This is a genomic window from Vibrio ouci (assembly GCF_004551525.1).
GTDB lineage: Bacteria > Pseudomonadota > Gammaproteobacteria > Enterobacterales > Vibrionaceae > Vibrio > Vibrio ouci.
The window spans coordinates 1-50306 of sequence record NZ_SATR01000034.1; the positions used below are offsets into that span (position 1 = coordinate 1).

At 44.6% G+C, this 50306-nt stretch carries 43 protein-coding genes and 1 pseudogene; 17 read left to right on the forward strand and 27 right to left on the reverse strand.

The annotated features are described in order from the left end of the window. Window positions 1–213: 213 nt before the first annotated feature. From ELS82_RS18325 to ELS82_RS18340, 4 genes are all read right to left on the reverse strand, one after another. Entirely contained in the window at window positions 214–633 is a 420-nt protein-coding gene (locus tag ELS82_RS18325; RefSeq protein WP_004411626.1) for a VOC family protein, read from the reverse strand. A 99-nt stretch (window positions 634–732) separates the two neighbouring features. Continuing rightward, window positions 733–2262: a phospholipase D family protein gene (locus ELS82_RS18330; RefSeq protein ID WP_134836761.1), complete on the reverse strand. Its 1530-nt coding sequence runs from the start codon at window positions 2260–2262 to the stop codon at window positions 733–735. A 127-nt stretch (window positions 2263–2389) separates the two neighbouring features. Next, window positions 2390–2737, reverse strand: a complete 348-nt coding sequence (locus ELS82_RS18335; protein ID WP_134836762.1) for a S8 family serine peptidase — start codon at window positions 2735–2737, stop codon at window positions 2390–2392. Window positions 2738–2746: 9 nt separating this feature from the next. Next, complete coding sequence (locus tag ELS82_RS18340) at window positions 2747–4768, reverse strand: S8 family serine peptidase (RefSeq protein ID WP_134836763.1); 2022 nt, start codon at window positions 4766–4768, stop codon at window positions 2747–2749. A 426-nt stretch (window positions 4769–5194) separates the two neighbouring features. On the opposite strand from ELS82_RS18340, the gene ELS82_RS18345 reads away from it, so the two are divergent. Beyond that, the gene (locus ELS82_RS18345; protein WP_167489385.1) at window positions 5195–6445 is read left to right on the forward strand and encodes an SGNH/GDSL hydrolase family protein; all 1251 of its coding nucleotides are present in this window, start codon (window positions 5195–5197) and stop codon (window positions 6443–6445) included. Between the two features lie 43 nt (window positions 6446–6488). On the opposite strand, the gene ELS82_RS18350 is transcribed toward ELS82_RS18345, so the two are convergent. The 6 genes from ELS82_RS18350 to ELS82_RS18375 all read right to left on the reverse strand — a co-directional run bounded on the left by ELS82_RS18350 (window position 6489) and on the right by ELS82_RS18375 (window position 13131). Further along, window positions 6489–7697: an acetyl-CoA C-acetyltransferase gene (locus tag ELS82_RS18350; protein WP_134836765.1), complete on the reverse strand. Its 1209-nt coding sequence runs from the start codon at window positions 7695–7697 to the stop codon at window positions 6489–6491. A gap of 1 nt (window position 7698) precedes the next feature. Then, a complete protein-coding gene (locus ELS82_RS18355) occupies window positions 7699–8433 on the reverse strand; it encodes a beta-ketoacyl-ACP reductase (protein WP_134836766.1) in 735 nt (244 codons plus the stop codon). 65 nt (window positions 8434–8498) lie between these two features. Beyond that, on the reverse strand, window positions 8499–10073 hold the full coding sequence (locus ELS82_RS18360) for an acyl CoA:acetate/3-ketoacid CoA transferase (RefSeq protein ID WP_134836767.1): 1575 nt from the start codon (window positions 10071–10073) through the stop codon (window positions 8499–8501). A gap of 117 nt (window positions 10074–10190) precedes the next feature. After that, the gene (locus ELS82_RS18365; RefSeq protein ID WP_134836768.1) at window positions 10191–11123 is read right to left on the reverse strand and encodes a LysR family transcriptional regulator; all 933 of its coding nucleotides are present in this window, start codon (window positions 11121–11123) and stop codon (window positions 10191–10193) included. Continuing rightward, on the reverse strand, window positions 11123–11752 hold the full coding sequence (locus ELS82_RS18370; protein ID WP_134836769.1) for a response regulator: 630 nt from the start codon (window positions 11750–11752) through the stop codon (window positions 11123–11125). The genes ELS82_RS18365 and ELS82_RS18370 overlap by 1 nt, the downstream gene beginning before the upstream one ends. Further along, window positions 11749–13131, reverse strand: a complete 1383-nt coding sequence (locus tag ELS82_RS18375; protein ID WP_134836770.1) for a cache domain-containing protein — start codon at window positions 13129–13131, stop codon at window positions 11749–11751. The genes ELS82_RS18370 and ELS82_RS18375 overlap by 4 nt, the downstream gene beginning before the upstream one ends. Before the next feature lie 212 nt (window positions 13132–13343). Here ELS82_RS18375 and ELS82_RS18380 point away from each other — a divergent pair, with 212 nt between their 5' ends. The 3 genes from ELS82_RS18380 (at window position 13344) to ELS82_RS18390 (ending at window position 16410) form a co-directional block, all read left to right on the forward strand. Then, window positions 13344–14417 carry a TRAP transporter substrate-binding protein gene (locus tag ELS82_RS18380; RefSeq protein WP_126572218.1) on the forward strand — a complete coding sequence of 358 codons (1074 nt, stop codon included), beginning with the start codon at window positions 13344–13346 and terminating at the stop codon, window positions 14415–14417. Window positions 14418–14480: 63 nt separating this feature from the next. Further along, window positions 14481–15035 carry a TRAP transporter small permease subunit gene (locus ELS82_RS18385; RefSeq protein ID WP_134836771.1) on the forward strand — a complete coding sequence of 185 codons (555 nt, stop codon included), beginning with the start codon at window positions 14481–14483 and terminating at the stop codon, window positions 15033–15035. After that, window positions 15025–16410, forward strand: a complete 1386-nt coding sequence (locus ELS82_RS18390) for a TRAP transporter large permease (RefSeq protein WP_134836772.1) — start codon at window positions 15025–15027, stop codon at window positions 16408–16410. The genes ELS82_RS18385 and ELS82_RS18390 overlap by 11 nt, the downstream gene beginning before the upstream one ends. Window positions 16411–16539: 129 nt before the next feature. Here ELS82_RS18390 and ELS82_RS18395 read toward each other — a convergent pair whose 3' ends face one another. Then, window positions 16540–17325, reverse strand: a complete 786-nt coding sequence (locus ELS82_RS18395) for a hypothetical protein (RefSeq protein ID WP_134836773.1) — start codon at window positions 17323–17325, stop codon at window positions 16540–16542. Window positions 17326–17742: 417 nt separating this feature from the next. Between ELS82_RS18395 and ELS82_RS18400 the strand changes: the two genes are divergently transcribed. Next, window positions 17743–18315 (forward strand): YceI family protein, encoded by a 573-nt coding sequence (locus tag ELS82_RS18400; RefSeq protein WP_134836774.1) that lies wholly within the window; start codon window positions 17743–17745, stop codon window positions 18313–18315. 1110 nt (window positions 18316–19425) lie between these two features. Here ELS82_RS18400 and ELS82_RS18405 read toward each other — a convergent pair. From ELS82_RS18405 to ELS82_RS18415, 3 genes are all read right to left on the reverse strand, one after another. Continuing rightward, the gene (locus ELS82_RS18405) at window positions 19426–19932 is read right to left on the reverse strand and encodes a DUF3087 domain-containing protein (protein WP_134836775.1); all 507 of its coding nucleotides are present in this window, start codon (window positions 19930–19932) and stop codon (window positions 19426–19428) included. 144 nt (window positions 19933–20076) lie between these two features. Next, entirely contained in the window at window positions 20077–20904 is an 828-nt protein-coding gene (locus tag ELS82_RS18410; RefSeq protein WP_134836776.1) for an AraC family transcriptional regulator, read from the reverse strand. 14 nt (window positions 20905–20918) lie between these two features. Then, the gene (locus tag ELS82_RS18415) at window positions 20919–21512 is read right to left on the reverse strand and encodes a LysE family translocator (RefSeq protein ID WP_134836777.1); all 594 of its coding nucleotides are present in this window, start codon (window positions 21510–21512) and stop codon (window positions 20919–20921) included. Between the two features lie 162 nt (window positions 21513–21674). Between ELS82_RS18415 and ELS82_RS18420 the strand changes: the two genes are divergently transcribed. From ELS82_RS18420 to ELS82_RS18435, 4 genes are all read left to right on the forward strand, one after another. Further along, the gene (locus tag ELS82_RS18420) at window positions 21675–22487 is read left to right on the forward strand and encodes a nickel-binding protein (RefSeq protein WP_134836778.1); all 813 of its coding nucleotides are present in this window, start codon (window positions 21675–21677) and stop codon (window positions 22485–22487) included. Window positions 22488–22602: 115 nt separating this feature from the next. Next, entirely contained in the window at window positions 22603–24609 is a 2007-nt protein-coding gene (locus ELS82_RS27370; RefSeq protein WP_134836779.1) for an HD family phosphohydrolase, read from the forward strand. 96 nt (window positions 24610–24705) lie between these two features. After that, window positions 24706–25044 (forward strand): cytosolic protein, encoded by a 339-nt coding sequence (locus tag ELS82_RS18430; RefSeq protein ID WP_134836780.1) that lies wholly within the window; start codon window positions 24706–24708, stop codon window positions 25042–25044. 106 nt (window positions 25045–25150) lie between these two features. Continuing rightward, the gene (locus tag ELS82_RS18435) at window positions 25151–25993 is read left to right on the forward strand and encodes a patatin-like phospholipase family protein (protein ID WP_134836781.1); all 843 of its coding nucleotides are present in this window, start codon (window positions 25151–25153) and stop codon (window positions 25991–25993) included. Between the two features lie 87 nt (window positions 25994–26080). Here the strand turns inward: ELS82_RS18435 and ELS82_RS18440 are convergent, their stop codons facing one another. Then, a complete protein-coding gene (locus tag ELS82_RS18440; RefSeq protein ID WP_134836782.1) occupies window positions 26081–27274 on the reverse strand; it encodes an acetate/propionate family kinase in 1194 nt (397 codons plus the stop codon). Between the two features lie 295 nt (window positions 27275–27569). On the opposite strand from ELS82_RS18440, the gene ELS82_RS18445 reads away from it, so the two are divergent. The 3 genes from ELS82_RS18445 to cueR all read left to right on the forward strand — a co-directional run bounded on the left by ELS82_RS18445 (window position 27570) and on the right by cueR (window position 31154). Next, window positions 27570–29195: a putative bifunctional diguanylate cyclase/phosphodiesterase gene (locus ELS82_RS18445; RefSeq protein ID WP_134836783.1), complete on the forward strand. Its 1626-nt coding sequence runs from the start codon at window positions 27570–27572 to the stop codon at window positions 29193–29195. A gap of 366 nt (window positions 29196–29561) precedes the next feature. Beyond that, window positions 29562–30605, forward strand: coding sequence for a porin (locus ELS82_RS18450; RefSeq protein ID WP_134836784.1), 1044 nt, complete (start codon window positions 29562–29564; stop codon window positions 30603–30605). A 162-nt stretch (window positions 30606–30767) separates the two neighbouring features. Further along, window positions 30768–31154 carry a Cu(I)-responsive transcriptional regulator gene (cueR, locus tag ELS82_RS18455; protein WP_134836785.1) on the forward strand — a complete coding sequence of 129 codons (387 nt, stop codon included), beginning with the start codon at window positions 30768–30770 and terminating at the stop codon, window positions 31152–31154. Between the two features lie 38 nt (window positions 31155–31192). On the opposite strand, the gene vctC is transcribed toward cueR, so the two are convergent. From vctC to ELS82_RS18480, 5 genes are all read right to left on the reverse strand, one after another. Then, window positions 31193–31948 (reverse strand): iron chelate ABC transporter ATP-binding protein VctC, encoded by a 756-nt coding sequence (vctC, locus tag ELS82_RS18460; protein WP_134836786.1) that lies wholly within the window; start codon window positions 31946–31948, stop codon window positions 31193–31195. Between the two features lie 6 nt (window positions 31949–31954). After that, on the reverse strand, window positions 31955–32905 hold the full coding sequence (gene vctG / locus ELS82_RS18465) for an iron chelate uptake ABC transporter permease subunit VctG (RefSeq protein WP_134836787.1): 951 nt from the start codon (window positions 32903–32905) through the stop codon (window positions 31955–31957). Further along, window positions 32895–33830 (reverse strand): iron chelate uptake ABC transporter permease subunit VctD, encoded by a 936-nt coding sequence (gene vctD / locus ELS82_RS18470; protein ID WP_134836788.1) that lies wholly within the window; start codon window positions 33828–33830, stop codon window positions 32895–32897. Before vctD ends, vctG begins: the two co-directional genes overlap by 11 nt. A 71-nt stretch (window positions 33831–33901) precedes the next feature. Then, window positions 33902–34813: a siderophore ABC transporter substrate-binding protein gene (locus ELS82_RS18475; protein WP_134836789.1), complete on the reverse strand. Its 912-nt coding sequence runs from the start codon at window positions 34811–34813 to the stop codon at window positions 33902–33904. A 165-nt stretch (window positions 34814–34978) separates the two neighbouring features. Next, window positions 34979–35425, reverse strand: coding sequence for an RNA-binding S4 domain-containing protein (locus ELS82_RS18480; RefSeq protein ID WP_134836790.1), 447 nt, complete (start codon window positions 35423–35425; stop codon window positions 34979–34981). 109 nt (window positions 35426–35534) lie between these two features. Here ELS82_RS18480 and ELS82_RS18485 point away from each other — a divergent pair, with 109 nt between their 5' ends. Next, window positions 35535–36329, forward strand: coding sequence for a substrate-binding periplasmic protein (locus ELS82_RS18485; protein WP_244230819.1), 795 nt, complete (start codon window positions 35535–35537; stop codon window positions 36327–36329). Window positions 36330–36477: 148 nt separating this feature from the next. Beyond that, the gene (locus ELS82_RS18490; RefSeq protein WP_134836791.1) at window positions 36478–37110 is read left to right on the forward strand and encodes a response regulator transcription factor; all 633 of its coding nucleotides are present in this window, start codon (window positions 36478–36480) and stop codon (window positions 37108–37110) included. Here ELS82_RS18490 and ELS82_RS18495 read toward each other — a convergent pair. After that, entirely contained in the window at window positions 37091–37981 is an 891-nt protein-coding gene (locus ELS82_RS18495; protein ID WP_134836792.1) for a LysR family transcriptional regulator, read from the reverse strand. The two genes, ELS82_RS18490 and ELS82_RS18495, sit on opposite strands and share 20 nt — an antisense overlap. A 322-nt stretch (window positions 37982–38303) precedes the next feature. Between ELS82_RS18495 and ELS82_RS18500 the strand changes: the two genes are divergently transcribed. Both ELS82_RS18500 and ELS82_RS18505 read left to right on the forward strand, forming a co-directional pair. Then, window positions 38304–40073 (forward strand): EAL domain-containing protein, encoded by a 1770-nt coding sequence (locus ELS82_RS18500; protein WP_134836793.1) that lies wholly within the window; start codon window positions 38304–38306, stop codon window positions 40071–40073. 209 nt (window positions 40074–40282) lie between these two features. Then, entirely contained in the window at window positions 40283–41575 is a 1293-nt protein-coding gene (locus ELS82_RS18505) for an insulinase family protein (RefSeq protein WP_244230820.1), read from the forward strand. A 57-nt stretch (window positions 41576–41632) separates the two neighbouring features. On the opposite strand, the gene yejF is transcribed toward ELS82_RS18505, so the two are convergent. The 4 genes from yejF to ELS82_RS18525 are packed head-to-tail and all read right to left on the reverse strand — an operon-like array spanning window position 41633 to window position 47177. Beyond that, entirely contained in the window at window positions 41633–43225 is a 1593-nt protein-coding gene (gene yejF, locus ELS82_RS18510; protein WP_134836794.1) for a microcin C ABC transporter ATP-binding protein YejF, read from the reverse strand. 2 nt (window positions 43226–43227) lie between these two features. Then, the gene (locus ELS82_RS18515) at window positions 43228–44265 is read right to left on the reverse strand and encodes an ABC transporter permease (RefSeq protein ID WP_134836795.1); all 1038 of its coding nucleotides are present in this window, start codon (window positions 44263–44265) and stop codon (window positions 43228–43230) included. Next, complete coding sequence (locus ELS82_RS18520) at window positions 44265–45353, reverse strand: microcin C ABC transporter permease YejB (protein ID WP_134836796.1); 1089 nt, start codon at window positions 45351–45353, stop codon at window positions 44265–44267. The genes ELS82_RS18515 and ELS82_RS18520 overlap by 1 nt, the downstream gene beginning before the upstream one ends. Window positions 45354–45362: 9 nt before the next feature. Beyond that, window positions 45363–47177 (reverse strand): extracellular solute-binding protein, encoded by a 1815-nt coding sequence (locus ELS82_RS18525; protein ID WP_370447486.1) that lies wholly within the window; start codon window positions 47175–47177, stop codon window positions 45363–45365. A gap of 217 nt (window positions 47178–47394) precedes the next feature. Here ELS82_RS18525 and ELS82_RS18530 point away from each other — a divergent pair, with 217 nt between their 5' ends. Then, entirely contained in the window at window positions 47395–48426 is a 1032-nt protein-coding gene (locus ELS82_RS18530; protein ID WP_134836798.1) for a GGDEF domain-containing protein, read from the forward strand. 27 nt (window positions 48427–48453) lie between these two features. On the opposite strand, the gene ELS82_RS18535 is transcribed toward ELS82_RS18530, so the two are convergent. Then, on the reverse strand, window positions 48454–48972 hold the full coding sequence (locus ELS82_RS18535; protein ID WP_134836799.1) for an NUDIX hydrolase: 519 nt from the start codon (window positions 48970–48972) through the stop codon (window positions 48454–48456). A 79-nt stretch (window positions 48973–49051) separates the two neighbouring features. Continuing rightward, a pseudogene (locus ELS82_RS18540) lies at window positions 49052–50158 on the reverse strand (methyl-accepting chemotaxis protein); the annotation flags it as partial. Window positions 50159–50306 lie beyond the last annotated feature (148 nt).

The following is a 50306-nucleotide window of genomic DNA, read 5'->3' on the forward strand; positions in this document are numbered from 1 at the left end:
ACGACAGACTCATAGTCTGTAGCATCTTCAATCGTTTCATGAGCCAGTACTAATTCTTGAGCCAACATAAAAAATCCCCACTAACTTTGTTAGTGGGGATTATCATACGTCCCGAAGATCATTCAAGTCTCTAAACCGATCGGCATTATCTCATCTGAGAGGCGTTTTAGTTATCCCTACGGTAGCTCGTACCATTATCTATATTGTTCTTATCTACACGGTCATATTGCGCTTTTTAGGATCATCGGTTAGATACTCGACAAACTCAATTTCAAACCCTGCTGGGTCGACGAAGTAAACATTCTTGCGATAAGGCTCTTCTGCGCCATCTTTCGCAATTGGGAACCCTGCCTCTACTAACCTTTCAATGACTGAGTCGATGTTGTTTGTCACGTAAGCAAAATGCGCGAGTCCGACTTGATGCCCTGCTAAATATCTATTTTCGCCTTCGCCGTGGTCACTGAGCGCAATGTATTGGTATTCATCACCAAAATGGAGCCAGTTACGAGGCTTACCAGACCACTCACCTTGGCCTTCATCACGCACGTACCAATGTGGAAACGCCGCTTGATAGAATTTGAGCATTTCTGGAATATCTTTTACGACCAAATTTACATGTTCTAGTTGAATCATAACGCTCTCCTTAGGTTATTCATTTTTGATTCGTTTTAAGCAACTGAGAACATGCTAATACCTCAAGTTAAGTTGAGGTAAAGGGCTAATTTCAATTTTTTATAGATATTTTTCAATCGGCAATAATTGTAGGAATCCAGACTGCATCCGACGCCATTTTCCTGTTTCAGGCTCCTTGTCCCATTCACTGTCCCCTGATAGCCAATAGACGTCGCCATCTTTAAGTTCCAAGCGCCAACTGTTGTCATCGGTCAGAGCTTGTTCCATCTTCTCATTAAGTGCCTTAGCAACCTCTTGATCATTAATCACAAGGATCGACTCGGTATTCAGATAGGTTGAGCGCAGGTTAAAGTTAAACGAACCAATAGAGGCAATACGATCATCAATCACAAGTGACTTAGTGTGAAGCCCATAAGCAACAGACGGCGCACATTTAGTGCTATCTTTTGTCGACTCTACACACAGCTCGCTGTCAGGTTTGAGTTCATACAGGTCAATGCCATGCTCCAGCATATCTTGCCTGCGGCCCGCATACGCAGAATGGTTAGTCACAAGATCGTTAGATGCCATTGAGTTGGTCAGCGCTTTAACATCAACGCCAGTTTGCTCAAGATTTTGCCACTCTTCTAGCTGACTGTCATCAAACACCAAATAGGCAGATTCCATAATAACGCTATCCGTTGCGCTATCGACTAACTCAGACAAGTACTGCGCAGTGCGCTTTGGTGTATCGGTATCACTGACCTCTGCTGGGATAGGCTCATCATAAACATAGCTTGCGTCTACCCAGTGCGCCCCTTGCATTACGTCGGTCAACAAGCGTGATGCATCGGATGGGTTGTCTGGTAACGATGGGTAGCTTGTATAACTCGGTTTGGCTATTTGATCTGAGGTAGGCAACGAAGTATCAACCTCGCCCCCTAACAGCTCTACTGGGTACGCCCAACGGCTGTTCCAGTATTCAACAAACCCAGACTGTATATCACTTACGACATCACCACTAACTAATACATCTCGATCTTTAAAGTTAATCTGCTCGGAAAGATCAAAGTACTCGTCGCCAATGTTTCGGCCACCGACAATTGAATATGCCCCATCGACTGTGAATGACTTATTGTGCATACGACGATTTAAGCGAGAAAAGTCACCTAAGAAGTTCAACCATTTAGTCACGCCGCGCCTTGTTGGGATTGGATTAAACACCCGGATTTCGATATTGGGGTGGGCATCCAGCGCCGTGAGCAAATCTTCACGCTCATTGAGGTTAATGTCATCCAGCATCACACGAACTTTAACCCCGCGATCCGCAGCAGCGTACAAGCGATTGGCGAGGTACAACCCCGATACATCTGAGTTCCAAATATAGTATTGAATATCAATGGTGTGCTCCGCCAGCTCGACTAAAGCGAGCCTTTGAGCAAGCGCATCCCAACCACTCTCTTGCAGCACCACTGCACTTTCGGTTTCACTAACATCACTCAGTTCAGACTTCGCACTGAGTTGAGACAAGGTGCTGGTTGCAAAGATCACAGGTTCGTTTGAGTGAACCACTTGTTCTGGCAAAGAGCCACAGCCAGCAAGGGAGAGAACAGCAAGAGCAATAACAGCGCTACGCTTAAGATTAGGCATTAAATCAATTCCATGTGCTTATCTACTAAGTTCAATACTAAACTAAGACTGCTCAAACAGCACATTGCAAATTCGAAAACACCTGATAAACAAAGAAAAAGGCGAACACTTGGTTCGCCTTATGCTGTTACGGACTCAACAATTTCCTTATTGGTTCCTGTTCGGTGTACTCAACGGCAGGGTTGTCATTGAGCGCTTCAACGCTTTCACTCGCTCCGGTCACAACCAAAACTTGCTCATTGTCTAACGTTTCGACCACCTCTAAACCGCTCGCTAATAGCAACTCCCTCACCTGTTGCTCTTTACCTTGCTTGTATTTCACAAAATAACGTGCACTTTGCTGGTCAGCAAGTTCAAGACGAGTATCTATCAGAGGAAACCCTTGATTGTTTGCTGCTGCCACATTACTACTCGCAAACCCAATCGTTGGAACAAGTAGCAGCGATAATAGTGTGAGTATCGTTTTGTTATTCACTGTCACTCCTTACGGAAACGTCAATGACCATCGGTTTAAAGTACCTACATCTCTTCTGGCACTGTCGACTACTTTTAGTTCCCAAACGCCAAATGAATCAAACCCAGAGAAATCAACTTGATAACTGGTTTGGATATCGTTGCGACTGCCACCCGAATAGTCATGTAGCACTACTTGACCACCGTCAGGGGACGTTAGCGTTACTCTAAGATCACCGATGTAGGTATGGCTGATATCAAGGTCAACGGTAACAACGCCTGAATCCCCTGAACGATCGGCATTAAGGCCGCTAGTCACGCCTTTCGCATTGTTGTCTGGGATTGATTCGCGTGTCTCATTGACGTAGGCATTCGTATCAGTGCCGCCCGAGCCTTCACACCCTTGTGCAAGGTACTCTTTTGCTGCGTCAGCATTGACCAGACCATAACCGGTTCGGTTATCTCGGCCTGCAACATCAATATCTGTAGCAGTTTTGGTTAATGCGTTACGAATTTGGCTCGCGGTACAGCTTGGGTAGTAGCTCCATACTAAGCCAGCCACACCCGTTACATGCGGCGTTGCCATTGAAGTACCGTTGTAATATTCGTAGTCTTTTCCTAGCTCGGTAGAGACCGTGATCTCTTGACCGATATAAGCCTGTAGCTCTTGACCAAATTGGCGATCAACAGTGACAGACACCATACGCGCCGTATCATTTTGATCGACTAAGAAAGGATTCTGCAGTCCAGGTAATTCAGAATTACTGTATACCACAGTCGCACTTGCGCCAGCATCGTAACACGCTTGCACGGCATCAATTTCAGGATAGCTCCCTGAACCTTGGTTACCGATTCGCTCAACTAAACAGATTTTGTTGGTCATATCTTCACAGACAAAGCTGCCACTTGAAGCATCACAACTTGCCAGTACACCCGTAAACGAACCCGCAACAGGTTCTGGAGTGTAGCTACCACTTCTCTGTACCAATCGGTTGTGAGGTACAACGCCACGTTCAAACTGACTCACACCATCAAGGTAGATGTCAGACAATTTGCCTTCTCCGACGGTTACCGTAGAAAGAATCGCCACACCCGGCCCAGAGATTTCGACCTGATCCGTTGCTTGTGAAAACGCCGCATGGTCGTTATTGGTATCCGTTGCTGCTACTGACATTACGGAATCGTAAGAGGCAGGATAGCTGTGTGCGGTATTACCATCATTACCTGCTGCAGCAATTAGCAGCACGCCTTGATCGTAAATGCGCTTAAGTGCATTTTGCTCAGTAACGCTTGATTGGCTACCACCTAAGCTCATGTTCACTACGTTCGCGCCATTGTCTGCACAGGTTTGAATCGCTTTCACTAAGCTTGATGAGTACCCCCAACCCGCTTCGTTGAACACTTTGACAATATGCAGGTTTACATTTTGATTTGGCATTACCCCCTTAATGCCTTCGGTATTCGCAATCGCTGCAATGGTTCCCGCCACGTGAGTGCCATGCGCATTGTTGTTACCAGGAGAACTCCAAGAACCCGTACCGCTATCATTGGTCCCGTCAACTCGGTTACCACTTAGGTCGTTATGCGCTAAGTCGTAACCCGAGTCGATAATACACACCGTGCGATTGCCTGCATTGCTATCATCCAGTAGCTGAGCATTCACAGCGGTATAACCCCACGGAACTGTTTCACTAAGTAGATAGCGAGGCGGATCGACCTCCACGTATTCCACGTCGCTACGGTTACTGAGTTGGTTCAATTTCGAGTTGTCGATTTCAATACTGTAGATTGATTGGTCACCTAACTTTTCGACTTGATTGGCATCGAGTTGTTCCAATACCGACTCTTGCACAATACGCGGTCCAAAGAAGCGACTGTTCGCCAATGTGGAAGGCGTTGATGAATCTTCTTTAAACTTGACTATATATTTCGTCGGCAGATTCGATTCATCGAACCCAGTTAAAGAAGCGTACGTTGACGTTGGTAGTACTAGCGCTGCTGCGACTGCAGTCGTTGATAGCAGGCCTTTTGTTATTTTTGATGTGTGATGCATTTTGCCTTATTCCTTTTGAGACAATTTTATTCACTAAATGTTAATTAATAGTCACTTAGTGCAAATCTGAGTGACCTGCATAGCTATAATTCACAGCCTCAAAATGCCAACACATTTACATCCTGAATGGATAAATTTGAACAAAAGATCTTCAAAGCAACACTTTCCGTTAACACTAATTAACTAATATTTTCCTTATAAAGCAATCACTTAATAACAAATGCACTGCATCATTACTTATCATAATTGAGTAAATATTCTAAATGAGAGGGATTATTGATATTTACTAAATCTATTGAAAGTAGATCTTCAACCCAAAGATGAAATATTCAGTCTATGGATATTTGACATATTAGAGTATTTAGTCAGAAACTGGCCTTTAGATGAGAGAACTTCTCATTTATTGCGACTGATAACGAGACTATTATGAATAGAACAATGATTTTATTGAGTGCTTTGCTGCCACTCACTGCAACCGCATCAGAAACCTCCGTCTCTCCAGAAATGGTTAGCTCTGCACAAGTTGAGAGCGCGAGAAGCAATCAAACCTATACTTATGTACGTTGTTGGTACCGGACCAGTTACTCTATAGATGAGCCTGCGACAGACTGGGAATGGGCCGAAAACCCTGATGGTAGTTACTTCACTATTGATGGGTATTGGTGGAGTGCCGTCTCTTTCAAAAACATGTTTTATACCGACACACCACAAAGTGTTATTCAGCAGCGCTGTGAGCAAACCTTAGATCTTGCTAACGACAACGCTGATATTACCTTCTTTGCTGCTGATAACCGTTTCTCCTACAACCATACAATTTGGAGCAATGACCCTGTGATGCAGCCATCGCAGATCAATAAAGTGGTCGCATTTGGTGATAGCCTCTCTGACACAGGTAACATCTTTAATGCCTCGCAGTGGCGCTTCCCTAATCCAAATAGCTGGTTCTTAGGTCATTTCTCTAACGGATTTGTTTGGACAGAGTACATCGCTAAAGCCAAAGGACTGCCTCTGTACAACTGGGCGGTTGGCGGCGCTGCAGGTGAAAACCAATACATCGCTCTAACTGGGGTTGGTGATCAAGTGTCTTCTTACTTAACTTACGCTAAGTTAGCTAAGAACTACCGACCAGAAAACACCCTCTTCACATTAGAATTCGGCTTAAACGATTTTATGAACTACGGCCGTAGTGTAGCCGAAGTGAAGTCTGATTATGCCGAAGCTTTAATTCGTCTAACGGATGCAGGAGCGACTAATTTGCTCTTGATGACGTTGCCGGATGCGACGCGAGCTCCGCAGTTTAAATATTCGACCCAAGAGGAAATTGATGCGATCCGAGCGAAGATCGTTGAGATGAACGCCTTCATTAAATCGCAAGTCGATTACTATATTGCTCAAGGCTACACCATCACCTTGTACGACACTCATGCCTTGTTTGAAGAGTTAACCTCTGCACCGCAAGAACATGGCTTTGTTAACGCGAGTGAAGCATGTTTAGACATTAACCGTTCGTCTGCGGCTGATTATCTCTACAACCATTCACTACGCTCTGAATGTGCTTATGAAGGTTCTGAGAAGTTCGTATTCTGGGATGTAACCCACCCTACGACCGCGACACATCGATACGTTGCAGAGAAGATGCTAGAAAGCAGCAATCAACTTTCTAATCATCCTTTCTAATATCAGCGATTAAAAAAGGCGAGCTAACTAGCTCGCCTTTTTATTAAACTCGTCTGATGATGATCGCCGTACCCATTCCGCCACCAATACACAAAGAGGCTAAACCTAGCTGAGTCTTTGAGCGAATAAGTTCGTAAATCAAGCTAGTGAGGATTCGCCCTCCGGAAGCCCCTATCGGATGCCCAAGCGCAATTGCTCCGCCATTAACGTTGGTCCTGTCAGCAAACCAGTTTTCTGACAATTGATGCTGCTTAGCTAAGCCTTTAATGACACCTAATGCTTGTGCGGCAAAAGCTTCATTGAGCTCTAAGCGTTCAATGTCACCCAACGTCAGCCCTGAACGTTCAAGTGCTTGCCCAACTGCTGGAATCGGACCTAAACCCATCACATCAGGTTCAACGCCACCTTGCCCTGTCGCCAGCACCTCAACTAGCGGGATTAACTGATATTGTTCTACCGCTTGTTCACTGGCTAAGATTAACGCCACCGCACCATCATTGATGCCTGACGCGTTGCCCGCAGTGACACTGCCAGAACGTTCAAACGCAGGCTTCAGACTTGCCAATGCTTCCAGTGATGCATCGAACCTTGGGTGCTCATCAACCGCAAACTCAGACACATCTTTTCGAGTCTTGATACTGATCGGAACGATTTCATCTTCAAAACGCTGCTGCTCTATCGCCGTTTGAGCTCTATGTTGGCTTGTTAGCGCAAACTGATCTTGTTCCTCGCGGCTAATCTGGTACCGTTTGGCGACGTTCTCTGCGGTGATCCCCATATGAAAATCACCAAATGCATCAGTGAGGCCATCTTTGAGTAGCGAGTCAACCATCGCCATATCGCCTAATTTGTTGCCTTGGCGAGATTTTCCACTCATCACAAACGGGGCATTACTCATGCTTTCCATACCTGCTGCGACCACCAGATTCGCATCACCGGACTTAATCGCATTAATACCATTGAGCACAGTTTTCATACCGCTGCCACAAATCATATTCAGCGTATAAGCAGGCACCGTTGCCGGTATGCCAGCATGAATCGACGCTTGTCTGCCCACCCCTTGACCTTGTCCTGCGCCCAGCACATTACCTGCGATAACTTCATCAACCCAATCCGGTTCGACATTGGCTTGTTTAAGCGCAGCTTTAATGGCTTCTGCGCCCAGTTCGACCGCAGAAACAGAACTTAAACTGCCAAGAAAAGAGCCAATTGCGGTTCGCTTTGCCGCGACAATATATACTTTTTGAGTCATCTTAAAGCACCAGTCCACCGTCGATCTTGAGCACTTGGCCAGTAATAAAGCTCGCCTTATCGCTGGCTAAAAACTCAACCCCATTGGTAATATCTTCGGGCGTGCCCATTCTGCCTAGTGGCGTTTTAGCTCTCATTAAATCGAGCACTTTTTCCGGCAAATTCTCAGTCATTGGCGTTGCGACAAACCCCGGAGCCACACAGTTTACGCGCACCTGAGCACCTTTGCGGGCAAACTCTTTAGCCCAGCCTTTCGTCATCGCAATCACACCACCTTTGGTCGCAGCGTAGTTACTTTGGCCGATATTGCCGTCCGTTCCTACCACCGAAGACATGGTTACGATTGAGCCTGCGTTGTTCTCCATCATGATTGGCGCAATGGCTTGTGTGAGATTAAAGACCCCTTTTAGATTGACGTTGATCACCGCATCCCACTCATCTTCTGTCATTTTCTCTATGAGAGCGTCACGGGTAATGCCTGCATTATTCACCAAGACATCGATGCGGCTAAATTCAGCTTGAACCTGCTCCACCAGCTCAGATACCGCTTGGCGATCGCAAATGTTCATCACGACTGATGTGACGTTATTAACGCCCTCATAAGCAGCACTCAGTGCTTGCTCATTCATATCTAAGGCGTAAACCATCAACGCACCTTGGCTAGCAAATCGTTCAACAATCGCTTTACCTATTCCTTGAGCTGCACCAGTAATGATGCACACTTTATTCTCAAACATTTCTCTATCCTTTTTGTGTATGACTGCTTCACTAAACTGACAAGTTATGAGTATTTGACGGACACCTAGTCAGTGTCTCTGTTAATAGTAAGTTCAAAATTAGACTGGTATATGGCGTTATCCATAACCTTTAATGACGAGCTGATGACAGGCGCAAAGGCCATTTGGTCCAGCACATCTTTGTGTAGATCTATCCCAGGGGCAATTTCAATCAGTTCAAGGCCCTGCTTGGTCAAGCGAAACACCGCTCGCTCGGTAACGTAGAGTACTGGTGTGCCTTTGTTCAGCGCTTGCTTAGCGCTGAAGGTTATTTGTTCAACGTGGCTGATGAATTTTTGCTGCTTCCCTTCAGTAACGATCTCTAACTGACCGTTTTGGACTTCGAGCTGCAATCCTTGCGCGGTAAACGTGCCGCAGAACACCACTTGTTTTGCGTTTTGGGTGATGTTGATAAACCCGCCACAGCCAGCAATTTTGCTACCAAAACGCGAGACATTGATATCACCTTCCACATCACACTGAGCCAAACCGAGAAAAGCTTGATCAACGCCGCCACCGTCATAGAAATCAAACATCTGATCTTGACAGATAATGGCTTGAGGTAAGCGAGAAGCACCAAAATCGAGGCCACTTTGCGGCGTGCCGCCAATCGCACCGGGCTCAACCGTTAAAATAAACTCGTCTAACACACCTGCTTCACGAGCCACTTCAGCAATGTACTCTGGCGCGCCAATACCCAAATTAAGAATCGACCCCGCTTCGAGTTCCATCGCTGCTCTGCGCGCAATTAGGGTTTTGGCATTCAGTGATGTTCGCTCTTGTGTAGTTGCTTTAGTGACAGCGTCACTCACTGCAATACCAACAAACTCAGGATTCATCACCGTCGCAAAGGTCTGCATATGCTCTTGAATGTCTTCACACTCGACAACGGCATCAACGAAAATACCCGGTATCTTGACGGCATGTGGGTCTAGCGTACCGCTTTCAACAACCTGCTTAACTTGCACTATCACTCGGCCGCCATTATTCTTCGCAGCCTGTGCCGCAGCTAGGCTTTCCACCGTTAAGCACTCATCTTCCATGGTAATGTTGCCATCTTGGTCTGCGGTTGTACCGCGCAAGACAGCTACAGTTACGGGTAGCTTGTGGTAAAACAGGTGCTCTTCACCTAGCAGCTCTACAACTTCAACCCACTCTTTATCGGTGACAGCATTGATTTTTCCGCCCTCAATGCGCGGATCGACAAACGTGCCTAAGCCAACTTTGCTCAGCGTACCAAGCTTGCCAGCTGCAGTGTCTCTAAGAAGATGAGAGATGATGCCTTGCGGAAGATTGTAACCTTGGATGAGATTATCATTCGCCAGTTGCTGCAGTTTAGGTACCAACCCCCAATGACCACCAATGGCGCACTTTACTATCCCTTGATGGGCTAAATGATTGATCGCTCGCCCTTTGCCATCGCCTTGGCCTGCGGCAAATATCAACGTTAAATCACGGGGAGTTTGAGTCTGGCTAAAGCGCTCACCAATCGCTCGCTCTATCGCTTCGGGAACCACGCTGCCAATAAATCCACCGAGTAGAACGGCATCACCATCATTAATCCAATTTGCTGCCTGATCCGGCGTTAACTTAGCTACCACTGCACTCTTCCTTGATTGCTTGTTATTCGTTCTTAATGCAGCTTAGTCGCAGATGTGCTGAATGTTAATTGCACAAATGTAGATTGTGAATTTCATAATAGGAACAATCGCAATAAATCAGACGTTCAGTGCTGCAACGCGTTCAACGAGGTACTGCTTGAAGCCACTACAGCGCTCAGGCATTGGCGAGCGAGGACGGTAGAACATATCAACATCGAAACTGGCGCATTGATAGTTGGCCATAATTTGGCAAAGCTCACCAGACTCCAGTGCAGAATGGACAAGTGAATGGGGTAAGTAAGCAACACCAGCATGCTCTAACGTTAAATCGAGCAACATTTCACTATTATCACACTCTAACGTGTCTTGAATGGTGACGATCTCAGACTCCCCTTGATGCTCAAAACACCAACGATTACCGCTGAGTAAGGTTTTCGCGTAAAGACAGCGGTGCTGTTTAAGCTGCTCCGGATTAACTGGCTCACCGTATTGTTTGATGTACTCCGGCGACGCACATAAATAGAGCGTTTCGCGCAACAGGCGCTTTCTGACTAATAAGGAGTCGATGTCACGCTCGCCTTCATAACTGGCACTGGCTCGAAAGGCAAAGTCGATGGTTAGCGGATCAAACTCGCCTGCTTCAATGAAGATACGAAAGTTAACCTTAGGGTGCTTTTGCATATATTCAGCGACAATCTTGGTCAGATACTGACGCGCAAACAGCGGTGTGGATGAGATTCGGATTTCGCCTTGTTGCTCTTCTGCTAAGTTTTGTACCTCTTCACACAGACTATTGATATCTGGCAAAAGCGGCGAAAATCGATCATAGAGCAACTGGCCTGCTTGGGTCGCCACCAATTGGCGCGTGCTGCGCTTAATCAACTCGACAGACAAAGCCTCTTCTAGCTCTTTTACCCAACGGCTTCCGGCAGCGGGTGATAACCCTTGCTGGGTTGACGCTTCTCGAAACGAACCACTTCGCACCACCGCGCAAAAGAAGACGATTTTATCGAGGATGGGTTGTCGGCTAGAGAGCAGATTCTTAGACATTAGGTCACCAAGCCCTTTTGTAATGCCAGCTTAACCAGCGCTGCGGTTGACGTTGCGCCAAGCTTCTTCTTGATTCTTAAGCGGTGAGTCTCAACAGTACGAACGCTGATGTGCAGCGAATTGGCGATCTCTTTATTGCATGCGCCATTCGCAATCGCCTTTAGAACATCTGACTCACGCTTAGATAAGGTGTCATCCTTTTCTTCTGGCGCTTCGTTGATCTGCTCAAGCAAACGATCGGAGGCTTGGGGGCACAAATAAGAGCGACCTTGCGCGACTTGGTTAATCGCCATAACCAGCTCTTCTGAACCGACATCTTTTAGCACATAACCTTTAGCGCCAGCTTTGACCGAACGAACCACATAGTCGCGACTATCATGCATCGAGAGCATAATGACTGACGTGGCAGAGCTGGTTTTCGCTAACTGTTCCAACACTTCAATCCCATTAAGGTTGGGCATGTTGATGTCGAGCAGCAGTACATCGGGTTTTAATTCCAGTGTTGCTTCTAAGGCTTCAGTGCCCGTACCGACACACGCGATAATATCTAAGTTATCTTCACGCTCTAATCGTGATTTTAGCCCGTCTTGCATTAGGCGGTGGTCATCCGCCAATATCAATCTAATCATACAAACTCCATGTTTAAGCTCACGCGTACTTCCGTTCCTTCACCCTGTTCACTGGTGACGCTAAACGTTCCGCCAATCGCTTGAATCCGTTCTTTCATATTTTGCAGCCCCATATGCTCAAAATGCGCACTGCTGTTCTTCGACTTCAACTGCTTTGCAGGAATACCAACACCATCATCGCTAATGGTTAAGATCAGCATGTGTCCTTCACGCTGCATAATCACATCCACACCTTGAGCATTGGCGTGTTTTTCCACATTGTGCAGTGCTTCTTGCACTACTCGATAAAGTGTCGTTTCCACTTGCGGTAAAAACTCAAGCCCGTCTATATCATGCTCAAATACCAACTCCATTTGAACTCGATCTCTCAATTCATTGATATAGGTTTCAATACCTGCGACCAACCCCAAATCATCCAATTGCGGCGGTCGTAAATCACGTGAAATCCGACGAACCTCGACAATGGCGTGTTCCATCGCGTTCTTACTCGCATCTAGCTCAAACCGTTTCTTCTCTTCATCTTGCTCTTTAGTGACATTGTCTAAGCGATACTTGGCCGCGACCAACAGTTGGTTAACGCCATCATGCAGCTCTCTTGATACGCGGCGACGTTCGTTCTCTTGCGAGTCGATGATCTGCTGATTCAACACACTCAGTTGTTGGTTGGCTAAACGCCTAACATTCAGGTTGAGCGAAGCGCCCAGCCCTGCAATAACAGTCACTGCGACAAACATCAGCCCAAACAATGCGGTACTGGTTTTGCCAATATTCTGATCAAAGCCACTCTCCATATGGTCGACTTGGCGCTCAATATCATCAAGGTAGACTCCGGTACCCACCATCCACTGCCATTTATCTAATGAGATTGCGTAGCTCAGCTTCGGCAGCGGCTCTTTTTTTGAAGGTTTATGCCAAAGATAGTCAACAAAACCGCCACCTTCTCTACCTGCTTGAATCAATTCTTGGAGTAGTTTTTTGCCTTGGACATCTTCTACATGCCACCAATTCTTTCCTATGCGATCTTTTTGATATGGCAGCACCAACGCATCACCCTCCCACGTATAAGCAAAGAAGTATCCGTCGCTGCCATACGTGAGCTGGCTCAATTTTTCGATAACAATTTGCTTCGCAAGCTCTGGGGTTAAGGATTCATCTGAGTAGTAAGGCTCGATACTTTTGACTGCCATTTCTACGTACTGCTTTAATTCTTGCTTTTTCACCGCCAGCACATTGTTTCTTGTCAGTGACACCTGATCTTCAACTAGTTGTTTTGCCTGACTAAATAGAATGCTCGCAACAATCGAGACCACAATAATAAGTGGCACGATCGACAACAATATTATGTTTACCATCAGTCGTCGGTTGCTTACAAATCCCATATTCCCATCCATGCGAGTACGTAGTTTTACTGAAAGATCGTGCGGAAAATTGCCTTTTCTACGGATTAAATTTGCGCAATTTTGCCAATAGAGCGCAATAAATCTCCTATCTACACTTAGCGTCAAATGTAACATCGCATTAACACAAATAAATACGCGGCGTTCACATTTACCAAGATCGACATGGAACATAGCCAAACAAGGAGAACACCATGAACCTTAAGAAAGCTGCCATTGCCTCTGCGCTTGCTATCGCTGCTACGGGTCTATCAGTTTCGGCTCATGCCGCTGACAAGAAGATACTACTTAAGACCCCTATCGCTTTCGGTAGCCACTTACCTGCATTAGGTACACCGATTCAATGGTACGCCGACCACATCACCAAGACTTCTGGTGGCACCATCAAAATGAAAATCTACGAGCCGGGTAAACTGGTTAGCCCAGCCGAGATCCTTGATGCGGTATCAACTGGTAAGGTGAACTCCGGTTATTCAACGGCTGGCTACTGGCAAGGTAAGTTACCTGCATCTGCCCTATTCTCTGCGGTTCCTTTTGGACCAGAAGCGGGTGAATACATGGCGTGGCTATTCTTTGGTAACGGTTTGAAGCTGTACCAACAAATGTATGACGAAGGTGGCTACAACGTAAAAGTGGTCCCTTGTGCAATCATTTCGCCTGAAACCTCTGGCTGGTTCCGTAAACCAATCGAAAAGCCTGAAGATCTTAAAGGCCTCAACATGCGCTTCTTTGGCCTTGGTGCTTCCGTTATGGAAAAACTCGGCGTAGGTACGGTTCAGCTACCGGGTGGCGAAATCTTTGGCGCACTTGAGAAAGGCGCGATTGATGCTTCTGAGTTCTCTCAACCAGCTATCGACCAGCGTTTGGGCTTCCACAAAGTGGCGAAGTACAACTACTTCCCTGGTTGGCACCAACAGTCGACCGTCTTTGAGCTGCTAATCAACAAAGATACTTGGGGCAAGATGAGTGATGCACAACAAGCGGCAGTAGAGACCACTTGTATGGCAACCATGACTTACTCGATTGCAGAAGGTGAAGCGCTTCAATACTCAGCAATGGAAAAAGCCAAAGAGAACGGTGTTGAGATCCGTTACTGGAACGAAGAAATGCTAAGCCTGTTCGAAAATACCTGGCTTGAAGTTGTGGAAGAGAAGAAAACCGAAGACCCATTCTTCAACAAGGTGTGGGATGACTTAAGCCAGTTCCGTAAAGGTTATGCGCTTTGGTCTGCGAATGGATTCTTACCACGTGAAACGCAAAATCAATAACCCTGTGTGAATTGGACCTGTTGGCCGGCAATATTGTCGGCCATTGGTTGTAAGGAGTTGCCAATGAGCAAGGTACTTTATTCTACCCCCACTTATCCTCTCTATTTTCATATAGAACGAGCGATCACCAGTGCTAGCCGCTTTCTCGCGTGGACCAACCTAGCCTTAGTCTTAGTGATCATTACCCAAGTCGTGCTGCGCAAAGTCTTTGCCAACGGACAAATCACACTAGAAGAGCTGCAATGGCACCTTTACGCCACCGCGGTCATGTTTGGTACCGCTTATGCGCAAGTGAACAATTTGCACGTTCGTGTCGATATCTTCTATCACAAGTTTTCAGAGCGCAAAAAAGCCCTAGTCGACCTATTCGGCTTGTCTTTGTTAGCGATTCCATTTGTTGTCGTAGTGATCCTTCATTCCTATGACTTCGCCTATGAATCTTGGCGCGTGAATGAAAGCTCAGCTTCCCCTTCAGGCTTGCCTTATCGCTGGCTAATTAAGAGCGTTATCCCTTTGAGTTTCTGCCTATTGCTACTGTCGATGGTAGCCAGAATCTTACGTAACATCGAAACCTTGTTTAAAGGCGACACATCACAAGGAGAGCATCATGGAAGCTAATGAGTGGATCGTCATTGCCATGTTTGGCTCTTTTATCTTGCTGCTGTTTACCGGCATTCCTGTTGCCTACGTTCTGGGCGGCATTGGGGTTGTCTTTGCGGCGGTTGGTTATTTTGCTGATATCTACTTAGATACCTTTACCGGATTGGATTACACCAGCTTAGGCTTAGTCGTTAACCGTATCTATAAGATCATGGATAACTGGATTTTGATCGCGCTGCCGATGTTTATCTTTATGGGTAACATGCTCGATAAGTCTGGTATTGCTGAGAAGCTGATGTCATCAATGCAGGCACTGTTTGGTAAGGTTCATGGCGGTTTAGCGATTACCGTTATGGCGATCGGTATTATTCTCGCCGCTTCGACGGGCATTATCGGTGCGTCTGTTGTGCTGCTTACCGTGATGTCTCTGCCGAGTATGATGCGTCAAGGCTACCACTTACCGCTTGCGCTCGGCACAGTCGCCTCTGCGGGTACACTTGGTATTCTTCTGCCGCCATCGATCATGCTGGTTATCATGGCCGATCAGCTTGGCTTGTCGGTTGGTGATTTGTTTATGGGCGCGATTATGCCCGGACTATTGCTAGGCAGCTTGTACATTCTGTATATCTTGATTGTAGGCAAAATGAACCCAAGTAAAGCGCCAGTACCTGAAGATGTTCAGCCTGTTGAATGGGGTTTGATCTTACAAGTGTTCAAAGACATTACCCCGACAGTCATGCTGATTTTTTGTGTACTTGGCTCTATCTTCGCGGGTGTTGCAACGCCAACTGAAGCCTCTGGTATTGGTGCGATGGGCGCAACGCTACTCGCAGCCTACAACAAAAAGCTCAACCTTAAAGTGCTTAAAGAGGTATTACTCTCTTCGTATGGGACAACTGCGTATATCTTTATGATCTTCCTTGGCGCATCTTGCTTCGCCTTGGTACTGCGTGAGCTAGGCGGCGATGAGCTGATAGAGTCATTCCTAACCAGCTTGCCATTTGGCCCGTACGGCATAATCGCATTTATCTTGCTGATTGTGTTCTTGCTCGGTTTCTTCTTAGATTGGATTGAGATTACTCTTATCGCCCTACCGCTTTTAGCGCCTGTTATCTCAAGTCTCGGCATTGAGCTTGATGGTCATGGCGTGGTCGATAACCCAAGCTTAGTGTGGTTTGTGATGCTGGTTGCCATGGCGCTGCAAACAAGCTTTTTGACTCCGCCTGTTGGCTTTGCCTTGTTCTACTTAAAAGGCGTTTGCCCAGACGGTGTCGCACTGAAAGATATTTACCGCGGCGTGATTCCATTTATCTTAATTCAGCTAACCGCACTTATCTGTTTGGTGATGTGGCCTCAGCTAGTGCTGTGGTTCCCAAGTGTCGCATATGGTTAATAGCGACGGTTAAAGAGAAAGCCAGCGATGTCAGTCGCTGGCTTTTTTGTTGTTTCAGCATTACGCGTGCGGGCAAATGATCAGACCTCTCCCTTTAGCTATGCTATTCATCCTAGCCCTGAAACCAATCTAACGTAGGGACAATGCGTACTCTCTCATGACTCTTGCGTTGTCAGCAAAGCCCTCTTTACCACAAGCCTCTCCATTATTGGTTATTTCCGGGCTAGAGTAAGCGGGAATTATTTTTTCTGAATATGTCATTACAGTCCCGTATCCTGAGCAAAAAAATCCACCTGCGTATGGCTTCACCTTGTATCTGTTCTCGGGGAATACTTGCTCACTTATCCAAAATTCAGCATCGTCTGATTCTTTTCTATCGTGCATTGCCCAGCCTAAATGTCCTAATTCATGCTCCAAAACAACCAAAGGAAAGTTCTCATCTAGAATTACGAAACTATCGTTTATATTCATCATTGTAATACCATAAATCTCCTCATTTGCTGTGAAGCTGTGGTTTTCATTTAGTATCAACACGTATTGGTGCAATGGTGAACCACGTAATACTGCAATTTCGTCCTTACCAACGATTGTTTCAAGCTCCTTGTGCAAAGAAGCCGCTGATTCTAGATCGCGACTAATCTCTATATACTGAATTTCTTCAATTTTACGAGTCAGGCTCACGCAAGAGTTACCAAGTATTTCGTTCGACAATTGAATAGCTTTTGTTAATTTCCCTTTTAATTCCGATTTCCGCTTTATATCCGCATCCACATAGAAAGTAATACTCATTTCAGCTGGTGTATCAATTTCGCATTTGGGAAATGAGAAATTCGGACTTACGTTTCTTTGACTTATCATGATGGCTATCACCATCAATAAACAAAGCCAGATCCCCGCTTTATGATATCGATTCATAACTCTAAAAAACCTCTAAGCTTCAGTAAAACCAAATGCAATCGTGATATTCACTCAAATAGAAATTGATATCAAACAAAACTAAAACATTAACCATAAATAATCATTTAAATAAAACCAATAATTATTATTTAAATGATTAAAGCCCTTAAATGAATAAAAACAGTCGGGAACCTAAATAAAGAGAAACGCTTTGTTCAAAGATAATTAAACCCTAGAGTTCAACTGGGAAATCGAAAGCTAACCTACGCGATGTCAGTCGCTGGCTTGTTGTTTTTCAGAAATTGGGAAGCCGCTCGGTAACATTATTGGACTGAGTTTCTCAAAAACTTTTTCCAATCCGGACTACTATCGAGAAGCACATTGCTCAAAAACTATGCTCAACACATAACGCTCAACAATTAAGAGGTAATAAAAATGAAAAAGACTTTATCTACCCTCACTATGACGCTCGCGCTGCTTTCCAGTGCATCTTTTTCTGCTGATAACTACACCATAGATTCAAACTATTCTTCCGTTAGCTTTGCCACCATCAAAAAACAGTACATCGTTGAACCTGCAACGATAAACACCCTATCTGGCACGTTAGACAGCAGTGGTGAGTTTAATGTCTCTATCGACCTAAACGGAATTGATACAGGCGTTGAGATCCGCAATACCCGTCTTAATGAGATCTTCTTTGAGTCTGCCAAGCATCCACCCGTAACCGTAACAGGAAAGGTTGATTGGTCATCATTGGGTGAAGGCTCGCACAAGATGAAGGTACCCACTGAGGTAACGCTGTTTGGTAATACCAAGTCTATTGAGTTCTCAGTGGTCATCTTAAATGCTGGTGATACGGTGATGGTGAGTTCTAGCGTGCCTGTTATTATTGGCGCTGCTGACTTTGGTATCCCGAGTAAGAACTTAACGGAACTAGCCGCAACGGTTGGTGATATTGGGATTTCAGATAGAGTGCCGCTTACTCTGAATTTGACGTTTAAGAAGTGATTTGATGAGAAAAATCTAGCTAGAGGTAGTGAACAACTAATGACTATTTATTCATCATTCACTAAATATAGAAGCGAAGGCGACAATTGTTCTTCATTATAAGGTTTTCTCAATGCGAATCAGATACTCATTGTGATATAGTTCATATGGTCTCAAATTAAAGCCCAGTGCTGCAACACTGGACCTTAAGGTTTTAGTTAACAGAGACTATTAACTTGATGATTGTATCTACTAAATTGATTATTGCGATAATCAGCGCTTTCATCAGTACCCTCCTTGAGGGTTAGTTATGAAAAGCCCTTGAGAACCCTCGTATCTCAAGGGCTTGTTCATAAACTATTGTACGAAATAATATATTTCGTTGGAATCCTTAAGGACATAACTCTATAAAAACGGTGGGATATTCTAATTTATATGCAATCGGTCTAGCCCCCCAGAGACTAAACCTCGCTAAATTCGGCGCCATTTCCAGAATAAAATTCTAGCCTATCAGTGACAAACCAACGCTAAAAATACGCTCAAACTGTATTTACACTATGTCAGATTTAGAATCTTGTCCTTTGTAAGTTTCGCCACTTCACAGTGAACAGCACTATAAAATAGACTTCTTCCGATAGAACAATCATATATTAAAGTCGACTGCGGAGGATGGCTTAACGCGATAACTATTAATTAATAACGATTAGATTTAGTCTCAACTCTCTTCAGCAGATTCCCTACTCGCTCCTCCGTCTCTCTATGGAATGACGGTAACTTTTACCACTGTCATCCCCGAGAGGGAGGCACGACCGAGTTGGGGATCTCTTATAGCGAACTGAGAACCTAATTCAGGCTAGTTCATGAAAACAGATGTGGTAGGAATTGCTTTGGGCGTGGCTGGTTAACAATTATCTAGAACAACGCACCCTTCTACAGATTCCCTACTCGTTCCTTCGTCTCTCTATGGAATGACAGCAACTAGAGAGACTTCTGCTTTACCACTGTCATCCCCGAGAGGGAGGCGCGACCGAGTTGGGGATCTCTTAAAGCGAGCCGAGAACTTAATATAGGCTAGTTCATGAAATAGAAGTTGGGAGAGAGTGGTTAGAGTGAATCTAACCTAACGACTACCTAAAACGCCTTAAGAATCGCCGAATCATAATTCGAAATATCTAACTTCACACCGTGCTCTTCCACCAGCTCATCAAGTTTAGCTTGAGCGGTATTTAAGCTATCCATGGTGATGGTGTTGTCGTCCAGCTGCCAAAGCTGACGAGACCCGTCGTAGCTAAATTGAAGCGCAAGCATTGCATCAGCATTACCCTGCTCTGCTGCGGCATCGAGCTTTCTCTTCTTACGGTAGATGAGGTTTAACGCCTGCTTAAGGTCCCAAACGTAGGCGACTTCATGCATTTTTGGGTGTGTTTTGAGCTTAATGAGCGTCATGACTACGCCTATCGCGCTGACAATCACGCCAAGTAAGTTCCAGTGGAAGTGTGAACCAGACTCTGATGGAAACAGGGAAATAAGTGCCTGAGAGATGGCAAGGCTTGATACCGCTAAGAGTGCGATACACGCGACAATGACAATGTTTAAACGTGAACGGTATAGCTGCTTGTCGATCTTTTGTAGTTTCATCAATAGTCCATTGTTTTAGTAGCCTTAACATCGCGTCGATAGGCTGAAATGAACTGATGATTATACATTTTGAATGGCTTTAGATAAGCGCTAATTTGTTGCAAATAGTGTGGTTAATTACACCAATAGCCTAAGCGCTTAAAGCTAGCCACCAACAAAGTGCGATTGGTAGTATTTCGGGGTAACGGCTAAACGCTTTTTAAACTGGCGTTGAAAGTGCGCTTGGTCGGAAAAGCCTAAGCTATGCGCCACCTCAGACAGAGACTCACCCGCTTTAAGCATCACTTTCGAGCGTTTGATCTTTTCATCCATCAAGTAGGCGTATGGCGGCAATCCGTATTGATTTTTGAACGCACGAAGCAACTGATAACGGCTCATCCCCGCTTCTTCTGCTAGGTTTTCTAACTCATGGTGTTCTGCTACTTCATCCAACAGCTTTTCGCGAACGCGTTTAATCGGCTCGGCTTGCTTGTGTCGGTTTGTAGGGCTGGTTATTTGAAAAGTTGATTCAACAAAGCTGTACAAGCAAGTTTCAATGTTTAAGCTAGATTGCTCGCTCTCCAAGGCATCAAACAGGGTCAGATATTGCGCTTTTAACGCATCATTGCGCTCAAAATCATTATTGAATGCTTGATAATCCATCTGCATGTGCTGGTTGTTCTCACGCAAAATATCACGCTGTAACTGGCCCATTTTTGTCGCATTCACAAACAACATACTATATGACCATAAGCCCGCTGCAGGATTACAGGAATGTACATCGGAAGGGTTAATCGTGACCAAATCCCCCACGCTAATAACATGGGACTTATTGCGATTTTTATAGTCTGCCGCACCTTGAAGAATCACGCCAAAAGAGAACTCATCATGTGAGTGAGCGTCGTAACAGGCACCACTTCGATTGGCGACTCTTAGTTCAACCCAAGGTAGGACTTGGTTTTGCTTAAAGCTAGCGCTGTTATCTCTTTTCATCGTGACATTCCTTGTCAAAGCCAAATCATTAGCACTGAGGCTAACAATATAATAGCCATTGAGCGATTAAAGAACAGTTGTTTTCTTTGCTCCTGTAGCTGGCTGGTAAACATCGTGCCGACCACAGCCCATAATCCTACACCGATTAAGCACGCGATAAGTGAGACTAATGTGTACATCCATAACCAAACTTGCTGTTCACTTTGCCCTACGACATAAAGGCTGACGCCAGACATAGCAACTAACCAAGCCTTGGGGTTTAGTAGCTGAACCAATGCGCCGCTCAGCCAGCTAGAATGACGTTCATCTTCAATGTCCAAACGGCCAAATGGCGCGGTGTAAATCTTGTAGGCTAAATAGCTGAGAAAGGCACTACCAACAATCTGCATTGCTAATTCTATTCGCGGTAGCCATTCGACAAGACTGTTCAAGGTATTACCAGTGATAAACACCACCAGCGCGTAAGCAACCGATGCGCCGAGAACATGCTTAGCTGCGGTGGATTTACCAAATTGCGCCGCCGTTGAAGTCGCAATGAGGTTAACGGGGCCGGGAGTGACGGCTCCAACAAACGCGAAAACCACCATTGCTAAAAATACGCTATTCATACCCTCTCCTTGTAAGATGCTAGCTCAGACCTATCAAGATAAAGAGAATGGGATTAACAGTATTGAACGATATTGCGCAGTGCTATCCCCCGGGCGTAATCATCACAAAAAAGTGGCGTGTGCTATGGTTAATTCAACACTTAGCGTCGAGAGTTCGTCATTATGCCTCTATTCATGGATCGTCATTTTTCAGAGAATCCCACCCGAGAAGCCATTGAATTAGCACATAAAAAAGACTTGGATATTCAAGACAAATATGGCGTCAAATTTGTCACCTACTGGTTTGATGAAATGCGCGGCACTACCTTTTGCTTGGTCGAAGCTGAGGACGAATCTGTCATACGAAGAGTCCATGAAGAGGCGCATGGGGATATTCCCGGAGAGATCATCCCTGTTGATGCCGATATCGTTAAACTATTCTTAGGCCGAATTGCCGACCCCGTCGCTTCAGAGCCTCATGAAACTACCGAAATAGACAGCGCGTTTCGCATTATCATGTTTACCGACCTTGCTGGCTCTACCGCTATGACTACTGAGTTGGGCGATAAGAAGTCAATGCATCTATTGCGCATTCATAATGTCATTACGCGTGACGCAATTAAGGCACATGAAGGCCGTGAAATTAAACATACTGGCGATGGTTTTATGGTCTCTTTTACATCAGCAGATGAAGCCGTTAAATGCGCGAAGAGTATTCAAGATGCGTTTAAAGAGCATAACCAGAATAAACCCGAGCAAAGTATGCATGTTCGTATCGGTTTAAGTGCGGGCGAACCGGTCGAAGAAAACAACGACCTATTTGGCAGTTCGGTTCAAATGGCCTCGCGAGTGTGCGATGCCACAGAATCAGATCAAATATTGGTTGTCGATCTGGTCAAACAAAGCTGCTCAAACAGTCAGTTCCAGTTTCGCGAGTTTGGTAAAAAGATGTTCAAAGGATTTAATGAACCGACGCAGGTTTATCAGGTTATCTAGATCTAGCTAACCTACTCAGCGAACTTTGCGCTAATCCCTAATCACTACAGCTCTGTGCGGCAGAATCATTTCGTGAAAACTGAACTATTCTAAAGAAGTTCGAAAGGGAGTTGTGATGAAGTTAACCGACGATACGTATTCACTTGGAAAACTGTCGATAGCACATGGCCGCTCATTTGCCACAACAGTGATGTCGCAAGAGTTAAATCAGCGCCAATTACGTTGCGTCAAAGTGAGTAACGAGCAAGAGATCCTCAACCTATCCCCCGCGTTACTGATATTAGATCAACAATTGCTTGACGTTGTGAGCATAGCCACCGTTAACCAGTGGCGCGAGAATCAAGCTTTAGTCGTGATTGCTGAGCAGCACCTTGAGGTTGAAGCCGACCTTTATGTACCAACAGGATTCACGAAAAGAATCACCCTAAAACATATCGAATCCGCACTATTAATACATACTCAACGAGAGCAACAAAAGGAGCTAAAACAGCTCCTGAGCAATAAATCGAATAGCTTAAGTCGACTGACCGAAATTGGTATCGCACTGTCAGCAGAAAAGAACCTCACGGCTCTACTCAATCGGATCTTGGATGAGGGGCGAAAACTCGCTGTGTGTGATGCGGCCTCACTCTTTTTGCTCGATGATCACGATAAAGACCATCGTCAGTTAGTTTTAAAACTTACTCAGAACGCCTCTATTGAGTTTGATTTTGAAGAAAAACGCTTCGACCTTAATGACAGTAGTATCTCCGGCTATGTGGCGATTCATGGTCACGAAGTGAATATCGAAGATGTTTATGACATCCAAGATAAACCCTATCGATTTAACCCGGTTTTTGACCATGCGACTGGGTATCGTTGTCAGTCGCTGCTAGCAATCCCAATATTCAATTACCATCAAGAAATCATTGGCGTATTGCAGTTTATTAACCATACCAAACAAGCCGGTGTGCACCTCTCTTCTCACTCGGTGACCAAAGACAATGTCATCCCGTTCGATAAAGAGATTTGCCCTTTGCTACGTGCGTTAGCGAGTCAGTCTGCGATTGCGATTGAGAACAGGCGCTTGATTGAGAGCATACGCCGTCTATTTGAAGGCTTTGTCCAAGCTTCCGTTACTGCAATCGAGCAACGAGACCCGACAACCAGTGGTCACTCGTTTCGTGTCGCCGATCTCTCCATTGCCTTAGCGGACTGTTTGAATAACTCCAACCTTAAAAAATATCGGTATCAACACATCAACAATAAAGATCTGCGTCAGTTAAAATACGCCGCACTCCTGCATGACTTCGGAAAAGTGGGCGTGAAAGAGTCGGTATTAACCAAGGCGAAAAAGCTCACTGATCATCAACTGGATGTGATCAAATATCGTATTCGCCTTACCCAGCAAAGTTTGCTTCGTCAACGTGCAGAGGTTGAACTCAAGCTGTTTAATCATACGCCTGGCTCAAATTCGCAATCAGCGCTTAGGCAACAAGAGAATATCCAGCAGCAAATATCTCAACTGGAGCAGTTCTGGCTCGATATCTTGCAAGCCAATGAGCCTTCTGTGCTGCCTGAGTCTGCCTCTGACACCCTAAAAGAGATCCATGCTTATCACGCAATGGATGAAAATGGATTACTGACTCCTTTAATCAATGAAAATGAGTTGCTTGCTCTATCTATCCCTAAAGGCAGCCTGACGCCAAGCGAGATGGATGAAATACGCTCTCATGTCGTTCATACCGAAACCTTCTTAAAGCAGATCCCTTGGACTCAAGACTTGCAGGATATCCCTCATATTGCTGGTGCTCATCATGAAAAAATTGATGGGAGTGGCTACCCCAAGGGCTTGGCTGGTCAACAGATCCCTTTGGCTTCACAAATTATGACCGTGTGTGACATCTATGATGCGCTCACAGCCTCCGACAGGCCATATAAAAACGCACTGCCCGATGAAATTGCATTCAAAATTCTTTTCAATGAGGCAGAGAAAGGACAGCTCAATGGTGATTTAGTCAAACTGTTTATCGATGACAAAGTATTCCTAGCCATCAAAGATAAACAGTACAAAAATGATTGCAATGAGTGTGGTAATTTCCATCACCACGTATGTGATTTTGACTTGCTGGATCATCACTAAAGCTCACCAATCGATTAGCCTTTAGGCGCTAAATTTCTCCTACGTTCTGTCCCTGATAGTGTTAGAATCTTCGCATCAGAAATATCGAGATACCCTATGTTTATCCATCACGTTAACGGCATCGACTGGCTAGTGATTACCGCTTTTGAAGAACTCAAACCTATGTTTATAGAAGACGCAGGGAGGATCCCTTCTTGCTTCTCTATCGACAGCGAATTGAGCCTGATTGACCAAGCAAAACGCACTTACGGATATTTGCCTCCACTTAGTGGCGTAATCACCGATACTGGCACATTTGAAAGCCCAGATAACGAAGAAGATTTGAACCCGCAGCTTGCCTGCATAGTTGAGGGGCGTGGTCGGGTGTTTATCTATCACGGCGGCTTTGTTGCTTTTGTCGATGACGAGCAAACCTTTATCACCCGCTTGGACTGAAGATTAATCGAAAGTTGAAATCGGCATGAACGACTCTTCCTGCAATAGAGTTCTTATTCCAATTCTGTTACTTTGACCAAGGAATATGCAGAGAAACGGACTTCACATGACACAAAAAACAAAGCATGCCTTAGTCGTCGAAGGTGGTGCAATGCGAGGGATATTTGCAGCTGGCGTTTTAGATGGCTTTATCGACCACGACTATAATCCTTTTGATTTTTGTATTGGCGTCTCTGCCGGTTCAACCAACATCGCCTCTTGGCTTTCTAACCAACGAGGTCGAACCTATACCATCATCGCTGACTATTCCTGCCGACCAGAGTTCATTAACTTCCGTCGTTTTGCCAAAGGTGGTCACTGGCTCGATCTCGACTGGTTATGGGATTACATAGCGCTGCACAACCCTTATGATATGCAAGCCTTTGCCAAGCAGCCTATTCCCTTTCACATCGTTACAACCGATGTCTCAACTGGTGAACCCGTTTATACCCTAGGGCATGAAAGTAATTTAGAGATGATTCTAAAAGCGTCATGCTCACTGCCTATGGCTTATCGCACTCCTATCAATGTTGAAGGAAAAACAATGATCGACGGAGGTGTCGCAGATTCCATTCCAGTGATGGGAGCCTACAAGCGGGGCGCAAAGGAAATCACCGTTATCCTGTCGCAAAAACCAGGCTATATGAAGCGACCGCCAAAGGCTCCGTGGTTAATACGTCGACTGATGAAAAACACACCACATCTTGCTGATGCAATGATCAATCGAGCCGAGCAATACAACGAAACTTTAGCGTTTATTAATAATCCGCCTCAGGACTGCACTGTTCACGTTATTGCCCCAGAAGATAACTTTGCCGTGGGAAGGCTAACGACAAACAAAGACAAGCTCGACGCTGGATATCAAATGGGGTTGAGAGCCGCAAAACAAGCCGTCGTACTAGAGCCATAAATTAACGATACCCTGCGGATGTTTCTAAACAAAAAAAGGCGAACCAAATGGTTCGCCTTAAATTGACTTATGTTCCTGTTTGAGCTGTTACAGTAGCTCGACTGATTGCTGTGCAATAACGAACTCTTCGTTGGTTGGAATAACCATCGCTACTGCATCAAGAATTTGTGACTTCGCGATGATACCTGCGTTACCAAAGCGTGCGTCTTCATTGCCCTTCTCGTCTTCAACAAAACCTAGAAGTTTTAGGTTGTTTAAGATTTCACGGCGAATAGGTAGTGAGTTTTCACCAATACCACCCGTAAAGATAATTGCGTCTAGGTTGCTAAGTGGAATTAGGTAAGAACCAATGTACTTCGCTACGCGGTAGGTGAACACTTCAAACGCAAGTTTCGCACCTTCGTGACCATTTTCCATCGCATCTAGAATGCCACGAGCGTCTGACGTTAGGCCAGAAACACCTAGGAAACCTGACTTCTTGTTCAGCGTGTCGAAGACTTGCTCTGTCGTCCAACCTTTTTTGATTAGGAACTCGATAACGCCTGGGTCAAGGTCACCAGAACGTGTACCCATCATTAGACCAGCTAGCGGCGTGAAGCCCATAGAGGTATCGACTGACTCACCATTTTCAATCGCACATACTGATGCGCCATTACCTAGGTGAACAGAGATGAAGCTCGCTTCTTCAACTGGCTTGTTTAGCATTTTCGCAGCTTCACGGCTTACGAAATAGTGGCTAGTGCCGTGGAAACCGTATCGACGGATCCCGTACTCTTTATAAAGCTCATTTGAAATCGCACCTGTGAATGCTTTTTGCGGCATTGTTTGGTGGAATGCAGTATCAAATACAGCGAATTGAGGTAGGCTTGGGAAAGCTTGCATAGCAGCTTGAATACCTTTAGCGCCTGCTGGGTTGTGGAGCGGTGCCAAATCAGACAAGTTTTCAATTTCTGCTAGTACTTCATCATTAATTCGTACGGTAGAAGTGAACTTCTCACCACCGTGTACGATACGATGACCCACGGCAACTAAATCTTTTGTGAAACCTAACGTTTCCATCAATGCTACGATTCGATTGATAGCATGTTGATGATGATTGTCTGGAGCATCGACAGCTTCTTCAGTTTTCTCACCATTATACTTCCAGCTGATCACGGCTTCTGGTAAACCAAAGCACTCACCTAAGCCACTGACAATCGCGTCACCAGACGCAGAGTCAATCACTGCAAACTTTAATGATGAGCTACCAGAGTTAATGACCAGCACAAACGAATTCGACATGGGTATGTTCCTGTTTCAGAGCAATTTGATGAAGCGTAGTGCTTCTATTGTATTGTTTGATCCATTATTCAATATTTTTTGAATCTTTCAACTTATATTTGAAAGATTCAACAATATAAATAATTTTTGTTGATCTGACGCAATTGTTGATTTAATTCGGCCTCAAAAATTAATGACATCTTTGTAAACAGAGATTTGGTGACTAAAATTTAACCTATGAATACCTCTAGCACTTGATATTCATGTCGGCCTAACTACAATTTAACAAAACAATATACTGTTACTGGATATTTATTTGTTTATACTCGCGGTCACAATCATTATCATCGGCATCGTTTTTCTTGTTTCTGGGTTAGCTCAAGCAAAAAAAATATGCGCTCAAACCCAACATACTGGGTGGAGATTGCTGAGTCTGCTGATTGCCTGTTTCATCCTAGGTTATTCCCTCGTTTTAGGTTCGCTGCTGATCGATAAAACTGTCGACGCCATTTTATTCGGGCTATCCATGATTCTGTTTTCAGGCAGTATTTTTGTGTTTATGGTCACTACGTTTAGTCTGACTACCATTCAGCAATTGCATATGCTTGCCCAAGAGGAAAAGCACAATGCTCTGCATGACCCTCTCACTGCCCTGCCCAATCGTAAACACTGCATTGAAACGGTTAACTTCCTCGTTGAAGACAACATCCCTTTCCAGCTAATGTTGCTCGATGTGGTCAACTTTAAGCAAGTTAACGACGGTATGGGTCATTTTTGCGGTGATCAGCTGCTAATTCAGATCGGACATCGTTCCAGAGCGCACTTAAGTAAAGGCGACTTTATTGCCCGTATTGGGGGGGACGAGTTCGTTGTTGTCATGCCGAATCAGTCATTGGATCATGCATTGAACATTGCGCATGAAATAAATCAATCACTCAAAAGGCCCTTTTCGATTGATGGTTTCGAGCTAACCAGTAGCGTTATCGTTGGCATCGGCTCGTACCCAAAACATGGGACCAGCGTTGATCAGATCATTAATGCCGCTGATGTCGCTATGTATTGGGCCAAAACAAACGGAAATGAGGTGGCGAACTTCTCATCGCATATGAGTCAAGATGCACGAAGAAAACTGCAGATTTCTCGCCAAATAGACCAGGCGATTGAGAACAATGAATTTGAATTATTCTACCAGCCAATTATCTGTTTAGAGCGTGATATTGTGTGTAGCTATGAAGCGTTAATGCGTTGGTTAGATGAAGATGGAAAGCCAATCACACCCTCTGACTTCATTACTATTGCAGAGCAAAGCAACAAGATCACATCAATCACAGAGTGGATGCTAGATAAGGTAGCGAGTGACATTGAAAAGCTAATCAAGGCGGGCATTCACTGCCCGATACATGTGAATCTGTCGGCTAAAGATTTGATGAGCAAAAACCTAGAGAACCAGTTGAGTCGCTTGGCGTTTTTGAACAAAAGCTTTGTCAATATGGTCGTATTGGAGATCACTGAAACAACGGCAATTAACCGCTTACGAAGCCCCGCAACCCTACTAGAAAGACTGAAACAGATGGGGTTTAGGATAAGTCTCGATGATTTTGGTACTGGATTTTCGTCACTTTCACTACTGCGAGATCTTCCCGTCGACCAAATCAAGATCGACCAATCCTTTGTGTATCAAATGCAGAGAAACGAAAGGAACCGCTCAATTGTGGCCAACTCCATTTCTCTTGCCCATGGCCTTGGTTACACCGTGATATCAGAGGGTGTAGAGCACGAAGAGGTGGTCAGTATTCTACGAGAGTATGGCTGCGATTATGTTCAAGGTTACTACTATAGCCCTGCTTTGCCGTTAGAGCGTGCCATTAACTGGACGCTAAGCCGTGACGCTGAACACTACGAGCAACTTGCTCAACATACAGTAAAAAAAGCGGCCCCATAGCTATTTAACATTTTAATTGCTAGCGACAAAAACCACATTTCATTCTCCCCAAAAGCAACCGTTTGCATTTATTCCCCCTATCATTGACCCACTACCAATTCCCATTCAAATGATTGATTATTAAAATTTTATTTATGATAAAGGCGACACATTCACAAAGAGAATACGTAAAAAGACAAAACTATAAAAAAAGCTAATGTAACAATAAGTTTCAGAAATAACTGATTGATTTATTTAAAGTTCCCGACAATTTGAACGTTTTACGTTATTTTGTAACCTTTATGTTAAAAATCCATATAGAGTCTGCCACATCGTTAAAACACGAATGACAATTAAGCCTGTCGGCTCATATATATGGACTTTATTATGAAAAAAACGATCTTAGCAGCTGCTATCGCAACTCTTTCTACTTCTGTTTACGCTGTTGAACTGTACAACCAAGAAGGCACAACTTTCTCAATCGGTGGCCACGTTTCAGCAAACCTAAATGGCTCTGAGCAAGGCGATACAGATGTCGGTACTAACTCTCCACGTATCAACTTTAACGCTACACAAGATCTAGGCAACGGTTTCACTGCTGATGCAAAAGGTGAATGGGCTCTTAACTACCTAGATGGTGGCGACAATGCATTCACAACACGTCTAGGCTACGTTGGCCTAACACACGATGAGCTTGGCCGCGCGGTTGTTGGTACTCAGTGGGCACCATACTACGACGTAGCTGGTGTAGCTGATATGCCTATCGCTTACGCGAACGACTTTATCTACGACAACCACGGTGCTCTAGGCACGGGTCGTGCTGATAAGATGATCAGCTACCGTAACGGTTTTGAGTTCGGTGAAGCTGGCGCATTTAACTTCGGTCTAGGTTGGCAGGGTGCTAACGATGAGCGCACACTTGATGAAAACAATGACCTAACAGGCCACAAGTACGATGACCGTATCCAAGCTGCAGTTAGCTACTCTATTGCTGGTGCAACTCTTGGTTACACATACAACACGGGTGATTTCACTACATTTGGCGCAGCAAAGCGTACTGCTGAATCACACCTAGTATCTGTTAAATACGGTACTTACGGTAAAGGTCTTTACCTAGCGGGTGTTTACGCAGATAACGAAAACATGAACTACGACGGTTCGACTCTTCTTGCAGACAGCAACGCTTACGAAGCACTAGCTTCATACGCGCTTGATAACAGCCTAAACCTAATCGTTAACTACGAAATGGTTGAAGGCAAGCAGTTTGCAAACTGGCAAAAAGAAACGGCACGCGAAGAGCTAGCACTACAAGCTGAGTACAACTTCACGCCTAAGTTTGTTGGTTACACTGCTTACCAGTTTGACCTAAACGATGCGAACAACAATGAAACTGATGACAAGTGGCTAATCGGCGCTCGTTACTACCTATAAGCTATTACTGTCCCAATTGCTGAAATATTCAGCACCGCCCACCTCTTTCGAGGTGGGCTTTTTATTTTCAATCACCTCTTAGTAGCTAAATTGCTGCAAAACTCGTTACAATAGTGGTTAAGCACCCTATCCCCTATTTTGACTGAGCTTGAGGATCAACACATGAACATCGGCGCTGTATCTAAGCTGACTGGACTATCAAGTAAGTCTATTCGCCTTTATGAAGACAAAGGCTTGATTACTCCCCCTAGCCGAAGTGATGCTGGTTACCGTGAGTATTCGGAGCAACAAGTCCAACAGCTCAACCTTATCTCTCGCGCTAAAAATGCAGGCTTTTCACTGATCGAGTGTAAAGAGTTTGTTCAACTTGCTTCCAACCCAAACCGTAAAAGCAGTGAAGTAAAAGCGAAAGCAAAAGAGAAGCTGGCTGAAGTGGAAGTGAAGATAAAAGAACTTAAAGAGATCGAGCGTCAGCTCAAAAGTTGGGTCTCTGCTTGCCCTGGTGATTCCGGTAGTCAATGTCCAATCATTGAAGATCTTACTAAGTGATAAAAAAGGCCTTGAATCATTTCAAGGCCTTTCGCTTATTAATAGTAAGTACACATCCGTTTGCCATCGACTTCGATGATGTTAAACGGCGTTTCGTAGATACTTTCTAAAATATCAGACTGAATCACTTCTTCCACTTTACCTTGCGCCACTACCTGCCCTTTCTTAAGTGCAATGATCTTATCCGAGTAACAGGCAGCAAAGTTAATATCGTGAATCACGACGACGACGGCTTTGTTCATCTCATGGGCTAAACGGCCAACGTTGCGCATAATCTGCAACGAATGCTTAATATCTAGGTTGTTTAACGGCTCATCGAGAAATACATAGTCGGTATCTTGCGCCATCACCATCGCGATAAAAGAAAGTTGTCTTTGACCACCACTCAGCTCATCTAGGTATTTGTGCTGAATCTCTACTAAGTCCAAATAGTCAATCGCTTTATTGATGATCTGATTGTCTTCATCATTGAGCTTGCCCTGTGAATAAGGGAAACGTCCAAAGGCGATCATTTCTCGAACGGTAAATCGCATGGTGATGTTGTTGGCTTGGCGCAGCACCGCAAGGCGCTTCGCGAGCTCTTTGGTGTCCCACTCACTAAGCTCTTTACAGTCGATGTAAACTTCACCTTTGTCTTTACTGACTAGGCGACTCGCCATAGATAGCAGAGTACTTTTCCCTGCACCATTTGGGCCGATGATTGAGGTCACTTTGCCTTTTTCAAACTCAGCGCTCGCGCTATCGACCACTTTAGATTGACCAAACGCTTTGGTCAGGCTTTTTAATGAAATCATAGAAACCTAGACAATTTTGTTGCGCAGCAACATGGTTAAGAAATAAATACCGCCGACAAAGTTAATCACGACACTGATGGTGGTTGAGAACCCAAATAGATTTTCGACAATCCACTGACCACTTAATAAAGAAGCGACTGACAATAAAGAAACGCCGATCAATAAAACTTTATGTTGGAACGACTTAAACAGTTCTCTTGCAAGGTTTGTCACCAACAAGCCAAAGAACATAATTGGCCCAATTAAAGCCGTCGAGACAGCGATAAGTGCCGCGCTCAATATCAGTACTTGTAGTGTCACTTTCTTCACGTCGACGCCCAAACTGGTTGCGTTGTCTTTATCTAACCAAAATACATCAAGTGTACGGTGCAAGCGGAACAACAGAAGGCTGATACCCAGCAGCAGTGGCGCGCAGAGATAAACGAGCTCGACCTTGACGTTGTTAAAGCTGGCGAACATGTTCGCTTGTACTGCAGCGAAATCATTGGGATCAAGCAGCATGGTGAAGAATGACGAGATGCTTGAGAATAACTGCCCAAGGATAACCCCGAGAAGCAGCAATACCATCAAGTTCTGTCGCTCCCCTCTGAAATAGAAGCTAAACAGCAGCACAGAGAACCCCAACATTGCAGCCACAGACAAACCAAAGTTGAGGTACGCGTTTAACGCCATAGCGCTCATACCGCCAAACAAAACGACCACCAGCACTTGAGTAAACATATAGAGCGAGTCAAAACCCATAATGCTTGGCGTCAAAATGCGGTTATGCGTGATGGTTTGAAACACCAGTGCAGACTGGCCGATGGCGATGCCTGCGATCACCATTGCCAACACTTTAGGTACGCGGCGTGACAAAAAGTACTGGTAATTGTCCGCATTAAGGCCAATACCAATGAACAGATAGCAAAATACGATTGCCGTTGCTGCAAGCAAAACGAGTTTGGTTCTATCTTGCATCTTTCTGCCCTTTCAAGATAAAGAAGATAAACACAGAGCCACCCAAGATGCTGATGATGGTCGAAATTGGAATCTCATATGGGAAGATAATTATGCGACCCGCCAAGTCACAGCACAGAACAATCAATGCGCCGAGAATCGCCGTAAGCGGAATATTGCGTCTTAAGTTATCACCGAAGAAGTGACTAACAAGGTTTGGCACGATTAGACCAAGAAATGGCAACATACCAACAATCATCACCACAGAAGCGGACATCACAGAAACCAGCAATACACCAATGATCAGTACCTGTTGGTAGTTCAAGCCAAGATTAGTCGCAAAATCTTTACCAAGGCCAACAGCGGAGATACGAGCGGCGTAAAGGTAACTGAATATCGCAAATGGAATCGCGATATAAAGTAATTCATAGTCGCCTTGAAGAAGGTTAGCAAAGTTAGCCACTGTCCAGCTAGACAGGTTTTGCAACGCATCGTATTTGTAAGCAATAAAGGTTGCGAGTGAGTCAACTACGTTACCGAAGATGATACCGACTAGGGGTACAAAGATGGCGTTTTTAAATTGAATTCGGTTGATGAACTGGACAAACAATAGTGTACCAGCCATTGCCACAGCGAAGACTAGCCAAAGCTGTTCGCTGCCAAACAATACCAAACTGATGATATAACCGAGCATGGCACATTCGATCGTGCCGGATGTAGATGGAGACGCAAATCTATTCTGACTGATTTGCTGCATGATCAGGCCCGCAATACTTAAGCCTGCACCAGCCAGTAGTACGGCAAATAGACGCGGAATACGACTGGTAAATAGTAGATGCCAGCTAGCAGAATCACCTGCCAAAAGGGATGTTAGATTAAGCTGCCCTACACCAACAAACAATGACGCCACACTCAATAAAACCAGCGTCAGAAGTAACTTTTTCACTCTTTGCCTCTCAGCACAAAAGCCTCAAGCAATAACTTGAGGCTCTATTCTTATTCTTTTTGTAATAGGTATTAGTTTATTGCCGATGCAGACTTAACATCTGAGATCATCTGTTCTGTTGCACGCATACCAGAAATTGATAGATACCAAGCATTAATGTCTAAGTAAGCCATTTTCTTATTTTGGTAAGCATCCGTCGCTTTCACTAGGTCGTTCTCAAAATCACGTTTTACTGTGCTTGGTTTACCTTTGTTGATTAGGACATCTTTATCGATGATCAGTAGCGTGTCTGGGTTTTTCTCGCGAATGAACTCATACGATACTAGATCGCCATGACGGCTTTCTTTAATACCTGCGACGGTTTCTTTAAAGCCGAAGTCTTTGTAAATAGCAGAAAAGCGAGATTGTGTGCTAAACGTAGTAATGTTGCCACCCGCGCTCATTACAGTCAGAGCATCGGTGTTGTTTTGCTGGTTCGACTTACTGATCGCTTTGAATTGACTATCAAGTTGTTCGATTTTCTTCTCTACGAAGTCTTGCTTTTCGAACACTTCACCTAGGTTGCGCCATTGTTCTTGTGTGCTCGCCCAATAACCCTTCTTGGCGTCTGATGCGTAAACAATCGTTGGTGCAATTTCTGAAAGCTCTTTGAACTTAGACGCAGCACGGGTACCAATAATGATTAGATCCGGTTTTTGCGTGTAGATGGTTTCGAAATCTGGTTCATGTAGGCTGCCTGCCGAAACAAACTTGTAGTCACGGTATTCTGATAGGTAATCAGGGAACATGCTTACGGTAGAAATAGCTACAGGTTCAATACCAAATGCCTTCACGGTATCAAGTGCGCCTAGGCCAATAACCACCACGCGTTCAGGGTTTGATTCTACTTTCGTTGTGCCCTGCGCATGTTCAATCTCGACCATTTTTGCTTGAGCGCCAAACGCTAGTAATCCCGTCACTAGCACTGCTGCAGACATTTTCATTGTTAGACTCCATAATTACAAATGCAATGCATTATCATTTAGATTTGTAGTTATGTCATCTTCCATTTACGTTTTTTACATTCATCACTTTAATGTAAAGCACCATTACTTGAATTACAGGCACAAAAAAGGGGCTCAAGGCCCCTTATTAACAATCATGATCTGTTAGAAGAAATCTATCGAGCCACGCCCATTGCTGTTCTTTGACTTGCTCTCAGGTTTGTCTTGTTGAACATTTTTCTTCTGTTTAGAGGTGTTAGCTGATGGTGATTTCGCCTTCTTTTCAGTTTTCTTGGCAGGTTTTTTCTCTGCTTTCTTTTCTTGCTTTACTGGCTTATCTTCCGGCTCTGTCACCGGCGCATCACACACAACAACGTAATATTCTTGGTTAAACTCGAAGAAATCTCCATCATACATTTTACGACGTTTTCTTGTTTCTAGTTCACCATTAACAGCGACATAACCCTCAGAAATAAGGTGTTTAGCTTCACCGCCGCCACCGACTAAGTTAGCAATTTTAAACACTTTATAGAGCTCGATCGGATGTGAAGACACCTCGATGCCGATCGCTTCAATCTCTATTTCTTCGCCTTGTTCGTAGTCTTGGCTCATACCGTACCTTGGGTAGATTTACTCACAAAGGTGAGAGTCTAATCTCAATACTTCGATAAATAAACTAAAGTTACAAATAAGTATAAAATACTTGTAAGGTAGAATCGCGTTGAGATGGTTACTTTTCATTAGTCTTTTTTTCAGTACGATGAGTGCTGCTTATCATCCACCAATAAAGGTGGTGGTCTATGGCGACAGTAGCTATCCTCCATACAGCTATTTGAGCAACGGCCAGCCTGCAGGAATTTACGTCGACATATTACAAGCGGTGTTTGAGGCCATGCCTCGCTATCAAGTTCAGATTCAATTAGTGCCGTGGAAACGAGGTCTTAAACTGCTCGAAGTTGGCGAAGGCTTTGCGTTGTTTCCTCCCTACCTTTATCCAGATCAACGGCTTTATATCTCTCCTTACTCAAACCCCATTATCAAAGAAGAAGTATCCGTTTTTTGTTCTCGCGAAACGGCTGCTAACCGAGAACTCTCTTCTTGGCCAACAAGCTACTTTGGCTTAACCATTGGCATCAATGAATCGTTTTCTTTAGGTGGCAGAGAGTTCTGGCAGGCCGTAAAAAAGGGCCAAATACAGATTAAAGAAACCCAAGGCAACCGAGACAACATTCTTAATTTGCACAACGACAAAGTCGATTGCTATATCAACGACCGTATCTCAACCTTGTGGGAAATAAAGCAACTGATATTAGAAGGGTCTTTGCCTAAAGACTGGAAGGTAATAGAGAGCACGTCTGTCTCTAGTGAACAAGGCTATCTTGGCTTTACCAACGTCACCCCGGAACGCTACCCATATAAAGATGATTTTATTGACAACTTCAACACAAGCCTTGAAAAGCTAAAGCAGGATGGCACGTTAGAATCAATCCTCCACCACTATGATCTTAGTGACTAAGCTCTGACATAGTTGACTTTTTTCTGACTGATTTTCCGATTTGGAAAATTTGCCTTTCCCCCTTTTCCGTCAGTTATGCCTTACATTACACCCCGCTCAACGAACACATTAATAATTCGAAACAAATCAGTCAGTGGAGACAATGTATATGCCTATTTCTAAAGCCTTAGTTATCGACAGTCAACCAATCATGCGCGAAGCCATTGGCCAAATCATTCATGATTTATCGGTCAGTACCCAAGTCTATCAAGCATCATCTTCATCGTTTGGTTTGCAGATTATTAATAACCACCCTATTGACCTTGTCATTCTCGATGTTGACCTTCAAGGCTCTGACGGTTTTGAATTTGTTCGACGCTCACGAGCACACGGCTACCGCGGCAAGATCCTATTTATTTCTGCCAATCAACATCCAATGTTTTCCAACACGGCTAAACAAATTGGCGCGAATGGCTACATCACTAAAGCCGAAAACACATCAATGTTGAAAGAAGCAATTGTTAGCGTAACCCGTGGCTTTAGCGTATTTAAAAATGACGAAGCGAACACAACCCGTCGACATACAAAACTGTCAAAGCGCGAGACGATCGTATTCAATTACCTGTTAAAAGGTTATACCAATAAGCAGATTTCAGAAATACTGACTCTAAGCTCAAAAACTATCAGTACTTATAAGTCACGTATCTTAGATAAGTATAAAGTAGACTCTATTGTGGAGTTGATTCGACTTCAGCAGCATGTCAATGTAGATATGTCTGAGCTTAAAAAAGATGCCGCTTAATCATATCAACAATAATGTTGTGCATCGGATTACCGTAGTTAACTAGCTTATAGTTAGCGACAACCGATGGCGGGTGCTCTAACTGCAGCTCTTCAGGTAACACAGTGGTTTGACACTGAGTACAAGACGTTATCTGACGAACTGCAGGGAGCAATGTTGCACACTCAATTTCCTCGAGCACGTCAAACAGACAGGTAATATTGTCTACCGTAGCAATCTTATTCACTTCTAGGCCATTAGATTGTAGGGCTCTTCGGCCAACTTGCACTTTATCGCGCCAACCTTTCATTTCCATCAAGATATACGGCATAGAGAGCTTTTCTTCTAATGAGCGCTCTGCGTATTTCTTAGAGCAAACAATCGCAGCCTTGTACTTACCAAGGTGGTTTTGATAAATGGTTTTGGTCAGCTCTTCATTGAAGTATTGAATACCCAAGTCGATATTGTCATCCAAAATGTCATTGATCGAAGTATCAGACCAAGTCGTAATTGATATTTTCGCTTTTGGAAAGGTGCTAAGTAACTCTAGGAGTAAGTCTTTACCTACTAAGTATTGAGCAAGGCTAGGCAATGCGATAGAAATCGTCTTTTCGTAACTGGCAGGGTCAAACTCTTCATGTTGCACAGCCTCGCCAATCAGGTTAAGACCCGCCGAAATTTTCGGCAACAGATTGATGGTGTAATCTGTCGGTTCAAACTCGAACGCACCACGAACAAAAAGCGGATCATCAAGTTGTTCCCGAAGTTTGGCGAGATGCTTACTCACTGCACTTTCTGTTTTACCTAACTCTTTCGCTACAGGCTTTAGTTGACGGTGCTTATCAAGCAGCGGTAATACCTTAAGAAGATTAAGGTCAAGCTGAGATTTCATTCTCACTCCATAGAGATATTGTTGAGTTTAGGTGCATAAAAATGCGACAAACTAGCGAGGAAACAACGCCTTAGCATGGCTCGTATCGGTAGGCAAATTTACCATTTATTCAATTTGAGTGAAACAAGTAGAGTTCATTTTCGGTACGATCGTTTAATTAAATTTCAACTGTTTCGCTCAACCAGTGAGCTCCAGTTAATGTTTTTTAATCATATAGCCAAGATTAGTATCAATTTGATAGGAATTCATAAATATTTCATGTATTACTCTAACTATAGATTTGTAACATCACTCTCTTGTTTAAATAGGTAAACGCTCGTCAATGTCGCAACCCATCAAAAGCATTCAACCTCGACCAAAGATAACACTTGTCTCTGAATTGAGTGTCGATCGCAATGATGAAAACGCCGAGCTACCTATCGGTCTCACTGGCGCTCAGCTCGATGACCTAATGGATAACCAATTTTGTCACATGGTTGATGTGATGAATGACGGTATTTTCTATATGGCTGATACCGAACATGTCTGTTTATATAACCCCTCTTTCTATTCGAAGTTTGGCATTCAATCAGGCCATACCTGCTTACAAGATTGGCTCGATTTAGTTCATCCACTTGACCGAGACTCTTTACGCGACGAGGTCGGAGATCATATTCAAGACAACGAATCGAGAGTCACTACTCAATATCGTATCCGCTCTAAAAATGGGCAGTACGTTTGGCTTGAAGGCACGGCGATAACCAAAACGGTCAATGGCAAACGGTTTATGATTGGCTGCCATAAAGATATTTCCGACCGTAAGCTGATGGAAACCTATGTGCAGCAATCCTCGCTTCGCGACGGGGCCTCGGGGTTATCAAACGAACAAAAATTAGTGATGGACTTAGATGACCTATCGGCTAATGAAAGCTACCACTTGATGTATGTTCAGCTCGATAACGCTCGCTCGTACCAAGTTGTCTATGGTTCACAAATAGTTCGCAACATGCTTTCCCATCTAGCGAACACCTTGAATCGCTTTCCGGATAAGTTTGTTGATTTGTATCGAATTCAATCTCATGACTTCGCTATTCTTCTCTACGGGCAATATGACGAGGCAGAGTTAAAAGAGCTCGCTCTACGCATACATACTGCATATCAAGAGTCGATCAAGGCCATAGATCTGTTATTCACGACTGACATCAGTGTCGGCATCTACCCTCATATTTCTCGCCACGAGAACCCAGGAGAAGTCGTTAAAATTGCCGCGCAAACTAGTCAGTTTGCCAATAAGCAAAAAGACTGTTTCATTCGTGTTTATACGGGTTCGACAAAAGCTAAAGTGGATCGATACTTCTTTATCGAACAAGAACTGGCGAATGCGCTTAATAGCGGCAAACTTTCGGTCAAATTCCAGCCTATCATTTGCTCTCAATCTCAACGCATTGCGAGCTTTGAAAGTCTGGTTCGATGGAAAAGTGATGAGCTCGGAGAACTTTATCCGGATGAATTTATCTCTGTCGCAGAAAAGAATGGCTTAATCAGTGAGCTGGGCTATTTTGTTTTTGATAGAGCTTGCCAGTTTATTAAGCAGTATCAGTTAACGCATACTGGTGATGTACGTGTGAACGTTAATGTGTCTGTTCTCCAGTTACTCAGCCAACAATTCCCCCAAGAATTAATGCGCCTCGCTAACCAACATGGCATCAAGAGCTCCTCTATCGTTCTTGAACTTACCGAAACAATCAGTCTGGATGATAACAAGAGCGCTATTACTCAATTAAACGTCCTCAAAGATTTAGGGTTTCAGCTTTCTCTTGATGACTTTGGCGCCGGTTATAGCTCACTGAACAGTTTCTTCGATCTCCCTCTTTCACAGATTAAAATCGACAAGTCGATCGCTTGGCGTTCACTTGAAAACCCAGTGACATTCGAATACCTGTCATTTATTACTAATTTATGTAATTCGTACGGCATCGATATCGTCATTGAAGGTATTGAAGATGCAGCTATGCAGCGTGTATTTACCGATATGGGCGCGTCTTACCTACAAGGCTATTGGTTTTCTAAACCCCTTTCTCTTGCGAGTGCTAGTCACTACACAAAAGTCTAATCGTACGCATCTCAAATTTAAGACACATTCACCAAGATCATATTTCCATTTGACTAATAAACCAAAGTTGTAGAGAATTCGCACAAATTTATAAAAGCATGTTCATGCTTCACGTATTACGTGTGCTGTATCAAGGATAGATACTAAAGTCTAAAATCAATAACTTAGGCTTTGAACAAGGAGAGATTAACCTTGCTCCGGAGAAGAAAGTGTCTATTCAATACCGCCAAATTCTAAGTACTCTATTCGCCTGCACTGCTCTTGTGTCATCGACGGCATTTGCTTATAGCAATTCGTCACTTTGGTACCCAAGCACTGACATTCACATGCCTAAGTCGACCACTGTTGACCGCTTGGACAATGGCTTAAGATACGTTGTTCTTCCTACGACTCGTAGCTCCGATGAAGTATCAATCCGTGTGCGTGTTAATGCAGGTGTTGCACAAGAAAATAATCACTTTCCAACTGCACGTATTGTGGCTTTAGATACCATTCAAGGCACTAACTGGCACGTATCAACTGACTACCAGCAAACTGTCTTTGATATTGATTTTGCATCCGCGACAAGCAGTGACATCGAGAAAGCACTTGAGGTGCTTTATGCAGGTTTAACCCAAGAAGTTAAACAACCAAACGCTGAGCAGTTGTTAGAGTCAGCACAAGATTCTCTCACTGACATCGATGAATTAATTAGTCAGCGCCACCTAGACACATTAACTCAGGCGCTAGCCCCTCTAGACGAGCAGTCATTAAGCCAAACGCCATTAGAGTCAGTAAAAGAGTTTAAACAGACTTACTTCACACCAAAGCAAGTATCAATTGTTGTGGTTGGTGGTATTAAGAAAAAATCGGCTATTAAGTCGATTGAACGTCAGTTCTCATTATGGAACACAACCACTCAAGAGCAATCTTTACACTCTACCCCACAGCTTGAGCTTATCAGCAAGGCAGAAGAAGCAAGCCCAATTACTATTAGCTCTTTGAGTACATTTCACGATGAAGAAGACAGTAAACTTCATCGCAAAGAACTTCTGATGACAACGCTCGCTAACAAAATGCTAGAGCAGCGCATCCAAGAAGCGCTAAGCGAGCAACATCTGCAAGCTCAAGTGGACGTAGACAACCAAGTGCTATTTGATCATCGCCTACTATCTCAAGTGCGTGTGGCAAACCTTGAAGAAACGGATAAAGTTGAAGTAAAGAAAGTCGTGCAGTCAGAGATTAAACGCGCCCTCGCGTCAGGCTTTACCCAAACTGAATACGAAATGGTTGTTAGCCAAGTTCGTAAACAGCTTGAACGCCAGACTCGCTTGAACGATCCAGATAACTACACGCGTAATCAAGCGGATCGTGTTGTTGCAGCCATTGATAGCGGCAGCGTTTATACTGCGCCTTCATACGACTTAGACTTGCTCAACTTCCACGTCGCTCACCTAAATGAGTTCGACATTAGCAAAGAGTTCGAGCATAATTGGTCAACCGCATCCAGCGTGATTATGTAATACAAAAAAAGCTGCCCATCTCCGGCAGCTTTTTTAATACCTTAATACCAATATTGGCTAGACCATGGATAGGTCGACTAACTGACGCGTATAGGCTTGCTGAGGCTGGGTGAAGAGCTGCAACGTATCGCCCTGCTCTATAATCTCACCTTGCTTCATCACGATCGTGTAATGACACAAAGACTTCACCACACTTAAATCATGACTGATAAAGAGGTATGTTAGCTTGTATTTTTCTTGTAATGATTTGAGTAAATCGAGCACTTGAGCTTGCACAGTTCTATCCAACGAAGACGTTGGTTCATCAAGAAGGATAAACTCGGGCTTTAAGATCAGGGCGCGTGCAATAGCGATCCTTTGTCGTTGGCCACCAGAGAACTCGTTGGGATAACGATGGCGTGTCTCCGGATCCAAATCGACTTCCATCATTACTTCACAAATGCGCTGATCAATTTCGTCATCATCAATTTCCTGATGAACTCTAAGACCTTCACCGATCACTTGGGCTACTGACATGCGCGGATTTAATGCTGAGAACGGGTCTTGGAAAACAACCTGCATCTTACTTCGATAAGGCAGCATGGCTTTTCTGTCTAAACCTTGTAGCTCAACACCCTTGTAGGCGACAGAACCTTCAGACTTAAGTAATTTGAGTATCGCCATTCCGGTCGTCGATTTACCAGAGCCACTCTCTCCAACCAGCCCTATCGAATGTCCTTCTTTCAATGTAAAAGCCATATCGGTCACGGCTTTTACATGCGCTACCACGCGCTTGAAGATCCCCCCAGTAATGGGAAACCAGACTCGAAGCTGGCTCACTTCTAACAGTGGATGCGCTTCTTGACTGACTGGAACAGGTAAGCCTTTCGGGTCTGAGTTTATTAACTGTTTGGTATAAGGGTGTGTCGGCGCAGTGAATACGTTATGACAAGCTCCTGTTTCAACTAATCGGCCATGCTGCATGACCGCAACCGTATCAGCAATGCGCCTAACGATACTAAGGTCATGTGTAATAAATAACATTGCCATGCCTAGCTCTTGCTGCAGCTCTTTGAGCAGATCCAATATCTGCGCCTGTACCGATACATCTAATGCTGTGGTTGGCTCATCAGCTATCAGCAGTTCAGGTTCATTGATTAACGCCATAGCGATCATGACACGCTGTCGCTCTCCGCCCGATAACTCGTGCGGATAGGCATTCACCTTCTGTTCCGGGTAACGGATACCTACTTTGGCTAACCACTCGACGGCAAGCTGCTCTGCGGCTCTTTGCCTCATACCTCTATGAATGGCTAACGTTTCGACAAGTTGCTTGCCAATTTTATGCAGTGGATTTAATGACACCATCGGCTCTTGGAAAATCATACCGATGCGCCCACCACGCATGCCTCTTAGCGAGCGTTCTGAACAACTCAGCATATCGACACCATCAAAATCTATCGACCCTGATAAGTAGTGTGACGACCCTTTAGGCAAGAGTTTTAAAATGGAGTTGGCCGTTACTGACTTGCCTGAACCACTCTCTCCCACTAAAGCGAGCGTTTCACCTTTCTTAATCGACAGCGATACATCGTGAGTAACCGCCTCAACGTCATTTTTTCGGCCAAATCCAACCGAAAGCCCATTAATGGATAATACTGTTTCAGCCATGCTTATCGTCCTTGGTGATGGGGATCAAACGCGTCACGTACCGCTTCACCGACAAACACCAACAAAGTCAGCATGACAGATAAAACAAAAAACGCAGAAAAGCCAAGCCACGGAGCTTGTAGGTTTGACTTACCTTGCGCAAGGAGTTCACCTAATGAAGGAGACCCTGCTGGCAAACCGAAACCAAGGAAATCAAGAGACGTCAGTGTCGTCACCGAACCTGAGAGGATAAATGGCATCATGGTCAACGACGCAACCATCGCATTGGGCAGCATATGGCGCAGCATAATGCGTTTGTCAGACACGCCCATAGCCTGCGCGGCACGAACATAATCGAAATTTCGACAACGTAGGAACTCGGCGCGGACAATCCCGACCAAACTCATCCAGCTAAATGCCACCATTATGCCGAGCAACCACCAGAAGTTAGGCTCAACAAAACTCGACAAGATAATCAGTAAGAAGAGCGTCGGCATGCCCGACCAGACTTCGATAAAGCGTTGACCAAAGAGATCTAACCAACCTCCGTAGTAGCCTTGCGTCGCGCCCACCGCAACGCCAATCACACTCGAAACTATGGTCAGGACAAAGCCGAACAGTACTGAAATTCTAAAGCCATAGATGATCCTTGCTAAGACATCGCGCCCTTTGTCGTCTGTCCCGAGCCAGTTCACACTGTCAGGGGCTGACGGGACTGAACCGCTGATATTGAAATTGATCGTGTCGTAGCTAAAACGAATAAGCGGCCAAATGATGTAGCCTTGCTCTTCGATAAGCTCGATGACATAAGGGTCGGTATAGTCAGCTTCAGTTTCGAACTCGCCACCAAACTCAGTTTCAGCATATTGATTGATGATTGGGTAATACCATTGGCTCTCGTATTCCACTAATAGCGGCTTATCATTAGCGATGATTTCTGCAAACAAACTCAGCACAAATAGAGTCATGAAAATCCATAATGACCAGAACCCACGTCGATTGGCTTTAAACCTTAGCCACCTAGCTTCATTTAATGGATTTGGTGTTTTTTTCTTCCGCATCAACGCGCCTCAAAATCAATTCTAGGGTCGACCCATGTATAGGTAAGGTCAGAGATAATGCTTAGAATCAGTCCCAATAAAGTCATGATATACAAAGAGCTAAACACCACAGGATAATCACGTTGGATCGTCGACTCAAAACCAAGTAAGCCAATACCCTCCAAAGAGAACATCACTTCAATTAGCATCGAACCAGTAAAGAAGATACTGATAAACGCCGCAGGAAAGCCTGCAATAATGATTAGCATCGCATTACGAAATACGTGTTTGTAGAGGATATCGCGTTCATTAAGACCTTTTGCCCTTGCGGTCACGACATATTGCTTATTAATTTCATCTAGGAATGAGTTTTTCGTCAGCATACTCAGCGTTGCAAAGCCACCAATCACCATCGCAAAGATAGGCAGTGCCAAATGCCAAAAGTAATCAATGATTTGTTCGTACCAAGTGAGCTGTTCGAAATTACTTGATACCAAACCTCGCAAAGGGAACCAGCTAAAGTAGTTACCACTAGCGAAAAGAATGATCAGGATAATTGCGAATAGGAAACCAGGAATCGCGTAGCCGACAATGACGACAGCGCTTGACCAAATATCAAATCGGCTGCCATGGTGAATCGCCTTTAACACGCCAAGCGGAATCGAAATCAGGTAGATGATTAAGGTACTCCACAAGCCCAAAGAGATGGATACCGGCAAACGCTCGACAATCAGATCTATCACGTTACCGCCTTTAAACAGGCTTTCACCAAAGTTAAACGTGGCGTAGTTTTTCAGCATGTCGAAGTAACGCTCATGCATGGGTTTATCAAAACCAAACTGCTTTTTGATCGCTTCAACTACTTCTGGGTCTAAGCCTCGTGAACCTTTGTAGCCTGACGCATCTGCCTCATCGCCAGTGCTTAAGTCTACTTCGCTACCACCACCAGCAAAGCGCTCCATGATGCCTGATGTATGACCTTCAAGTTGAGCAATCGCCTGCTCTACTGGCCCACCAGGTGCAATTTGAATAATGAAGAAGTTGATAGTGATGATCGCCCATAGCGTGGGGATCACCAGTAACAAACGTCGAAATATATAAGCAGCCATGTACCCTCTTTAACGACGTTTTTCAGGAAGCGCTTGGGCTTTATCTTTTGAAACCCACCAAGTATCTAAGCCAAGATCATATTTAGGTAAGATGTCTGGTCGCTCGAATTTATCCCACATAGCAACACGATACTCACCGACATGCCATTGAGGAATAATGTAGAAATTCCATTGAAGTACGCGATCTAACGCGCGACCTAATGTCAGTAGTGCTTCTGGGTCTTGTTGCTTCTTGGAAATCTCCATGGTTAAAAAATCCACCACAGGATCAGTGACTCCAGCGGTGTTATAAGTGGAGTCTAAATAGTTCGAGTTCCATGCGATCATTAAGTTAGGGCTTGGGTATGGATTCGCACTGTAGGCCGACGACACCATATCAAAGTCTCGGTCTCTTAAGCGCTTGATGTATTGAGTGGTGTCTACCGTACGGATTTTCATATCAATACCCATACGACTTAGGTTTTTCTGTACTGGAATCGCAATTCGCTCCGTCGTTGGACTGTATATCAGCAGTTCAAACGCGAGGGGCTCACCAGTCTCAACATTCGTCATAACTTTGTTTTTGAGCTCCCACCCCGCCTCTTTGAGCAGCTTAAACGCTGTACGCATTTGAGATCGGATTCGGCCAGAACCATCGGTCACTGGCGGCTGATATTCCTCAGAGTAAAGACGAGGTGGTAATTGTTCTTTAAACGGTTCCAACACCTTTTGCTCAGCGGCTGATGGCGTACCTTTCGCTTCGTAATCTGTGTTTTGGAAGTAGCTACGCGTACGACTGTATTGGCCGTAAAACATGTTCTTGTTCATCCACTCAAAGTCCATCGCATAAGTCAGCGCTTCACGGACGTTAGGGTCGTTGAACATGGCTCGCTTGGTATTAAATACAAAGGCTTGAGTATTCTCTGGCTTCTGATGAGGTATCTCTGATTTGGAAATATACCCTTTGTCGAAGTTCACCCCGGTATAGGAGTTGGCCCAAAACTTAGCTGAATTTTCTAAGCGGAAGTCGAACTCACCCGCTTTGAAGGCTTCAAGCATCACAGTGTCATCACGATAGTAATCGTACTGAACCTGTTTAAAATTATTACGACCTATATTGACGGGTAAATCCGCAGCCCAATAATCCTCAACTAACGAGTAAGTAACGCTCTGGCCAGATTTATAATCGGTGATCTTATACGCTGAGCTGCCAACTGGCGGGCTTGATAGAGGCTCGGATAAACTCTTGTCTTGCCAAAAATGCTTAGGTAACACACGAGTCCCTTGAGCAAAGCTGAACATTTTTTCGCGATTTGGCGTCACCATATCGATACGAACCGTTAGGTCATCTTTGGCTGTGACTGATTTGATGTCTTGATAATAAACGCGGTATTGAGGCACCCCTTCAGACATAAACTTTTCAAACGTAAAGGTGACGTCATGAGCGGTAATTGGCTTGCCATCGTGGAAACGAGCTTTAGGGTTGATATCAAGCTCTAGCCAAGAAAAGTCATCTGAGTAGCGAACACGCTCTGCGATCATTGGGTAGTAAGCGTCAATTTCATCGCTTGGAGAGAACATTAGGGTGTCGTAGAGTTCACCAGTCGCCGCAGCCGCGACACCTCGTGAGGCAAATCGGTTGAAGTTATCGTAGGTACCGACTCGGCCATAGGTGACTTTGCCGTACTTGGGCGCATCAGGGTTAACATAATCAAAGTGGGTGAATCCTTCGGCGTATTTGGCTTCCCCAAACCCCACTAGCGTCGTTGTCTCAACCACAGCGGCATAGCAACCAAACGTCGCTGTTGAAGCAACTAGCCCACCTAAAGCAATCTGTCGCCACATTTTCATACCCTAATCCCTCAGTCGTTTCCGTACAATCGCATAATATATAATAATTAATATATTAATAATTCAATTACTTGGGAAAGTATAGAAGCCCTTGGCGGTTTCTGTGAAGCAAATTAGTCAATGCTTATGCACCTGTTGAAATTTTAGGCGGATTTACACCCCATTAACGGAATGCTATGCTGAGTTCATTATAATTCAACTGGATATTGATATGATTCAATCGAACGGGTTGTTTGAATTTGGTCAGATTGAGCTAAATGAGCGACTAATTATGCTCTCTTTGAGTAGTGATACGCATCACCAGTGGAAGTCGAAGCTGCCGTATAACGTAGAGCAGCAGTTACGCTCAGAGATATATCCAGACTTACTGCGTCATTTTGATAACAATGACACCATTAGCCAAGTTATTGGCCACTTTGCCGTTCATCAAGCGATGGAGCAGTATTTTGATATTCTGTTCAATCAGAAGCTGGATCAGAACTATATAAATAGTATTTCAGACTACGCGCTTAAGCTTGCTAACCAACACATCACCCTCAGCCTATATTCGATCATTGCCTTTGAATTTAAGCGTTTAATCCTCAGCCGATACCGCGATTACGTTCAGTGCCCTTCCGCTATCGACATTCTCAATCGACGCCTCCAATTAGATATCATGCTGGTTATCGACTGTTTACATCACAAAGAACTCGAAGACGTCAAACGTTACGCAGCCTTGATGGAAGTTAAGGACAGCCTGACCGATCTTTATACGTACTCGACGTTTGTTGATGAAGTCGATCGAATTGTCGCTCACTGCCAACGAACGCAATCTTCAGCCCTGCTCGTTAAAGTCAATGTCAAAGAGTTGGATCAAATCAATCAGCAACATGGCTATTTGACCGGAAATCGAGTATTGCAAACATTTGCTTCAGCAACTCAAGAGTTCATCCGAAAGTCCGATCTATTGGCTCGTGGTGAAGATGATAACTTCTTCCTCATCATGCCTGACACCTGTAACGATGAAGCGCGAGTGATCTGCGAACGCATCATTGAAAACTTTGAGCGCAGCATTGATATCCCTGCTACGTTAAGGTTTGGTGCTGTCGCCTATGATCCTGAGCAAAACACGCCAATAGAACAACTGCTTTGCTTAGCTGATGAGCATTTAGATTTTGCCAGAGACCGCTCTAAGATCACCGACCAACATGAGTTCAGTGTCTACTTTCCAAACGCCAACAATGTTGTGCGCCTGATTAAATAACAAAGCCAGCGAATTCGCTGGCTTCTTTTAAATCATTTCTTTGGCAATCAAGTGCAATAGATAGGTTTCGCGCTCAATGCTCATACCTTTCTTTTCGCTCTTAGCGATGGTTTGCTCATTGTGCGCTATCGCTTCGTGGATATTCATCCAAACCGCTTTCATGCCGTTTTTAATTTCATAATCTTCATAGTTAGTTTCGCCTAACTCACGATCGATTTTGCATGTATAGCAGTAAGAGATCATGTGCATCACGTCGGCATCATCTTTGTACCATGGGCGGAACTCTTCAAAGATTCCAAATGGTTTAATGCCATGAATATTCTTAGCACCTGTTTCTTCTTCCAACTCACGCACCATACCAGCAATCATGTCTTCACCATCGTCTAAGCCACCGCCAGGAATGGTGTAGTCATGGTAGCGCTCAGTATAAAGCAACAAGATATCTTCACCATCGACGACAATCGCGCGCGCCGTATTGCGCTTAAAGATAATCTTATCGTCTAGGTGCTGAAGGTCTGGGTGTACAGTGGTTTTTAGGTGTCTCATGAAGCAATCTATTGGAAAATTTGTGCGATTCTAACACTAGCCGCGTGACGGATTCCAATTAGATTGCTTCTTGAATACCCTAGGCCAACTTGAACTTACGTATCATGCTAACCAGATTTTCAGACACCGATCTGAGCTCTCGCCCTGAACTGGCCATTTGCGATGATTCACCAGACACAGACGAAGCCATATCACTCAAACTAACCACGTTACGGTTAATGTCATTCACCGTCACCGTTTGCTGCTCGGCGGCCGTGGCAATATGCTGAGCCATCTCTTGAATGGTACGTACTTCCTGGTCAATTTGCGTCAGCGTTTCTCCCGCTTGGTTAGATAACTCTGCCGCTTGGTAGGCTTTACTTGCTCCTTGATTCATCACCTCCACGACATTTTCAGCCCCTACTTGGAGTCGTTCAACAATGCTCTGGATTTCTAATGTCGACTCTTGAGTGCGTTGAGACAAAGTACGCACCTCATCAGCGACGACAGCAAACCCTCTGCCTTGTTCACCCGCACGTGCTGCTTCAATTGCCGCATTTAACGCCAGCAAGTTGGTTTGCTCAGCCACTCCGCGGATCACCTCTAATACAGTATCAACATTACGAGCATCGGTTGCCAACTGTTGAACCGCTTCACTCGCGGCGCCAATTTGTTCAGATAGCTGATTCGCTTCGTCGACATTTTTTTGGATGATATTACGGCTGTTTTGCGTCTCTTTCGCCGCAAGACAGCTGGCATCGTTCGCTTCAGTGGTTCGTCCTGCAACCTCTTCAACGGTTGCCAGCATTTCTGTCATGGCCGTTGCGAGCATATCAACATCCGCTTGCTGCTGATTCAAACTGTCATCAATGTGATGCACTGAGTTAGATAGCTGCACTGCAGACGACGATACTTGAGATCCCGCATCATTAATATTGAGCATAATAGACTGGATAGATGCGACAAACTGATTGAAATAGCGCGACAAGTAAATCAGCTCTTTACTGCCCTCTTCTGGCAGCCTTTGGGTTAAGTCCCCTTCACCTTGAGCCAGTACTTTCATCGCTTTAAGGGTGCGCTTAAGCGGTGAGGTAATCGTCTTGATAAAATACCCGACCACAATCGACAGCACCAAAAGTATACCAACGGCATAACTGAGTGAGTTGAGTTCTGAACGCTGAGTTACCGACTGTAACGCATCCATGTTCGTGCGACCTGAAGTCGTATGAAGCGTTGTTCACCACGATAAGAGTGAACCATCTGTATCACCAGATGACCCTAGGTTCCTGAATAAAGCAGCGGAACCGACAATGTAACGAAACTCAGACGTTAGGCTGAGTGGGAGCGGAATCGTG

Bases quoted from the DNA above. Each gene is read 5' to 3' on its own strand.
- ELS82_RS18325 (WP_004411626.1), bottom strand. From the start codon at position 633: ATGATTCAACTAGAACATGTAAATTTGGTCGTAAAAGATATTCCAGAA.
- ELS82_RS18330 (WP_134836761.1), bottom strand. From the start codon at position 2,262: ATGCCTAATCTTAAGCGTAGCGCTGTTATTGCTCTTGCTGTTCTCTCC.
- ELS82_RS18340 (WP_134836763.1), bottom strand. From the start codon at position 4,768: ATGCATCACACATCAAAAATAACAAAAGGCCTGCTATCAACGACTGCA.
- ELS82_RS18345 (WP_167489385.1), top strand. From the start codon at position 5,195: ATGAATAGAACAATGATTTTATTGAGTGCTTTGCTGCCACTCACTGCA.
- ELS82_RS18350 (WP_134836765.1), bottom strand. From the start codon at position 7,697: ATGACTCAAAAAGTATATATTGTCGCGGCAAAGCGAACCGCAATTGGC.
- ELS82_RS18355 (WP_134836766.1), bottom strand. From the start codon at position 8,433: ATGTTTGAGAATAAAGTGTGCATCATTACTGGTGCAGCTCAAGGAATA.
- ELS82_RS18365 (WP_134836768.1), bottom strand. From the start codon at position 11,123: ATGTCTAAGAATCTGCTCTCTAGCCGACAACCCATCCTCGATAAAATC.
- ELS82_RS18370 (WP_134836769.1), bottom strand. From the start codon at position 11,752: ATGATTAGATTGATATTGGCGGATGACCACCGCCTAATGCAAGACGGG.
- ELS82_RS18375 (WP_134836770.1), bottom strand. From the start codon at position 13,131: ATGGGATTTGTAAGCAACCGACGACTGATGGTAAACATAATATTGTTG.
- ELS82_RS18380 (WP_126572218.1), top strand. From the start codon at position 13,344: ATGAACCTTAAGAAAGCTGCCATTGCCTCTGCGCTTGCTATCGCTGCT.
- ELS82_RS18385 (WP_134836771.1), top strand. From the start codon at position 14,481: ATGAGCAAGGTACTTTATTCTACCCCCACTTATCCTCTCTATTTTCAT.
- ELS82_RS18390 (WP_134836772.1), top strand. From the start codon at position 15,025: ATGGAAGCTAATGAGTGGATCGTCATTGCCATGTTTGGCTCTTTTATC.
- ELS82_RS18395 (WP_134836773.1), bottom strand. From the start codon at position 17,325: ATGAATCGATATCATAAAGCGGGGATCTGGCTTTGTTTATTGATGGTG.
- ELS82_RS18400 (WP_134836774.1), top strand. From the start codon at position 17,743: ATGAAAAAGACTTTATCTACCCTCACTATGACGCTCGCGCTGCTTTCC.
- ELS82_RS18405 (WP_134836775.1), bottom strand. From the start codon at position 19,932: ATGAAACTACAAAAGATCGACAAGCAGCTATACCGTTCACGTTTAAAC.
- ELS82_RS18410 (WP_134836776.1), bottom strand. From the start codon at position 20,904: ATGAAAAGAGATAACAGCGCTAGCTTTAAGCAAAACCAAGTCCTACCT.
- ELS82_RS18415 (WP_134836777.1), bottom strand. From the start codon at position 21,512: ATGAATAGCGTATTTTTAGCAATGGTGGTTTTCGCGTTTGTTGGAGCC.
- ELS82_RS18420 (WP_134836778.1), top strand. From the start codon at position 21,675: ATGCCTCTATTCATGGATCGTCATTTTTCAGAGAATCCCACCCGAGAA.
- ELS82_RS27370 (WP_134836779.1), top strand. From the start codon at position 22,603: ATGAAGTTAACCGACGATACGTATTCACTTGGAAAACTGTCGATAGCA.
- ELS82_RS18430 (WP_134836780.1), top strand. From the start codon at position 24,706: ATGTTTATCCATCACGTTAACGGCATCGACTGGCTAGTGATTACCGCT.
- ELS82_RS18435 (WP_134836781.1), top strand. From the start codon at position 25,151: ATGACACAAAAAACAAAGCATGCCTTAGTCGTCGAAGGTGGTGCAATG.
- ELS82_RS18440 (WP_134836782.1), bottom strand. From the start codon at position 27,274: ATGTCGAATTCGTTTGTGCTGGTCATTAACTCTGGTAGCTCATCATTA.
- ELS82_RS18450 (WP_134836784.1), top strand. From the start codon at position 29,562: ATGAAAAAAACGATCTTAGCAGCTGCTATCGCAACTCTTTCTACTTCT.
- cueR (WP_134836785.1), top strand. From the start codon at position 30,768: ATGAACATCGGCGCTGTATCTAAGCTGACTGGACTATCAAGTAAGTCT.
- vctC (WP_134836786.1), bottom strand. From the start codon at position 31,948: ATGATTTCATTAAAAAGCCTGACCAAAGCGTTTGGTCAATCTAAAGTG.
- vctG (WP_134836787.1), bottom strand. From the start codon at position 32,905: ATGCAAGATAGAACCAAACTCGTTTTGCTTGCAGCAACGGCAATCGTA.
- ELS82_RS18475 (WP_134836789.1), bottom strand. From the start codon at position 34,813: ATGAAAATGTCTGCAGCAGTGCTAGTGACGGGATTACTAGCGTTTGGC.
- ELS82_RS18480 (WP_134836790.1), bottom strand. From the start codon at position 35,425: ATGAGCCAAGACTACGAACAAGGCGAAGAAATAGAGATTGAAGCGATC.
- ELS82_RS18490 (WP_134836791.1), top strand. From the start codon at position 36,478: ATGCCTATTTCTAAAGCCTTAGTTATCGACAGTCAACCAATCATGCGC.
- ELS82_RS18495 (WP_134836792.1), bottom strand. From the start codon at position 37,981: ATGAAATCTCAGCTTGACCTTAATCTTCTTAAGGTATTACCGCTGCTT.
- ELS82_RS18500 (WP_134836793.1), top strand. From the start codon at position 38,304: ATGTCGCAACCCATCAAAAGCATTCAACCTCGACCAAAGATAACACTT.
- yejF (WP_134836794.1), bottom strand. From the start codon at position 43,225: ATGGCTGAAACAGTATTATCCATTAATGGGCTTTCGGTTGGATTTGGC.
- ELS82_RS18515 (WP_134836795.1), bottom strand. From the start codon at position 44,265: ATGCGGAAGAAAAAAACACCAAATCCATTAAATGAAGCTAGGTGGCTA.
- ELS82_RS18520 (WP_134836796.1), bottom strand. From the start codon at position 45,353: ATGGCTGCTTATATATTTCGACGTTTGTTACTGGTGATCCCCACGCTA.
- ELS82_RS18525 (WP_370447486.1), bottom strand. From the start codon at position 47,177: ATGTGGCGACAGATTGCTTTAGGTGGGCTAGTTGCTTCAACAGCGACG.
- ELS82_RS18530 (WP_134836798.1), top strand. From the start codon at position 47,395: ATGATTCAATCGAACGGGTTGTTTGAATTTGGTCAGATTGAGCTAAAT.
- ELS82_RS18535 (WP_134836799.1), bottom strand. From the start codon at position 48,972: ATGAGACACCTAAAAACCACTGTACACCCAGACCTTCAGCACCTAGAC.